Consider the following 55185-nt stretch of genomic DNA (forward strand, 5'->3'; position numbering starts at 1 on the left):
GCAAATACCTCCAGACCGACCACCTGGGCGGGCTCTGGCTGGATATGGCGCTGATGCTGCCGGTGGCCTGGTGGTTTGTGCAGAGTGGCGAGCAAGGCTTTGCGGTCATGGATGCCCACCCGAAACTGTATGCACTGATCCCGATGCTGGGCCTGATCAGTGCCTCAGCGCTGGTGAGCTATATCATCGCCAGCCGTTTACTGGCGTTCAGTCTGTTTGGTTTGCTCAGTTATGTGGAGCCTGTGCTGCTGCTGGGCGTGGCATTGATCCTGGGGGAAGGGATCAAAGGTGGCGAATGGTTCACCTACATCCCGATCTGGCTGGCGGTGATGGTGCTGGTGTTCGAAGGTTTCAAGCACTTGGTCCGCCAACGCAAAGCTGATGCGCAGGCGATAAAAAGCCCGGCCGGGGTTACCCTCGGCCGGGCTTTTTTACGTTTAGTCGGCGGTCAATACACCACGGCGCACCTGGTCGCGTTCGATGGACTCGAACAGCGCCTTGAAGTTGCCCTCGCCAAACCCATCGTCGCCCTTACGCTGGATGAATTCGAAGAACACCGGGCCCATCAGGGTTTCCGAGAAGATCTGCAGCAGCAGGCGCTTGTCGCCTTCCACCGAAGAGCCGTCCAGCAGGATACCGCGTGCCTGCAGTTGGTCCACCGGCTCACCGTGGTTCGGCAGGCGGCCTTCGAGCATTTCATAGTAGGTGTCCGGCGGCGCGGTCATGAAGCGCATGCCGATCTTCTTCAACGCGTCCCAGGTCTTGACCAGGTCCTCGGTGAGGAACGCCACGTGTTGGATGCCTTCGCCGTTGAACTGCATCAGGAACTCTTCGATCTGCCCCGCGCCCTTGGACGACTCTTCGTTCAACGGGATGCGGATCATGCCGTCCGGCGCGCTCATGGCCTTGGACGTCAGGCCGGTGTATTCGCCCTTGATGTCGAAGTAGCGCGCTTCACGGAAGTTGAACAGTTTTTCGTAGAAGTTGGCCCAGTACGCCATGCGACCGCGATAGACGTTGTGCGTCAGGTGGTCGATGACTTTGAGGCCTGCACCGACCGGATTGCGCTCCACGCCTTCGAGGTATACGAAGTCGATGTCATAGATCGAGCTGCCTTCGCCAAAACGATCGATCAGGTAAAGCGGCGCACCGCCGATGCCCTTGATCGCCGGCAGGTTCAGTTCCATCGGGCCGGTTTCGATATGGATCGGCTGGGCACCCAGTTCCAGGGCGCGGTTGTAGGCTTTTTGCGAGTCCTTGACGCGGAATGCCATGCCGCACACCGAGGGGCCGTGTTCGGCCGCAAAGTAGGAGGCAATGCTATTGGGTTCGTTGTTGAGGATCAGGTTGATCTCGCCCTGGCGGTACAGGTGTACGTTCTTCGAACGGTGGGTCGCGACTTTGGTGAAGCCCATGATCTCGAAGATCGGCTCCAGGGTGCCCGGCGTCGGCGACGCAAATTCGATAAATTCAAAGCCCATCAGGCCCATTGGGTTTTCGTATAGATCTGCCATGGTGGCACCTCATCATTCTTGTATTAGACACAGTATTAGTGGCGAGCAAGGATGAGGTTGCAGGGTGGCGCACAGGAAAGGCCTCGCACGCTGCGGGCGAGGAAGTCACCAAAGATGAGGGGGGAGCCGAGTAGCTTCATGGGGTCATCAGTCTCTGACGGCTTAGGCTTGCGTGAGCGCAAGTCCATATTCTTGTATGCGTAAATCGATTCTACACAGCGTAACCACGTTTGTCCGTAGTCTTATCAAATCCCCATTGCCCTGGCGCGTGCAAGGGGTTTGTTGCAGAGGTAGATGCCGAGCAGGATCACTGCCCCGCCGGCCAGCATGGGCAGGCTCAACGGTTCGTCCAGCAACAGAGCGCCACAGATCACGGCGGTGAGTGGGTTGAGCGCGATAAATACGCCGGAACGTGTCGCGCCGATTCGTCGGATACCGTCGTAATAACCAATATAGGCCAGCGCAGAACCCAGCACGCCGAGGTACATCAAGCTCAGTCCTTGCGCGAGAGACACGCGGCCCATCGCCTCCAGCGTAAAGCGCCCCATGATCAGTGTGATGACGGTAAGCATCAGCGTTCCCAGCAGTATCGACCAGGTGACCGTCTGCAGCGGCCCCAGGCTCTGATTTAAGCCACGGGAAAACAGTGAGTAGATGCCCCACCCCACTACGCAGCCGAAGATCAGCAAATCCCCACGCCACGTGTTGGTTGCTTCGCTCATTACCTGGGGGTTGCGACTGACGATGACTATGGCGGCACCCGCCAGGCAGAGCACGATCCCCGCGACTTTGCTGGCACCCAGGCGCTCCTTGAACAACCACCAGGACGCCAGGCCGATGACGGCCGGGTTCAGCGCCACGATTAATGAGGCGCGCGATGCGTTGATTAACTGCAATCCATAGAAGAAACACAGGTTGTAGAAAAAGATGCCGAAGAAACCCAGCATCACCAGTTGCAGGAGCTGCCGCGGATTGGGTCGGACCAACGGGATGCGTGCCAAGCCCAGGAATCCCAGCAATGCCAGGCTGGCCAGTGCAAACCGGAGGTTGGCCGCCAGCAGAGGGTCGATCGTCCCGCCCAGGTAGCGACCGGCCACGAAGGTGCCGCCCCAGATCATGGTGACGGCGGCCAGCTTCAAATAAGTGATGTGATCGTTGCTTGAATGCACAGGATAGGGCTCCAATGGCTTGAGGATGCGTGCATTCTTCTGGTAATACGGTGTCATCGTAAAATGAGTGATTGCTCATGACCCTGACCCAACTCGAAATCTTTTCCTTGGTAGCCGAGCTGCAAGGCTTTACCAGCGCCGCCCACCGCCTCGGTATCAGCCAATCGGCGGTGTCCCACGCGATTAAAGCCCTGGAGCAGGAGCTGGGGGTGGCGTTGTTCAGGCGCCATCAGGCGCAGGTCGAACTAAGCGACATCGGCGTGCAGTTACTGGCGCGCGCCCGGGCGATGCTGGGCCTGGCGAATACCTTGCAACAGGAAGCCGCGGACGCCCGGGGCATGAAACGCGGGACGCTGCGCATCGGCTCCTTCGGTCCCACCTCCTCGGCCTACCTGCTGCCAAAGATCCTCAGCCGGTTCCGCCTGGAGTATCCGGGTATCGAGGTACACATTGATGAAGGGCCGGACAGGCAAGTCATCCAATGGCTCGATGAACGCCGAATTGATATCGGCTTTGTGGTGCTGGAACAAGAGCGCTTCGACACGTTCCCACTGTTCGAGGACCAGATGGTGGCGCTGCTGCCGGCTGACCATCAACTGGCCGCCCGTGAACACGTTAGTCTCAAGGATTTGTGCAACGACCCTTTTGCGCTGACTGAAGCCGGTTCCACTGAGCTGGTGATGCGACTGTTCAACGAACGAGGCGCGTCTGACCCCGACTGTGCGTTATCGCTGCTCGCAGCTGCTGAGTACCCTGGAAACCGTCAGCCGGGGCGATGCAGTGAGCGTGGTAGCGCAAGCGTCGTTACCGGTTGGACATGACACACGGTATGTACAGCGCGCCTTATCCCCGCGTGTACCGCGCCAGGTTGGGCTTGCCGTACTGGACCGGCGTCAGTCTTCCCCAGCAGCGCTAGCGTTTATCCGTATTGCCCAAAGCGTGGAGTTGTAGTGCCGCGTACTGGCCAAACGGGTAGGTGTCGCGAGCTTATTTCGGTCGAGCCATCTATCATCGACTGATATCCGATCCCTGCAACAGGCCGTTCACTCCATGCCCCTGACCGTCAACGGCCCGCGAAAACGCGCCACTCGCTACCTGATCACAACCCTGAGCGCGCTGCTACCGATTGCGCTCGGCGTCGTTATCCTTTATTGGCAGGCCGAACGTACCTTGCAACAAAGCACCGCCCAGACCGCCCAGGAGGCGGTGCGCCAATTCGACCTGATGCTCGACAATACCTCCCTCGCCGCCCAGGCCTTGCTACCGCTGGCGGGGTTGCCCTGTGATAACGGCGTGCAACTGGCCCTGCGAGAACAAGTCACGCGTCGCCCGTTTGTGCGCGCGACCACCCTGTCCTGGCAAAAAAACATCTATTGCAGCTCGTTGTTCGGCAGCAACTACGAGTCACCGGTCAACCCGGATGACTATGTGGACGGTCGGTTATGGTTGATGAATGGCAACCCGGTGACACCCGACACCGCACTGCTGGTCTACCGGCTGGTTGACGGCGACAAGGCGGCTTTTGCGTCGATTGATGGCTACCACTTGACCAACGCCCTGCGTCTGATCAGCCGATACGCCCACCTGATATTGCAAGTGGGCCCGAATTGGCTGGGGGCTGATGGCAAGGTGCATGACACCGCGGTGCCGGCGTTCGCGGTGGCCCACCATCACTTGGCGTCCGGGCGTTATCACACAGCGTCGACGCGGGTATGCCGGCGGGTGAAGTCTGGCGCTACATGCAGGCCCGATACCCGGCATTGTTCAGCCTGATCGTGTTTTTTGGCGTATTGGCTGGCCTTTTGGCGCACTGGCTGCAAAAGCGCTCCTCGGCACCGACTCACGAATTGCAGCGGGCGTTGGGCGCCAATGAATTCATTCCGTATTTCCAGCCGGTGGTACGCGGTGATACTCGCGAGTGGGCGGGATGTGAAGTGCTCATGCGCTGGCAGCATCCAAAAGAAGGCCTGGTGCGGCCCGACCTGTTTATTCCCCTGGCCGAGCATTCGGGCCTGATAGTTCCGATGACTCGCGCCCTCCTGCGCCAGACCGCCGTGCAACTGGCGCCCCATGCGGCGCGCTTCAGCCCTGGGTTTCATATCGGCGTCAATATCACCGCACGCCACTGCCAGGATTTGGCCTTGGTGGATGATTGCCGTGAGTTTCTCGCCGCCTTTCCCGTGGGCCAAGTGACGTTGGTGCTGGAGTTGACCGAGCGCGAACTGATCGTGCCCACCGACATCACTCGCCGCCTGTTTGACGCCCTGCATCAACTGGGGGTAATGATCGCTATTGACGACTTTGGAACCGGCCACTCCAGCCTGGGCTATTTACGTAACTTCAATGTCGACTACTTGAAGATTGACCAGAGTTTTGTCGCCATGATCGGTGCCGATGCACTATCACGGCATATTCTCGACAGCATCATAGAACTGTCCGGCAAACTCGATTTAGGCATCGTAGCAGAAGGTGTGGAAACGCCCGAACAGTCCGACTACCTGGCCGCCCAAGGCGTGGATTTTTTGCAGGGCTACCTGTTCGGAAAGCCTTTGCCCAGCGATGAATTTATTAAATCTCTGGCAAGCCATTGAATAGCCATGCACTACCTGCACTGAAATAATGTTATTTAGCCAAAAGACATGATTTACTCGTAGCAAATTAACTACTACAATTTTTCCAGCCTGTGCAGAATTCGCGGGACGGCTTCTTTCTAGAGTCGCCTTAAAGCGCTTGGCTTATAGCTTTGTCTGCAGTTGATATCAGCCAAACACACTATTGGAGTACCTATTTTGTCCAGACTCGCCGAATTTCGCGCAGCCGAAAAAGCCCTTCAAGAGCAGCTTGCCCAGCTGGAATCCCTGAAGAACGACGCCGGCCTGAAGAAAGAAATCGAATTCGAAGAAAAGCTCCAGGGCCTGATGAAGACCTACGGCAAAGGCCTGCGCGACATCATTTCCATCCTTGATCCAAACCCGGGCAAGTCCAGCGCTGCTGCCGTCAACGCACCAAAACAGCGCCGCGCACGTGTGGTCAAGGTTTACCAGAACCCGCACACCGGTGAGCTGATCGAAACCAAAGGCGGCAACCACCGTGGCCTCAAGGCGTGGAAAGAACAGTACGGCGCCGCCACTGTAGACTCCTGGCTTCGCGGCTGATCGCACTGCACTAAGAAAGAGCCCCGCTTATGCGGGGCTTTTTTTAATTCCAGGGTTCGAAACCGAACTTAAATAACGTTTCATAATGTTCAGAAACGTCGCACATTACACACTTAGAGTTTGAGGCTATCGCGCACCGAGCTGACTTCTTCCTTGCTTGCTTCGTACGCATCCGCCTGCCCTGCGTATGAAAAAACATACGCCTTATCGGCATCAACCGCGCCCACCAATGTTTGCGAAAGCACGTGGCGTCCGTTTTCGGTTATCACACATGTAGTTTCCAACGCGTCAAGACGACTCAATGTTGTAGGGTGCATCTTGCTGCATACACTTTGATAACCACCCTGGGCAAAATCTTTCTGGATGGACTTGCGCATCTCCAGCAGTACGCCTTGTAGATTAACCTTATGCCCCGCTTCAATCGGCGTACCGGTCAACTCCATCACCATCAGGGTCGTGCCATTTTCATCATTCTTGATTGCACGCTGGCGCGACACCACCTGGGGTTTGGAAGGCGCTTCGCCATCCGGTACGACCTCTTCGACCTGCCAGCCACTGGGCCAATGAATTTCGGGGTCGGCCGCCAGCACGAAGGAACTGCCCACCAGCAAACACACAGCGCTCAACAGCGGTTTACGAAATGCGATCATTGCGAAAAGTACCCAAGGTTCAAGCGCCAAAGTTTGAGCCCCGGCGCCCCTGTGTCGCAAGGCCTGCATGGGCTTTTTCATTTGGCGCCTGGGGCAAGCCTTGCGTATCATGGTCCGGCTGCACGGATGCCAGCCGCAAGCCAAGGAACCGCTCACATTTCAGAGCTGCGTTTGCCCCATTTTTTCTGGAGGGCCCATGAGCCTGCACGAACTGAACACTTTCCCGGGCGTTACCGCCCAACCGGACACCGCCACCACGAACTTCGTGTTCAACCACACCATGCTGCGGGTCAAGGACATCACCAAGTCGCTGGACTTCTACACCCGCGTCCTGGGTTTTTCCCTGGTTGAAAAGCGTGATTTTCCGGAGGCCGAATTCAGCCTGTACTTCCTGGCCCTGGTGGACAAATCCCAGATCCCGGCCGACGCCGCCGAGCGCACCCAGTGGATGAAGTCGATCCCAGGAATCCTGGAACTGACCCACAACCACGGCACCGAAAACGACACCGACTTTGCCTACCACAATGGCAATACCGACCCACGTGGTTTTGGCCATATCTGCATCTCGGTGCCGGATATCGTCGCTGCCTGCGAACGTTTCGAAGCCCTGGGCTGCGACTTCCAGAAGCGCCTGAGCGATGGCCGCATGAAGAGCCTGGCCTTCATCAAGGACCCGGACGCGTACTGGGTCGAGATTATCCAGCCCGCACCGCTGTAACGAAAAAACCCCATGATCACTCATGGGGTTTTTCATTTCCGGTTCCGGATTTACGCCGGGGCGGAAGTCCGGATCAAGTGATCGAAAGCACTCAGGGAAGCCTTGGCGCCCTCACCCACGGCAATCACGATCTGCTTGTAGGGTACCGTCGTCACGTCACCGGCAGCAAACACGCCGGGCAGTGAAGTTTCCCCCCGCGCATCGACAATGATCTCGCCGCGCGGCGTCAGTTCAACGGTGCCTTTGAGCCAGTCAGTGTTGGGCAGCAAACCGATCTGTACAAAGATCCCTTCCAGGTCGATGGTCTTGAACTCGCCGCTGTCGCGATCCTTGTACGCCAGGCCGGTGACTTTCTGGCCATCACCTTTCACTTCGCTGGTCAACGCACTGGTGATCACGTCAACGTTCGGCAGGCTGTAGAGCTTGCGCTGCAGCACGGCGTCGGCGCGCAATTTGCTGTCGAACTCAAGCAGGGTGACGTGGCTGACGATACCGGCCAGGTCGATGGCCGCCTCAACGCCTGAGTTACCGCCGCCGATCACCGCCACACGCTTGCCCTTGAACAGCGGACCGTCGCAATGCGGGCAAAAGCACACGCCTTTGGCCTTGTATTCCTGCTCACCCGGCACCCCCATTTCGCGCCAGCGGGCGCCGGTGGCCAGGATCACGGTCTTGGACTTCAGGGTCGCACCGCTTTCGAAGCGGATTTCGTGCAAGTCACCGGCGTTTTTCGCGGGCACCAGGCTGCTGGCGCGCTGGAGGTTCATGATGTCCACATCGTATTGACGTACGTGGGCTTCCAGCGCGCTGGCCAGTTTCGGCCCTTCGGTTTCTTGTACCGAGATGAAGTTCTCGATTGACATGGTGTCCAGCACTTGGCCGCCAAAGCGCTCAGCAGCAACGCCGGTACGGATGCCTTTACGTGCAGCGTAGATCGCCGCCGCAGAACCGGCTGGGCCACCGCCGACCACAAGCACATCAAAGGCGTCTTTGGCGCTGATTTTCTCGGCGGCTTTTTCGATGCCGCTGGTGTCGAGCTTGGCGAGGATTTCTTCCAGGCCCATGCGGCCTTGGCCGAAGTTCACACCATTCAAGTAAACGCTCGGTACCGCCATGATCTGGCGCTCGTCGACTTCCGCCTGGAACAGCGCGCCGTCGATGGCGACGTGGCGGATGTTCGGGTTGAGCACGGCCATCAGGTTCAGCGCCTGGACCACATCCGGGCAGTTCTGGCAGGACAGCGAGAAGTAAGTCTCGAAGCTGAACTCGCCTTTAAGAGCGCGGATCTGTTCAATCACTTCGACACTGGCCTTCGACGGGTGGCCACCGACTTGCAGCAAGGCCAACACCAACGAAGTGAATTCATGGCCCATGGGGATGCCGGCGAAACGCAGGCTGATCTCGGCACCCGGGCGGTTGATGGAAAACGACGGCTTACGCGCATCATCACCATCGGTTTTCAGGGTAATCAGCGTGGTGAGGCTGACAACATCCTGCAAAAGGGCAAGCATTTCCTGGGATTTCGCGCCGTCATCGAGGGAGGCGACGATCTCGATCGGCTGGGTGACCCGTTCCAGGTATGACTTCAACTGAGCTGTAAGATTGGCGTCCAACATACGGGCGATTTCCTATTGATTCGGTTTATTGCAGACAAAAAAAACGCCCGAGCGAATCTCGCCCGGGCGTTTTGGGGGCGGATGCAGCTTACTTAAGTGCGGAATACCGCCCTTGAGACTTCACAGACTTAGATCTTGCCGACCAGGTCCAGGGACGGAGCCAGGGTGGCCTCGCCTTCTTTCCACTTGGCTGGGCACACTTCGCCTGGGTGGGCAGCAACGTACTGAGCGGCTTTGATCTTGCGCAGCAGCTCGGAAGCGTCACGACCAACACCGCCGTCGTTCAGCTCAACGATCTTGATCTGACCTTCTGGGTTGATCACAAAAGTACCGCGGTCTGCCAGGCCTGCTTCTTCGATCAGTACGTCGAAGTTGCGGGAGATGGTCAGGGTTGGGTCACCGATCATGGTGTACTGGATTTTGCCGATGGCTGGCGAAGTGTTGTGCCAGGCAGCGTGGGCAAAGTGGGTGTCGGTGGACACGCTGTAGATCTCGACGCCCAGCTTCTGGAATTCGGCGTAGTTGTCGGCCAGGTCTTCCAGTTCGGTTGGGCAAACGAAGGTGAAGTCGGCTGGGTAGAAGAACACCACGGACCATTTGCCTTTCAGGTCAGCGTCGGTCACGTCTACGAAGTTGCCGTTTTTGTAGGCGGTAGCTTTGAACGGTTTTACTTGGCTGTTGATGATAGGCATCGTTGACTCTCCGTCAGGTTTGTAGAAGGGCTTAGTAAGTTGATGAAGTGAATCCTACCCACTCTCTTGGCCGATGGCTCATTGGCAAACCTGATGCTGACGATTGGTTTTCCCTATCAGGTGACTGTATTAATAGAAGAAATCTCAAAGCAGCGGTGGCGTCGCCAGAGTCATGCCAAGAAAGGGCGTCGCTTCAACATAGCGCATGGCGGATTTCATGTCGCTCCAGCCGACGTAACTCATCAACGACTTCAAATCCCAACCGCTGCGATGGGCCCACGTGGCAAAGCCCCGGCGCAGTGAGTGGCTGGTGTATTGCTCGGCGGGGATGCCGGCGCGCTTCAGCGCCTGGCGCAGCAGCGGGATCACACTGTTGGGGTGCAACCCCTCCTCCCCCAGGTTGCCCCAGCGATCGATGCCGCGAAACACCGGGCCACGCACCAATGCCGAGGCGCTAAGCCACTCGCTGTAGGCCTGCACCGGGCACAGGCGCAAAAGCGCCGGTGTGTGATAAGTCTTGCCGAGGTTGTCGCGGTCGCTTTTGCTGCGCGGCAGATACAGGCTGATCCCGGCACCAGGCGTCGCTTGCACATGCTCGATCTCGAGCCGACACAGCTCATCGCTGCGAAAGCCTCGCCAGAAACCCAGCAGGATCAATGCAGTGTCGCGCTTGGCGCGCAGTAGCCGAGACACGTCGTGGGCTGCGTGTTTCGCCTCCTTTTCAAGAGAAGCCACCACCTGGTCAAGGTGCTTGAGTTGCAAAGGCTCGGCTTGCTTCTCCTGCGCCGGGTGCACGGCACGAATGCCCTTGAGCACTTTGCGCACCACCGGCGCCTTGGTTGGGTCGGGAAAACCCTGGCTCGTATGCCACTGCGCCAGTGCCGACAGCCGCAGCTTCAGCGTGTTGACCGCCAAGACTCCGGCATGCGCCACCAGATAACGCGCCACGCTGTCGCTGGTCGCGGGCAGGAACCCTCCCCAGCTCACTTCGAAATGCTCGATGGCCGCACGATAACTACGTCGCGTGTTATCGCGTGTGGCGGCGTTGAGGTAACGATCCAGATCGCTCATGAAAGGCCCATTCGTACTGCTGGCAGTTGCTTTGGCGGATTAAATGTCAATGACACGGGATAATACGTCAATATCCCATCTGTTAAATTGTGAATTTGAACGATTTTTTATTTGTGATACAGTATGTATATACATGATACATACCACATTACGAAATCGACGGAGACCCCATGGCTCGCGGCGGCATTAACAAAGCAGTAGTTCAGACGGCACGCCTGGCGATCCTCGCCCGTGGCGAAAACCCCAGCATCGACGCCGTACGCATCGAAATGGGCAATACCGGCTCGAAAACCCGATTCATCGCTATCTGAAGGAGCTGGATGAGAGCGAAAGCCGAGCCACCATCACCGAAGCGCCCATCGACGACGAGCTTGGTGAACTGGTAGCGCGCCTGGCGCAACGCTTGAAGGAGAAAGCCCAGGAGCCTATCGACCTGGCCCTGGCGCAGTTCGAGCAACAGAAAGCCGCCCTGCTCGCCCAACTGGAAGCCCTTGAGGAAGCACACGGCCAACTCAAGCAACAATTTGATATCCAGGCCGCCGCCCTGGCAGAAGAAAGCGCGGCCCTGCAAACCGCCAGCACCAGCCTGCAGACCGAACAAACCCGTAACGCCGGGCTGAGCCAGGCGTGCAGTGATTACGAATTACGGATCAACGATAAGGACGAACAGATTCGCTCGCTGGAAGAAAAGCACCTGCACGCAAGGGATGCCTTGGAGCATTACCGTAATGCGATCAAGGAGCAGCGTGAGCAGGAACAGCGTCGTCACGAAGGGCAACTGCAACAGGTCCAAGCCGAGCTGCGCCAAGCCCAGCAGAGCGCCATGGTGCGCCAGGATGAAATCACCCAACTGCACCGCGACAATGAGCGACTGCTGATTGAACATCGAGTGACATCGAAAGAGTTGACGGCGCTGCAGGAGCAATCCCGCAAAGACCAGGCCCAGCAGCTCAAGCTGAGCGAACAGGTGAGCCTGATTGACAGCGAGCGCACCCTGCTTCAGGAGCGTCTGCGCGTTGCGGTGCAGGAGAGCCAGTCACGCCAGGAAGCGTTGGCTGAACATCAACAATCCAATAAAATCCTGGAATTGGAACTGATCAAAACCCAGGCCAGTATCGAGGCATTGCGCCTGGCAGCCGCCGTTGCGACGGCGCCAGAGGCAACACCCGAGAGCTGATCAGCCTGACACAGGCGTGCGCATGGTGACGAACTCTTCCGCCGCCGTAGGGTGCACACCGATGGTGTCATCGAAATGCTGCTTGGTCGCGCCCGCCTTGAGCGCGATCGCCAAGCCCTGGACGATCTCGCCGGCATCCGGACCGACCATGTGACAACCCAGCACTTGGTCGGTGTCAGCGTCCACCACCAGCTTCATCAGGGTTTTTTCCTGGCATTCAGTCAGGGTCAGCTTCATTGGCCGGAAACGGCTTTCGAAGATCTGCACCTTATGACCCTTCTCTTTCGCTTCCTCTTCGGTCAGGCCAACAGTACCAATGTTCGGCAGGCTGAACACCGCCGTCGGAATCATGGCGTAATCCACCGGACGATATTGCTCCGGCTTGAACAGGCGACGCGCCACGGCCATGCCTTCAGCCAACGCAACCGGTGTCAGCTGCACGCGCCCGATTACATCGCCGATGGCCAGGATCGACGACTCAGCGGTCTGATACAGATCATCCACTTCGACGAAGCCACGCTTGTCGAGTTTCACGCCCGTGTTCTCCAGGCCAAGGTTGTCCAGCATCGGACGGCGGCCAGTGGCGTAGAACACACAGTCCGCTTCCAACACGCGGCGTCTTTCAGCGTGGCCTTGAGGCTGCCATCCGCTTGCTTGTCGATGCGCTCGATGTCTGCATTGAATTGCAGGTCCAGGCCACGCTTGGTCAGCTCTTCCTTCAGGTGCGTACGCACCGAACCGTCAAAACCACGCAGGAACAAGTCACCGCGATACAGCAGGGTTGTCTGCGCACCCAGGCCGTGGAAGATCCCCGCGAACTCGACGGCAATGTAGCCACCACCGACAACCAATACACGCTTGGGCAACTCTTTGAGGAAAAACGCTTCATTGGAACCAATCGCATGTTCACGGCCCGGAATTTCCGGAATCTGCGGCCAGCCACCCGTCGCGATCAGGATGTGTTTGGCGGTAAAGCGCTCGCCGTTGATTTCGACCTGATGCGCATCCACCAGACGAGCGTGTCCCTCATGCAGGGTCACGCCGCTATTGACCAGCAGGTTGCGGTAAATGCCGTTCAGGCGGTTGATCTCACGATCTTTGTTGGCGATCAGGGTGGCCCAATCAAAATTCGCCTCACCCAGCGACCAGCCAAATCCGCTGGCCTGCTCAAAATCTTCGGCAAAGTGTGCGCCATACACCAACAGTTTCTTCGGCACGCAGCCGACGTTGACGCACGTGCCACCCAGGTAGCGGCTTTCCGCCACGGCCACCTTGGCACCAAAGCCTGCGGCAAAACGCGCCGCACGAACACCGCCGGAACCGGCGCCAATCACATACAGGTCAAAATCGTAGGCCATTTCACTCTCCTCGGCAGAACACCAGCATACCGACTTACATGGGGCTGAAAAACGAAAAAGCCACCCGAAGGTGGCTTTTTTGGACCGGGACGCTTACAGCTTGAATCAGTAAGCCTTGCCAGTCTTGTAGAAGTGCTCGTAGCAGAAGTTGGTCGCTTCGATGTAGCCTTCAGCGCCGCCGCAATCGAAGCGCTGGCCCTTGAACTTGTAGGCAATCACGCAACCGTCTTTGGCTTGCTTCAACAGGGCGTCGGTGATCTGGATTTCGCCGCCCTTGCCTGGCTCGGTTTCTTCGATCAGCTTGAAGATATCCGGGGTCAGGATGTAACGACCGATGATCGCCAGGTTCGAAGGTGCGTCTTCCGGTGCTGGTTTTTCAACCATGTCACGCACGCGGATCAGGCCATCGCCGATTTCGTCGCCTGCGATCACGCCGTATTTGTTGGTTTCCTGTGGGTCCACTTCCTGGACTGCGACGATGGTGCAACGGTATTTCTTGTACAGATCAACCATCTGTTCCAGAACACCCTTGCCTTCCAGGTTGACGCACAGGTCATCCGCCAGCACCACGGCGAACGGTTCGTCACCGATCAGCGGGCGGCCAGTCAGGATCGCGTGGCCGAGGCCTTTCATCTGGGTCTGACGGGTGTAGGAGAACGAGCACTCGTCCAGCAGCTTGCGGATGCCGACCAGGTATTTTTCCTTGTCGGTGCCCTTGATCTGGTTTTCCAGCTCATAGCTGATGTCGAAGTGGTCTTCCAGCGCGCGCTTACCACGGCCGGTGACGATGGAGATTTCGTTCAGGCCGGCATCCAGTGCCTCTTCGACGCCGTACTGAATCAGTGGCTTGTTCACCACCGGCAGCATCTCTTTGGGCATGGCTTTGGTCGCTGGCAAGAAGCGAGTGCCGTAACCGGCTGCTGGGAACAAGCATTTCTTGATCATATGAGTCCTTACAAAGGGCTGTGCGTACGGAATTCGGCGCAGTCTAATCAGGCCGCAGTCACCTTACAATGGGTCCTGCTGGCGTTGCGATGTCATCATAGAGAAAAAATCTCGGCGTAAGTTCCGCTGGCCTTATGGACCGCGCTCCCACCGCCGCGGCAAAAAACGGCTGCACCTCAATGTTTCAAAGGGCTGCACTCTTTTTAGCACGCTTTTGCAACCGGAACACTGACCTGGAATAACTTGCGCTGAATCGCTGCATTTGGCGCTATCATAAGGCCCTTGAACCACACCACGAGATACTTGATAGATGTCAGAACCAAAAGGCGTGAACGGCTACCTGATCACACAGCGAGCGGACGGTTGGCACTTGATCAACTTCCACGGTGACAGCGTCGCCGGGGTATTCCCGACCGAAAGCCAGGCTATCGCGGTAGCTGAGGTGTTTGTGGATGAAGCGGGCCACGCATCGAGCAAGCGGCCGAAGGGCAAGTAAGCGTCCAAGCGCTGCGCAAAAGCCCCGTTTGACCGGGGCTTTTTTGTGTTTGTCTGTACGTACATGGCAGTTCGCTATAATCTCGCCGAAACGCCCCACGACAGTGTCAGCGCCCTTCCAACACCCTCGATGATGAACACACATGAACAAGATTCTGGCACTGACTGCGGTACTGGCACTCGCCGGCTGCACCACCACTTCTGACGTCTACCTGAAAAACGGTGAACAAGGTCTGACCATCGATTGCTCAGGCGAAGCCAATTCCTGGGCCAGCTGCTACGAAAAGGCTGACGCCTCGTGTGCCGGTACCGGCTACCGCATCGTCGGTACCGAAGGCACGCCGTCGCTCAAGGAAAGCGACAAGACCCTGGGGCAGGACGTGGGTAACTACAAGAGTCGCAGTGTAGTGGTGGTCTGCAAATAAGCTTGAGGCTTACAACTGAATATCGGCAAACTTGATGCCCAGGCTGCGGATGGTCTCCACCAGGTCATCCAGGCGCGCGAACGACTCGACTTCATCCTGATCGTCCACCAGGAAAAAACTGCGGCCGCCGCTTTTCTTGAAGAATACGATCCACTCCCCAAGATCGGCAGGGTTCTGGATGATGTGAGTGGCCGATATCTGGCCTTCGGCCTGGCGAGCCCTGACGTGTTCACGCTTCATGAAAGACTTCCCAAAAAGGCAGATGCCGCACAAACCGAGGGTTTGCGCGGCATTTTTGCATTGATCGGGTAACAGTTTAACGGATGCCCTGCCCGATCAGCACGCCTTCTACGTTTTGGCCGTAGAGATTGACGCCATCGTTGGCGTGGAACTTGACCCGGGTTTTCTCCACAGAACCGTCAACCAATCGCGGATCCTGCGGCCGTTCATGGCTGTTGACATAGGCTGCAACGTCCCAGGCTTGCTGGTCGCTCAAGCTGCCGCCCTTGCCCAGCGGCATGTTGTGTTTGATGAAGGACGCCGCCGTATTGATGCGGTGCATGCCGGCGCCCCAATTGTAGGAATCCTTTCCCCACAGGGGTGGCATCACATAGTGCTCACCGACCTTTTGGCCCTGCCCTTCGCCGCCGTGGCAGACCGCGCACTGCTCCTGGTACACCTGGGCACCCTGAGCCAGGTTATAACCCTTGGCCGGTTGCGCAACGTCTGGGTAGCCACGACCAGGCAGCTCGACACCCAGCGGTGCCTTGCTCGCCAGCCAGTAGGCATACACCGAAAGCGCGGTGATCTCAGAGCTGTCTGCGGCCGGGGGTGTGCCGCCGTTCATACTGAACTGGAAACAGCCCTGCAATCGCTCGGCAAAGGTATTGACCTTGTCGTTTTTCTTCCGATAGGCCGGGTACATCGGGTACGCAGCCCACAGTGGCGCCGAGTTGGCGAGGCGACCCTGGTCCAGGTGGCAGTTGCTGCAGTTGAGTCCGTTACCGACATATTTCGGTGCCAGCCGCTGAGTATCCACGAACAACGCATACCCCTCTCTCACCAGCTTGCCGTAAGCATTGTCGGGCAGTTCGCTCTCTTGAGGCGGCCGGAATTGGCTGACCGCAGCGTGGCTGGCGGGTTGCAACTGTGATTGGTCTACCATGGCGATCGTGGCGGCGTTAGCCGAGGGAACAGCCAATAGGCCCAAGGCTAATATCAACGGACTCATGGCTTGGCCTCCAGTTTCAGCGAAGCGAAATACTGGGCCACACCCTGCACTTCTTCTGCCGTGAGGGACTTAGCGATGTGCCCCATCAAGTCATTCGGATCATTGTGGCGGGTGCCATTTTGCCAAGCCATCAATTGCGCTGCCAGGTAAGCGGCGGGTTGGCCGGCCAGGGGCGGGAATGCGTCACCGACCCCCGTCCCTGCTGGGCCATGACAACTGGCACAGGCCGGAATCTGCCGTTCCCAGGCGCCTTGTTGTGCGAGCTTTTGTGCAGCATTGAGCGGCATATCGCCGCGATAGACCGCCTGTGGAACAGGCCCCGGCATTGCCGCCAGCGCCTGACTGACCGCCTCGATTTCAGCGTCCGTGAGCGCGTTCGCCACCGGCTGCATCACGGGATTTGAACGGCTGCCACCTTTGAAATCCTCCAGTTGTTTACGCACATACGGCGCGGGCAAACCCGCTAACCGGGGAAAGCCTGCTGCGGCCATCCCGCGCCATCGGCACCATGACAGGCTACACACGGCATGGCACCCGGCTGCGAACCGCCCTCGGCAAAGATCTTCCTCCCCTCCAGCGCGTGGGCATTGCCCAATAGCAACAGCAGCGCACTGCCCATCAGTACTCGTTCCAGAGACATCATCACGGCTCCATTTTATAGTTATATGCTTAGACTCTTACGGCATAAGCCTACAAATGGTAGGGGAATGACCCCCTCGCGACAACTCCAAAAACGCAGCACAAAAAAAAGCCTGGCTTTACGCATACGCGGCCAGGCTTTTTTATCGGATTGGAAGTCGCTGGGTTGAACAGGCCAGATCAGCCGGAAATGCAGTCCTCGCCGGCCTTCTTCACGTCACCCGGACGGATCGGCACATTGGACATGCTCTCGTAAAGCTTGATGCTACTGCCACTGGAGCGCTCATCGATCTCGAAGATCGCCGAAGGATCGGCCGAGAATTTCTGCGGCACAATCACCTGCACACCGCCGTCCTTATGCGGTTCGATCTGCGGCGGCCGGCGAGTCGCCGACAGCTTCTGTACCACACACGCAGCGTATTCCTTCGGTTTTTTACCGGAAATCACTGCCAAGGTCGGAGGGGTCTGCTTGATATCTGCAACCGAAGCACACCCACCAATCGCCAGGGCCAGAACCAACACACTCCATTTCATACTAAAACCTCCGATAAAGACCCTACGACAGCGGAGATGGTAATTTTCTCCCGCCCAAGTAGGATTTATCCCTGATAACTCGGTAAATAACTGTTTTAAATTGTCGACGTCGTTGAAGACGGGCCGATAATAAACACGCTGGGGCTGATAAACTCCATCTTAACCTACGTATCGTTCTGATTTTTCAGAAAAAGCCCTTCTGGAGTCTCCACCCATGAAATTCATCCACCAGCGTGAGCACCTCAACGAGGGCGACATTGTCGTCATCGAATGCTCTCAGACTTGTAATATCCGTCTGATGAGCGATGCGAATTTTCGCAGCTTCAAGAATGGCGGCCGTCACACCTATCACGGCGGCGCCTTCGACAAGTTCCCCGCCAAAATCACTGCGCCGAGCACCGGGTTCTGGAACATCACGCTGGACGTAGTCACGCGTCGCGCAATCAGCGTCACCCGCAAACCCGCGTTGTCCCACAAGATCCGCATTGTGCGTCGTACCAGCTCCAAGCTGAGCTGATCCGCACACTTCACAGGAAATAGTCGTGAACACCACTACCAAATACGTGATCAAGTACAAGCTCAACGGCGAACGCCGCTTTGAGTTCGCCCAGCTGCAGACCAATAGCGTGGAAGAAGCCAAGCAAGCCCTGGCGAAAATTCACGATGCCAGTGATGAAATCACCGACATCAATGTGAGCAAGGCGCTGTAAGCCGATGCCCGGCCCCACCGCTGACCTGTTCACCGACGACGCCCTGCAACAACCCGCAGGGCGTGAGCAAATTGGCGAACAGTCCTACGTATTAAGGGGCTACGCCCTGCCCTGGATTGAGCGCCTCCTGCCGGAGCTGCGGCGGGTGCTGGCTCAATCACCGTTTCGACAAATGGTCACACCCGGCGGCTTTACCATGTCGGCGGCATTGAGCAGTTGCGGAGACCTGGGCTGGACCACTGACACGTCCGGCTACCGCTACTCGCCACTCGACCCGCGCAGCCAGCAGCCGTGGCCGAAGATGCCAGATGTCTTGCGTCAATTGGCGGTGCACGCGGCGGCAGAGGCGGGTTTTCCCGACTTTGTCCCTGATGCCTGCCTGATCAACCGCTATGTGCCCGGCGCCAAAATGTCCCTGCACCAGGACAAAAACGAACGTCGCTATAGCGAACCGGTTGTATCTGTGTCGCTTGGCCTGCCGGCGATTTTCCTGTTTGGTGGACACGAACGCAGTGACAAAACCCGGAAAGTCTCACTGTTTCATGGCGACGTAGTGGTCTGGGGCGGCGTGGATCGCCTGCGCTTCCACGGAGTGATGCCGATCAAGGACGGTGTGCATCCGGTCATGGGGCCGCAACGCATCAACCTCACGTTTCGCACTGCCGGTTGATTTGACCGCAAGCTTCAGAGTGCCAGGTAGGCGCGGCGCGATTAATCTGAACGGAATCCATCAGGAGTGCCAAGCATGACAACCGAACAGGACCCACGCTGGGCGGCGATCCTCGCCCGCGACCCCAAGGCTGATGCGCTGTTCGTCTACGGCGTGAAGACCACTGGCGTGTACTGTCGCCCCAGCAGCGCCTCACGTTTACCGCGCCCGGAAAACATCGAGTTCTTCGACACCCCGGTGCAGGCCGAAGCCGCCGGTTACCGCGCCAGCAAACGTGCAGCGGGAGACCAGACTCTGCTGGTTGCGCACCACGCGCAATTGGTGGCGCAAGCTTGCCGACATATCGAACAAGCCGAGACGCCGCCCAGCCTGAATGCGCTGGCCGCCCAGGCCAACCTGAGCCCTTTCCACTTTCACCGCGTGTTCAAAACCGTCACCGGCCTGACGCCTAAGGGCTATGCCACCGCGCACCGTTCGCGCAAGGTGCGCGATGGGCTCAAAAGCTCGCACTCGGTGACGAACGCGTTGTATGACGCCGGCTTCAATTCCAATAGCCGCTTTTATGAATCGGCTGACCAGCTTCTCGGCATGAAACCCAGCGACTACAAAGCTGGCGGCACTAACACGGCGATCTTGTTCGCTGTCGGGCAGTGTTCACTGGGGGCGATCCTGGTGGCGCAGAGCGCCCGTGGCGTCTGCGCGATTCTGCTGGGGGAGGATCCCGGCCAATTGGTGCGCGATCTGCAGGATCAGTTTCCCAAGGCCGAACTGGTAGGCGCCGACCAGCGCTTCGAGCAGTTGGTGGCACAGGTCGTGGGGTTTATCGAAGCACCTGCGCTCGGCCTGGACCTGCCCCTGGATCTGCGCGGCACGGCATTTCAGGAGCGGGTGTGGCAAGCCTTGCGCGAAATTCCAGCGGGGAGCACGGCCAGTTACGCGCAGATCGCAGAGCGCATTGGCGCGCCGAAATCGTTCCGCGCGGTGGCTCAAGCGTGTGGCGCGAACAGCCTCGCGGTCGCCATTCCCTGCCATCGTGTGGTGCGCAGCAACGGCGACCTGTCGGGCTATCGTTGGGGCGTGGAACGTAAGCAGCAGTTGCTGGAGCGTGAGCGCAAGGGTTAACCCAGCTTGCGCTTGCGAAACTCGGCGACTTTATGCCGGTTGCCACACAGCGCCATGCTGCACCAACGGCGCTTATGGGCCTTGGTGCGATCGTAGAACCACAACACGCATTCCGGATGTTCGCAGGTGCGGATCAGGTTGAAATCCCCGTCCACCAACAACCGCGCTGCGGCTTCAGCAATCATCGAGAAAAATTGCTCCGGGGTTTGCAGCTTGCGCTGACGCTCAACGCGTAGTTCCCCCGACGCCGGCCAAGCCAACTGCGGATGGCTGACGGCCTTGCGCAAAAAGCCATTCAGTGCGGCTGGATCGCCTTGCGCTCCTTCCTTGCGCGCTTCCAGCAATACACGGATCACCTCGCGCAACTCCCGGCCCACCCGGAGCAAAGCGCCCGCTTCAAACACAGGCACCTGCTCCTCCTCAACCCACCCCAGGCGCACCAGCCAACGTTCGACGTCGGCATCGGACTGCCAGAAGTCATGCGGTTGGGCGTCGACATTGGCGCGCGTGTTGAGCATGTCCAGCACCGGGTCGTCGGCGAGTACATAAGGTTCAAGGGAGGCTGGGATAGTCATGGTCATTCCTCGTCAGGGCGTCGACATAGTAACCGCTATCTAGCCACTTGGATAGTTACACAAAATTAATCTGAAACCGTTATAAATAGTTTGACAGGTTACTTTTTTCGGCACAGCCTTTGAAAGCGGTAACCAGTATATCAATCCAATCAAGTTACAAAGGTGCTCTCATCATGACCCTTCCAAGCTCCGTCGTTCACTACCGCCATGTCGATGCCGACGGCGTACGCATGTTCTACCGCGAAGCCGGTGCCCCCTCCGCGCCGGTCATGTTGCTGCTGCACGGTTTCCCCAGTTCGTCGCATATGTACCGCGACCTGATCCCGTTGCTCGCTACGCGCTTTCGGGTGATCGCACCGGATTTGCCGGGTTTCGGTTTTACCGAGGTGCCTGCCGAGCGCGACTACCACTACAGCTTCGATAACCTGGCGATCACCGTCGGACATTTTGTCGATGCGCTGGAATTGACGCGTTACGCGCTGTACGTCTTCGACTATGGCGCACCAGTAGGTCTACGCCTGGCAGTGGCGCACCCGGAACGGGTCAGCGCGCTGATCTCGCAAAACGGTAACGCCTACCTGGAAGGTCTGGGGGACGCCTGGGCACCGATTCGCGCCTACTGGGCCGAACCAAGCCAGGCCAACCGCGAGGTGATCCGCAATGCGGTAATCAGCCTGGAAGGCACGCGCTACCAGTACCTGCACGGCGTGAATCAGCCCGAGTTGGTGGCACCGGAGTCCTACATGCTCGACGCACTGCTCATGCAGCGACCCGGCAATGACGAGATCCAGTTGGACCTGTTCCTCGACTACCGCAACAACCTGACGCTGTACCCGGCGTTCCAGGCCTTCTTCAAGGCCAAGCAAGTGCCAACACTGGTGATCTGGGGCCAGAACGATCCGTTCTTCATCCCGCCAGGTGCACACGCCTATCAAGCCGACAACCCAAACGCGGTGGTGGAACTGCTCGACACCGGCCACTTCGCCCTGGAAACCCATGCGGCCCATATCGCCGAGCGGATTCACGCGGTGCTGGGAGACGCCTTCAACTAATGGCACATCACGAAACGTGCCGCTCGTCCAGTGAATAAAACAGAGTGGCCGGGGGTCATGGGCCCTGCTAAAACAGGGCAAAGCCTCACTAACGCTGGAGAGACATCCCATGAGCACCTGGCCAGACACCCGCATTATCGATCTGCTGGGGATCGAACTGCCCATCATCCAGGCGCCCATGGCCGTGGGCACCACCACGGCCATGGTCATCGAGGCCAATAGAGCTGGCGCGCTGGGCTCATTGCCAGCGGCCGCACTGAGTCTCGCGCAACTGCGCGAAGCGCTGGCCGCTATCCGTGAGGCCAGCCCACGCCCGATCAACGTCAACTTCTTCTGCCACCAGCCGCCAGCCCCCGACGCAGCGCGTGATCGGCGCTGGAAGGACTTGCTGGAACCCTACTACCGTGAATTGGGTGCCGATTTTGAGGCGCCGACGCCCGTGTCCAACCGCGAACCGTTTAATGAAGCGGCTTGCCAAGTCATCGAGGAATTCCGTCCCGAAGTCGTCAGTTTTCACTTCGGCCTGCCAGAAAAAGCCCTGTTGGATCGGGTAAAAGCCACGGGTGCGAAAGTGCTGTCCTCGGCCACCACCGTGGAAGAAGCAATCTGGCTGGAGCAGCACGGCTGCGACGCGATCATCGCCATGGGCAGTGAAGCGGGCGGGCATCGTGGCTTGTTTCTCAGCGATGACCTCAATACCCAGATCGGCCTGTTCGCCCTGCTGCCGCAAGTGGTCGACGCCGTCAGCGTGCCGGTGATTGCCGCCGGCGGGATCGGGGATGCACGCGGGATTGTCGCGGCCTTTGCCCTGGGCGCCTCGGCGGTACAGATCGGCACGGCTTACCTGTTTACGCCTGAAGCCAATGTCACGCCTTCGCACCACCACGCATTGCGCCATGCCCAGGCCAGCGAAACCGCGCTGACCAACCTGTTCACCGGTCGTCCGGCACGGGGCATCGTCAACCGGGTCATGCGGGAGTTGGGTGCAATCAACCCAGCCGCGCCGGCATTCCCGACCTCCGGCGGCGCATTGATCCCGCTCAAGGCCAAGGATGAAGCAGGTTTCAGCAATTTATGGTCCGGCCAGGCGCTGCGCCTGGGCAAAGACACCACCACCTATGACCTGACGCGCGAACTGGCGGAGCAGGCCTTGGCCAAACTCAACCCGTAGAACCTGTGGCAACTTTGCACTGTACCGGCAATGGCCAACCGCTATATATTCACATACATAGCGGTTAAGCCTTCTACCTATAACAAGCCGTACACCCTCAGAGGAGCTGCTTCATGAAGATTCACGCCTCACGCCTGGCCATCCTGGTCGCTGCCCTCGCCTTCGGTTCGGCCCATGCCGATGAAGTCCAGGTGGCCGTCGCCGCCAACTTCACCGCACCGATCCAGGCGATTGCCGCCGACTTCGAAAAAGACACCGGCCACAAACTGGTCGCAGCCTACGGGGCCACCGGCCAGTTCTACACCCAGATCAAGAATGGTGCGCCGTTCGAAGTATTCTTGAGCGCCGACGACACCACGCCGCAAAAGCTCGAAACCGAAGGCGACACCGTCAAAGGCTCGCGCTTCACCTACGCCGTCGGCACCCTGGCGTTGTGGTCCGCCAAGGAAGGTTACGTCGACGCCAAAGGTGAAGTGTTGAAGAAAAGCGAATTCAAGCACCTGTCGATCGCCAACCCGAAAGCTGCACCTTACGGCCTCGCCGCCACCCAAGTGCTGGCCAAGGAAGGTCTGACCGAGAAGGTCAAAGACAAGATCGTCGAAGGCCAGAACATCACCCAGGCCTACCAGTTCGTGTCCACCGGCAACGCAGAGCTGGGCTTTGTGGCCTTGTCGCAGATCTACAAAGACGGCAAAGTCACCAGCGGTTCGGCGTGGATCGTTCCCGCCGCCATGCATGACCCGATCAAACAGGACGCGGTGATCCTCAACAAGGGCAAGGACAGCGCCGCTGCCAAGGCGCTGGTCGACTACCTCAAGGGGCCTAAAGCCGCTGCCGTCATCAAGTCCTATGGTTACGAGCTGGCCAAGTAAATGCCGTTATCGAGTGCCGATTTTTCCGCCATCTGGTTGACCATCAAGCTGGCGTCACTGACTACCGTGATCCTGCTGATCATCGGCACTCCGATTGCCCTGTGGTTGTCACGCACCCGTTCCTGGTGGCGCGGCCCCATTGGCGCCATCGTCGCTCTGCCGTTGGTGCTGCCACCGACGGTGATCGGTTTTTACCTGCTGTTGACCATGGGGCCCAATGGCTACTTCGGGCAGTTCACCCAATGGCTGGGCCTGGGTACCCTCACCTTCAGCTTCGCCGGGTTGGTCATTGGCTCGGTGATCTATTCGATGCCGTTTGTGGTGCAGCCGTTGCAAAACGCCTTCTCCGCCATCGGCACACGCCCGCTGGAAGTGGCCGCAACCTTGCGTGCCAATCCTTGGGACACGTTCTTCACCGTCATTTTGCCCCTGGCGCGACCAGGGTTTATCACCGCCTCCATCCTGGGTTTTGCGCACACCGTCGGTGAATTCGGCGTGGTGCTGATGATCGGCGGCAATATCCCGGACAAGACCCGGGTGGTGTCCGTGCAGATCTACGACCATGTGGAAGCTATGGAGTATGCCCAGGCCCATTGGCTGGCCGGCTCCATGGTGGTGTTCGCGTTCCTGGTGTTGCTGGCGCTGTATTCCAGCCGTAAAACCAAGATGGGCTGGAGTTGATGTCGATGATTGATATACGTCTGCAACTCAAGTATTCGGGTTTTGCCCTGGAGGTCGACCTGCACTTGCCCGGTCGCGGTGTGACGGCGCTGTACGGGCATTCCGGTTCCGGCAAGACCACCTGCCTGCGCTGTATCGCCGGGCTGGAGCGCGCCGAAGACGGCTTTGTCCAGATCAATGATGAAGTCTGGCAAGACAGCCGCAACGGATTGTTCGTACCGCCCCATAAACGCGGCCTGGGCTACGTGTTTCAGGAGGCCAGCCTGTTCCCACATCTGTCGGTGCGGGCCAACCTGGAGTTCGGCCTCAAGCGCATTCCCCGTCAGCAACGCCGTGTGGATATGGCCCATGCCACCGAATTGCTAGGCATCGGCCACCTGCTCGACCGCCATCCCCAGCACCTTTCCGGCGGTGAGCGCCAGCGCATCGGCATCGCCCGCGCCTTGCTCACCAGCCCCCGTCTGTTGTTGATGGATGAACCCCTGGCCGCCCTCGATAGCCAGCGCAAAAGCGAGATCCTGCCGTACCTCGAACGCCTGCACGATGAACTGGATATCCCGGTGCTGTATGTCAGCCATGCCCAGGATGAAGTGGCGCGCCTGGCCGATCACATCGTCTTGCTCAGCGACGGCAAGGCGCTGGCCAGCGGCCCCATCGGCGAAACCCTGGCGCGGCTCGACCTGCCCCTGGCGCTGGGTGACGATGCCGGCGTGGTGATCAACGGCGCGGTCAGTGCCTATGACGATCACTATCAGTTGCTCACCCTGCAACTGCCCGCCAGCGCCTTGCACATGCGTGTAGCCCATGCGCCGTTGGCGGTGGGCAAAGCGTTGCGTATCAAGGTGCAGGCGCGGGATGTGAGCCTCAGCCTGCAAGCGGAGGAACACAGCAGCATCCTCAACCGCCTGCCGGTTACGGTCACGCAAGAGATTTCGGCAGACAACAGCGCGCATGTGCTGGTGCGCCTGGACGCGGGTGGCACGCCGTTGCTGGCGCGCATCACGCGTTTCTCCCGCGACCAACTGCAACTCCACCCCGGCCAGAGACTCTGGGCACAGATCAAGGCCGTCGCGGTGTTGGCGTAAGCAACCTTTTGGCACGACCGCACACCGCTGCGGTCCATCAGACATACCGGCCTGATTTGTTGCCAAGGAACCCGCCCCATGTCCGACTCTGCGCTGCCACGCGACCTGCATTACGTTGACGACACCCAGCCCGGCATCCGCCGCAAGACGCTGCGCGGCAAGTTCCAGTATTTCGACCCCAAGGGCGAACGCATCACGGATGCCGACGAGATCAAGCGCCTCAACGCCCTTGCCGTCCCGCCGGCCTACACCGATGTGTGGATCTGCGCCGACCCGCGCGGCCATCTGCAAGCTACCGGCCGCGATGCACGCGGGCGAAAACAGTATCGCTATCACGCGCGTTGGCGCGAAGTGCGGGACACAAACAAGTATTCGCGGCTGCAGGAATTCGGCAGTGCACTGCCGAAATTGCGCAAACAGCTCGAAGCGCAGATAGCCGAGCCCGGATTTACCCGCGAAAAGGTGCTGGCCACCGTGGTGACGCTGCTGGACGCTACGCTGATCCGCGTCGGTAATACCCAGTATGCCCGCGACAACAAGTCCTATGGGCTGACCACCCTGCGCACCCGTCATGTGGATGTAAAAGGCAGCGAAATCAAGTTCCAGTTTCGCGGCAAGAGCGGCGTCGAGCACCAAATCAGCGTTAAGGACCGGCGACTGGCGACAGTGGTCAAACGCTGCCTGGAATTGCCGGGCCAGAACCTGTTCCAGTACCTGGATGAGGATGGCGAGCGGCACACCGTCAGCTCCCAAGACGTGAATGATTACCTGCACAAACTCACCGGTGCCGACTTCACCGCCAAGGACTACCGCACCTGGGCCGGCACCGCCATGGCGTTGGCCGTGTTGCGGGAACTGGAGTGGCAGCCCGAATCCGATGCCAAAAGGCATGTTGTGTCGATGGTCAAGGATGTCGCCAAGCAGTTGGGTAACACCCCGGCGGTGTGCCGCAAGTGTTACATCCACCCTGCCGTGCTGGAGCATTTCAGCCTCGGCGAACTCTCCAAATTGCCCAAGCCGCGCCTGCGCAAAGGGCTCAAGGCCGAAGAAGTGGCCTTGGCGATGTTTCTTGAGCAATTGGCGGCGGACTTGCCGAAAAAAGCCAAGACGGGTTAGGCTTTGCCTCCCTTCTGATCCACAGGACGACCGCCGACGTGAACCACTAAGCCTTCCAAAATGTATCTGCAACGAGCCGCCTGGCGCGCTTGTTGGCCTGTCCGACATTTTTTTGGAGGTGCTGATGACTGACGTCAACCGGCTGCCCGTCCTTGTTTCCCTGCAACACCTGAGCTTCCAGTTCGCCAATGGCGAAACCCTGCTGGATGACTTGACCCTGTCCATCGATCACACACCTACCGGCATTGTGGGGCGCAATGGTCGAGGTAAAAGCATTCTCGCCCGCTTGATCGCTGGGCTGCTGGCGCCCTCCTCTGGCTCGCTGAATGGCCCAGGCCGAGTGATCTACGTTGCGCAGAGCATCGCGGTTGCGCCAGGGGAAACGGTCGCCGATCTCACCGGCACCGCAGAGATATTGGCAGCCCTTGAACGCATGACCCGAGGCGCCGCACAGGTCCAAGACCTGGAATTGATCGATGACCGCTGGGACCTGGCCGAACGCTTGCGCAGTGCCTTGGACGGCGCGGGGCTGTGGCAGCTGGCTTCTGATACCCCGGCCGACCAACTCAGCGGCGGCCAGTTGGCCAGGGTCGCTATCATCGGCGCGCTGCTGGCCGCGCCGCCGCTGCTGGTGCTCGATGAACCTACCAACCACCTCGACGGCGAAGGCCGCGCCTGGCTGCTTCGTGTGCTCAGCGCTTGGCGTGGTGGCCTGGTGGTGGTCAGCCATGATCGGCAATTGCTCAACGCCATGGCGCGCATCATTGAACTGTCGCCCCTGGGCGTAAACGTCTATGGCGGCAACTACGAGGCCTATCGCCTGCAGCGTGATGCCGAACAACAGGCCGCCATCGCCGCGCTGGACCATGCACGCCTGGAGCGCAGCCGCGAACGGCGGCGCCTGCAAAAGGAACACGACAGCCTGCAACGCAACGCCGCGCGCTCACGCAAGCATGCGGAAACCGCCAACGTCGACCGTTTCACCAAGGCGCGCTGGAAAGGCGCCGCCACGGAAATCGTCAGCACCGTGCGCAGCGCGCACTGGCAACATAAACACGAACTGGATACCCAGGTGCGCCAGGCTTATGAACGGGTCGAAGAAGAAACGCCGACGCTGTTGGCATTGCCCGCATCAGCGGTGCCCAACGGGAGGCAGGTGTTGTCGTTGGTGGACGCACAGTTGCCGTGGCTGCCGTCGACCTGTCTGAATGTGCATCTCGCAGGTCCGGTGCGCGTTGCCGTACGTGGGCCGAACGGCTGCGGCAAGTCCACGTTGCTGAAGGTACTGGCCGGTAAATGGCAGGTCGTCGCGGGTGAATGCAAGGTGCATCTGCCCTGCGCCTACATTGATCAGCACCTTGCGCTGCTGGACGATCAGCGCTCCATCGTCGAACACCTCAACCTGCTCGACACCCCCCTGGCCGAAGCCGAATTGCGTACACGCCTGGCTTTGCTGCAACTGGATGCCTTGCGCGTCACCCAACCCACCGGGCAACTCAGCGGTGGCGAACGCTTGAAGGCCGCGATGGCAATTGCCTTGTGGCGCGAAGTGCCGGCGCAACTGCTGTTACTGGACGAACCGACCAATCACTTGGACCTGGAGTCGGTGATGGCTTTCGAGCAGGCGCTGCAAGGTTTCAACGGGGCAATGCTGGTGGTCTCCCATGACGCGGCGTTCATTCTATCGATCAAGCCCACCCATTTCCTGGATTGGCACCACACAGGTTGGTCGTTGGAAGCTGTCTGAGGTCATTGCACGCGCGCTGAAAGCGTCCTACGGTAGTGGCCGGATAATCTCACCGAGGAACCCGGCCCTATGCTGCCTTCGCCCCGCAAGCCTTACGCCAATGCTGCACTCGCTCACCGGCAACGCTGGCGTGGCCGAGTCGGGCTGATGCTAGTGGCCAGCCTGTCGGTACTGGCGGGCATGACCGACGCCATCGGCTTCATGGCGAGCGGCGATTTCGTTTCGTTCATGAGCGGCAACACCACGCGTCTGGCGGTGGCGATCAGCGCGGGGGATCTTGGGCTGACCGGACGGCTGTTGTTGCTGGTCGCGACATTTGTGGTCGGCAACGCGTTGGGGGTGGTGGTCAGTCGAATGAGCCGTCGCCACGCCTTGCCGTTGCTGCTGTGTATTGCGGCGTTGTTGTGCGGCGCGGCATGGCTGCCTTACGCGGACGCGCTGCCCGCGCTGTTGGCGGCGATCATCGCGATGGGCATGCTTAATGCCGCTGTGGAAGAGGTCAACGGTTTGCCGGTGGGGCTGACTTATGTCACCGGGGCGCTTTCGCGCTTTGGTCGTGGGCTCGGGCGCTGGTTGCTCGGAGAGCGGCGCAGTGGCTGGCGCGTACAGTTGATCCCATGGGCAGGCATGTTCGTGGGGGCGGTGATTGGCGCACTGCTGGAGCAGCAGATGGGCTTGAAAGCGCTGATGGTCAGCGGCGTGTTGGCGGGGTTGCTGGGAGTGGTGTCACTGAAGATTCCCCGTCGCTGGCACTTGGGCTACATGCCGCGTTGAAGAAAGGAAGGGATGCTCGCCCGACGTTTAGGCCTCGACGTCCGTGTACTGGTAAAGAGCCATCATGTCGGGCGAGCGGGTGAATCATAAGCTAATGCCCGGCGGCTGTCGTGCCAGGCATTTCCTAAATCGTCTAAGGCAATGGATTACAGGCAGGTCGCGAGTGCGGCCAAACGACGCTTGGCGGGCATGTTGTCTTCTGCGGCGTAGTACTTGATGGAAGAACCGGCACCCGCGCTTTGCACATCAACAAAGTAATCGCCAGCGGTGGTGTACACGGTGTAACCGCCCGCCTCGATCGGTTCCTTGAAGCCGCCGGCATCAACGCCGAACACACTTTCGTCCTGCCAGCCGAACTGCACGCATTCGGCAACGACCAGGGTGGCCTTGTCCGACGCCAGGGTCTTGTAGGGCGTTCCTGCGCGCGCTTCTTTCATCTTCGAACCCGCGCAACCGGCCAGGGCCGCCAGTACCAGTGCGCCAATTACCACCTTGTGCATGCCATTGCTCCGTTGGAAAAAAACGCGACTGTAACATTGCCGCGTACCGGACTGACGGCTGCATGAACTTTGTTTCACTGTAAAGGGAGAAGGCGCGGCCTATATTGGCCACGCTCATTTTTAGAAGTCTGCCTTCGGCCCGCCCTCCCGCGGGCTTTTTTTCGCCTGGGTTTTAGAGCAACCAGCGGAACAGGTAGAACAACGCCATGCTCAACAACACGGTGACCAGCACATTGCGCGTCCAGTACATCAGCCCCACCGCGCTGATACCCGCCAACAGGTAAGGGTTGGCCGGGCTCAGGTTCAGATGATGATCCGCCAGGAAAATGATCGGCCCGCAAATTGCCGTGAGCATGCCCGGCACTGCAAACCCGAGAAATTCCCGCGCCCCTCGGTTGAGGCGCACTGGCAGGCGCGGCTCGATAAACAGGTAACGGTTGAAAAAGACCACCAGGCCCATCGCCACGATCATGATGTAGATCATTGCTGCCCTACTCCCAGTCGCTTGCAGGCATAACCCGCGCTCATGCCCAGCACGCCGGACACCACCACCGCCGATTCCCAATGCAGGAAACTCAGCCACACCGAAAACACCAGTGACACCGCCACGCAGACCACAGTGGGGACGTCACGCACCACCGGCGTGATCAGCGCGATAAAGGTGGCGGCGATGGAAAACTCCAGGCCCAGTTGGTCAAGACCGGGGATGCTCTTGCCGAGCACGATACCGGCCAGAGTGAACAGGTTCCAGGCGATATAGAACGTCAGCCCCACACCCAGCGCATACCAGCGGTTGAAGGTCTCACGGTCGTAGTGGCTGACCAGTGCGAAGAATTCATCGGTGAGCAGAAAGCCCAGGCTCATGCGCCAGCGGGTCTTGAGCGGCGACAAAATCGGACGCAGGTGCATGCCGTAGAGCAAATGCTGGGAGGTCAGCAGCAAGGTGGTCAACACGATTGAAATCAGACTGGCGCCACTCTTGACCATGCCGATGGCGACCAGTTGCGCCGCACCGGCAAACACGATGGCGGACAACCCCTGAGCTTCCAACGGGCTGAACTGCGCATCGATGGCCATGGAACCGGCCAGCAGTCCCCAAGGCGCGCAGGCCAGGGACAAGGGAATAACGGCAATGGCGCCGCGAGCGAAGGCGTAATGCGGTAAGGCGGTAGGCATGGAAACGGCTCATCGACAGACAGTCGACAAGCATGCCAGCACAACAATGGGCTTGTCTTGAACGATCTTGCTCAGGCGAGCCGGACCGACACCTGCTCCACCGAATCACGCGCTTCGCGCAACTCATAGGCATCCTGATTGAGCCGGTGAATGGTATTGAGCAGGCGCTGGCGCAGCACTTCATCACCGAGTTTTTCAACGGCGCGCATCAGGTCGAACGCCGCGGTTTCGTTATTTTCCGCGACGGAATCCAGGGTCTTGCGCAGGTTGCGAGTGGCACGGGTCACGCGGGTTCTTCCTTCATCAGCAATGGGCAGGCACTTTAGGACATTCGTGTTTCATTTTAATTTCAAACACTTGTGGCGGATTCCACGGCATTTGATCCATATCAATTGAAACGGGGTTTGACTGATACATATGGAAATCCGTATATTCGAATAACCATATATACACAGGCCTTGGCCATGTCGGACCTCATCGCCCCACCCACCCTCTTCAAATGCCTGGCCGATGCCACCCGGGCACGCCTGACGTTACTGATCCTGCGTGAAGGCGAACTTTGCGTGTGCGAACTGATCCATGCCTTGGATGACAGCCAGCCCAAGATCTCCCGCCACTTGGCGCAACTGCGCAGTTGCGGGTTGCTGCTGGATCGTCGTCAGGGTCAATGGATCTACTACCGCATCAACCCGGCATTGCCCGAGTGGGTGACCGAAGTGCTGCTTACCACCCTACAAGCCAACCAGCCATGGTTGCATAACGACGCGCAGCGTCTGGATGCAATGGGCGACAGACCACAACGGGCCAGCACCTGCTGCTGAGCCATCGGAGCCTTTATTCATGCTTGTCGCAATTGCCATTTTCATCTTCACCATCGTCCTGGTCATCTGGCAGCCCAAAGGTTTGGGTGTCGGCTGGAGCGCCACGATGGGCGCGATCCTGGCCCTCGCCTGCGGCGTGATCAGCCTGACTGACATTCCCGTGGTGTGGCACATCATCTGGAATGCCACGGGGACCTTTGTCGCGTTGATCATCATCAGCCTGTTACTGGACGAAGCCGGCTTCTTTGCCTGGACTGCGCTGCATGTCGCACGCTGGGGACGTGGACGCGGCCGACGTTTGTTTGCCTATATGGTATTGCTCGGCGCCTTGGTCTCGGCGCTGTTCGCCAACGACGGCGCGGCACTGATCCTGACGCCGATCGTGATGTCGATGCTGCTGGCGCTGCGCTTTTCTCCAGCGGCCACCTTGGCGTTCGTCATGGGCGCGGGCTTTATCGCTGATACGGCGAGCCTGCCGCTGGTGGTGTCGAACCTGGTGAATATCGTCTCCGCCGACTACTTCAAGATCGGCTTCAACGAATACGCCGCCGTGATGGTGCCGGTGAACTTTGTCAGCGTCGCGGCCACGCTGGCGGTGCTGCTGTGGTTCTTCCGCCGCGACATCCCGCGGACCTACGACCCCGCGGACCTCGAGGACCCCGCCAGCGCCATCCACGACCGCGCCACCTTCCGTGCCGGTTGGTGGGTGCTGGGCATCCTGCTGGTAGGCTGCTTTGCCCTGGAACCGCTGGGCATTCCGATCAGCGCGATTTCCGCCGTGTGCGCCGTGCTCCTGCTGGTGATCGCCGCCAAGGGCCACAAGATTTCCACGCGCAAAGTACTGAAGGAAGCGCCGTGGCAGATCGTGGTTTTTTCCCTCGGTATGTACCTGGTGGTCTATGGCTTGCGTAACGCCGGCCTCACCACCTACCTGGCGACCTGGCTCGATACCTTCGCCACTTACGGCGTGTGGGGCGCAGCCATGGGCACGGGCGTGCTGACGGCGTTGCTGTCCTCGGCGATGAACAACCTGCCGACGGTGTTGATCGGCGCGCTGTCCATCGAGTCCAGCCATGCCGTGGGCGTGGTCAAGGACGCGATGATCTACGCCAACGTGATCGGCAGTGACCTGGGCCCGAAAATCACCCCCATCGGCAGCCTCGCCACCTTGCTTTGGCTGCATATCCTGGCACGCAAGGGCATCACCATCACCTGGGGCTACTACTTCAAGGTCGGCATTGTGCTGACCTTGCCGGTGCTGTTGATCACCCTCGCCGCCCTCGCCTTGCGACTGAGTTTCTAAAAGGAGATCGCTCCATGAAAGTCCTGTTCATGTGTACCGCCAACAGCTGCCGCAGCATCCTGTCCGAAGCGATGTTCAACCACTTGGCGCCAGAAGGTTTCGAGGCGATCAGCTCCGGCAGCTTTCCCAAGGGCCTGGTCCTGCCGCGCAGCCTGAGCACCTTGCAGGCCGCCGGCATCCGCACCGAAGGCCTGTACAGCAAAGGCAACGACGCGTTCGAAGGCAGCCCGCCGGACGTGGTGATTACCGTGTGCGACAAGGCGGCCGGCGAAGCTTGCCCGGTGTATTTCGGGCCAGCGGTAAAGGCGCACTGGGGGTTGGAAGACCCTTCGGATGTGCAGGGTGACGATGCACGCGTGCAGGCGGCATTCGACGCCACGCTGAAGACCATTGCCACGCGCTGTCGAGCGTTTTTCATCCTGCCGTTTGCCGAGCTCAGCCCAACTGAACTCAAGGCAGAACTCGCTCGAATTGCCGAGCTGTAATCGGAGGCCCTATGACCACCCTGCCCAACCTGGACCTGACCCTGTTCCCGTCAAAATCGGACGGCTCAGCCCAACCACCGCGCATCCTGCTGCTCTACGGCTCGACCCGCGAACGCTCCTTCAGCCGGCTGCTGGTAGAAGAAGCCGCACGCCTGTTGCAGCACTTCGGTGCGCAAACGCGCATCTTCAACCCCAGCGGTTTGCCACTGCCCGACGATGCGCCGCGTGACCACCCCAAAGTCCAAGAGCTGCTGGAACTGATGCAGTGGTCCGAAGGCCAGGTGTGGTGCTCGCCCGAGCGCCACGGTTCGATGTCAGCGGTGTTCAAGGCGCAGCTCGACTGGGTGCCGCTGGCCCTTGGCGCCGTGCGCCCGACCCAAGGTAAAACTTTGGCGGTGATGCAGGTGTCCGGCGGCTCGCAGTCCTTCAATACGGTTAACCAGTTGCGCGTGCTGGGGCGCTGGATGCGCATGTTCACCATCCCCAATCAATCCTCGGTGCCCAAGGCGTTCATGGAGTTCGACGATCAGGACCGCATGAAGCCCTCCGCCCTGTACGACCGCGTGGTCGATGTAATGGAGGAACTGGTGAAGTTCACCCTGCTGCTGCGCGAGCGCCCGGACCTGGTGGACCGCTATTCGGAGCGCAAGGAAAGCGCCGACGAACTCTCGCACCGCGTCAATCAACGGTCGATCTGAGCCCGCTTGCCAGCGTATGCTCGTGCCTGCCTCCTGACTGAGTTGAATCAATGAGCGCCGTGCGACACGCCTGGCTGGGCCGCTATGAAATCAGCAGCACCGCCTGCACCGGCCTGACCTTTGCCCGCCATAGTCATGATGAATGCGTGATCGGCGTGAACCTGCTGGGCGAAGAAAAAGTCTGGCTCGACCGTCGGGAGTTCCACGCCGGACCCGGCTCCATCACCTTGTACAACCCCGGCCAGATTCAGGGTGGCGGCGCGGCAGACGGTGTGCCCTGGCACTTTGTGAGCCTGTACGCCACCGCGGATCAATTGGCGACGGACCTTGGGCTGGCGCATCTGGAGTTTGATCGATCACTGTGCTTCCAACCCGACCTTGCGCTGCGACTGGCGACGGCCATCAAGGGTGCGTTGAGTACCGACACGCTGGTTCGCGAACTGAATGAAGAGGCGTTGGTGCTGCTATTGGGGGAAGTCGTGGAGATCAGCGGTGTGCGTCTGCCAGGCAGCACCGACACCGGCAAGCCTCTGATCAGTCGCGCCCAGGAACTGCTTTCCGAGCAACTGCATCAACCCTTGACGCTGGACCACCTTGGCGCTGAGATGGGCCTCTCCAAATTCCACCTGCTGCGCGCCTTCCGGAAAGAAACCGGGCTGACGCCCCGTGAGTGGGCCATGCAGTTGCGTACGCGCCGCGCCAAAGGCCTATTGCGCAACGGCATGGCCGCTTCCGACGTCGCCCATCACCTGGGCTTTGCCGATCAAAGCCACCTCAATCGGCACTTTCGCTCCGCTTACGGCATCACCCCGGGTCTCTATCAAAGCGCGGTTAAACGCTGAACAGCGCAATCTGGTCCAAGACACCACCTCGGCTCATCCTCACACTGCCTGCCATCTCTTGAAGGAATGTGGGCATGCTGACGATCTTCTTTTACGCATTGGTATTCGGTTTCGTGTTCTGCCTCTCACCCGGCGCGGTGTTGGCAGAGACTTTGCGCCGTGGCTTGCTGCACGGCTTCACACCGGCCTTGCTGGTGCAGTTCGGTTCACTGGTGGGCGATGCAGTGTGGGCGATAATCGGCCTGACCGGCATCGCTTTGCTGATCCAGCATGACGCCGTGCGCGTGCCGTTGACGGTGGTGTGTGCGTTGTACCTGGCTTGGCTCGGCATTCGCAGCCTGATCGACGCCTGGAAGCTACCTGAGTCAGACGATGCACCCGCCAGCACTCGGCAAAATGCACTGGCCACCGGGGCGGCGATCTCCCTGGCCAACCCGAAAAACATTGTTTACTGGGGCGCGTTGGGCAGCGCGCTGTCAGGCATCGTCGGCACCACGCCCAGCCACGGGCAGACGCTGATGTTCTTTGCCGGCTTCATGCTGGCGTCGGTGCTGTCGTGCTTTCTGCTCGCGGGGCTGGTCAACTTGTTGCGCCAGAATGCCTCGCCCACCTGGCAGCGCATCAGTTATGCCGCCTGTGGGCTGGTGCTGATCTATCTGGCGATATTGGCCGCGCAAGGCATTTGATCAAGCTGGCCAGCGGCGGTGCAGGTCATCGATGACGTAGGCATGCCCGTGCATTCCCGCTTTATTGCGTGCCAAGTGCGGATGCCCCCCGGGCAGATCAGGGTGTTCATGCACCACCGCAGGTTGCTCATGTTCTGGCCGCCAGAGGCTGGCGCAGGCGATCAGTGCCAAGGTAGCCACAAACGCCAGGCTGGCAAATGTCTGCGACATTCCGAAGTTGGCACTGAGCCAGCCGGCCAAGGGGTAAGTCAGCAGCCAGCAGACATGCGACAACGCGAATTGCGCAGCAAACAACGCAGGCCGGTCTTCGGCATGAGCGGAGCGACGCAACAGGCGCCCGCCTGGGGTCTGCCCCAGGGAATAACCCAGGCCCAGCATCCACCACAACAGCAGCATTTGTCGGTAATCCGACAGGTAGACACCCACGCTGAGCCCCATGATCAGCAAGCCGGCGCCTGAAATCATCACGGTGCGATCACTGAGGCGCGCCAGCACCCTCGGCAACGCCCATGCAGCCATCATCGAACCGGCCCCGAACGCTGCCAGTGCAAACGCCGTGAAGCGTTGCGGCAAGGCAAATCCCGACTGTACCAGCACCACACTGTTGACGATGACCATCGCACTCGCGGCCGCCACCGCCAGGTTGAGCGCGAGCAAACCGCGCAGACGCGGGGTCGCCAGGAAAATCCGCAGACCACGGGTGGTGCGGTCATAGATACCCCGCCGCACCGCCGCTCTGGCCTGCGGCAGCAGCACCGAAGACACCAGCAGCGCCGAGATAAAAAAGCCCACTGACGTCCCGGCAAACAAGCTGTGGAAACTGATGATGCTCAGCAACATCGCCGCGAGTATCGGGCTGATCACGCTTTCCATGTCGTACGCCAGGCGCGCGAGGGACAGGGCCTTGGTGTACTGCGCTTCATCGGGGAGGATCTCGGGAATGATCGCTTGAAAGGTCGGCGTAAATGCCGCCGAGGCAGACTGCAGCACAAAAATCAGCAAATAGACCTGCCAGATCTCCGTGACAAACGGCAACGCCAAGGCGACCAGGGCGCGGATCAGGTCCAGGCTAACCAGCATCGCCCGGCGCGGCAAACGCTCGGCAAAGGCTGCCGCCACCGGCGCAACGCCGATATAGGCCGCCATCTTGATCGCCAACGCCGTGCCGAGCACGGTACCGGCTTGATCACCCGCCAGGTCGAATGCCAGCAGCCCCAGGGCCACCGTCGTCAAGCCAGTGCCGATCAGCGCAATAATCTGAGCGAAGAACAGGCGCCGGTACGTCTTATTGCTCAGCACATCGAACATGGGAATCTCCCCTCGCGGCCTACAGGTACTTGGTCAGTTGCTTGAGCTCGGCCAACGAGGCCTGGCCATCCAGCGTCACGCTGCCTTCCAGGCAATGGTCGATATGGTCCTGGATCAGCGTGCGCTTGGCCTGGCAGATGGCTTTCTCCACCGCGTGCAATTGCTGGGCGATATCCACACACGGGCGCTGCGCCTCGATCATGCTGGTGATGCTGCGCAAATGACCTTCGGCACGCTTGAGGCGTTTAACGATGGCTTCGTGGGTTTGGTGGGCATGTTCGCTCATTGAGAGGCTCCTTCGGCGATGCGCTGATCGTATCCTCCCAGGGGGGATACGGGCAAGCCGGCTCATCTCCTTAGCGGAGAATAAATACCCTCACACTCGAAACCCTGACTAAGTGTAAGTACCTAACGAAATGAAACAGGCCTTCTGTCTGAACAAACTCTGAACTTGTAATGAATTAATACATTAAGCGTTGACATCCTGCGGCGTCGTGAGTAGATTGCCCGTGCCCGCAACTGGGGCCTTTTTTAAACCTCACAAAAGAAGCCAATGGACACAGTATCTAGTCGCTGTCCGAACACCGCTTACGCGGGCATCGGGCGCCAAACCCAGAATATGACAGGACTCGCCACCCCGGTCCGGTAAGCTGCGCTAGAGCTCGATGCTCCACCGTAACTGCCTCGCCGGTCGCTCGTCCGGTCCCGAGGTGTGTTATGACCTTCCAAGCCCTTGTTTTGCCTGATGTACGCACACTAGCGGCCGCCCTGCGCGCCAAGCTGTGCCGTGAGCCCGTAGGTTTTTCGCCTACCCGCTCTGCTTTTGCTGCACCCTCCCCTCAAGTGCGCCCGGCCTACCCGCTGGCGCATTGGCGTATCTGCCCGGAAAGCGGCCAACTGGTGCAGCACTGGGATCACGCCGACCCTCAAGACCCACAGAGACCCAAGGTTTCCAGCCTGGCACAGGCCAGCTTGATGCTCGGTCTTTATGTGAGCGCTCGCGCCGCCTGACCCGGCTGGAAACAGCAACTTCCTGATCCATGTTCTGGAGTTCTTTATGAACACGTCCAGTAGTAGCCCGCTGCGCGCTAGTTAACTAACGCGCTGTTAGCGGGCACTGTAGAAGTTATGTGAACACCTTATTTAAACCGATCGCGAAGTTAGCGACTCGGCATGCTTTCGCTCGCCTGTATTCAGGTAAGTACCGGGTATGTTTTGTCGAAAATTGGCGACAGGAGTACAGACAATGAGCGCCGTAAAAAACCCGCCTCTGCACAAAAAGAATGGCACCGACGCCGACACCAAACTGTCGATGCGTGCCGCCCGCGAAGCCCACAACGGCCTGTCGGCCACCCTGGCGAACGTACGTGCCACCCAGGACGGCTTGACCGAACTGGACGCCTCCGCTCGCCTGCAACGTGAAGGCTACAACGAAGTTGCCCACGATAAGCCGCCTCACGCCATCGTCCAGTTCCTGCAGGCACTGAATAACCCCTTTATCTATGTGCTGCTGACCCTGGCCGGTATCAGTTTCTTCACGGACTGCTGGCTGCCGATGCAGGAAGGCGAAGACGCTGACCCAACCAAAGTCATCATCATCATGACCATGGTGCTACTCAGCAGCCTGCTGCGCTTCTGGCAGGAACACCGCTCGGCCAAATCCGCCGAAGCGCTGAAAGCCATGGTACGCACTACGGCCACCGTGTTGCGCCGTGAGCAGGTAGGTTCGCAACCGACCCTGCGCGAAGTGCCGATGCGCGAGCTGGTGGCCGGCGATATCGTGCAGCTGTCGGCCGGCGACATGATCCCGGCGGACATCCGCCTGATCGAATCCCGCGACCTGTTCATCAGCCAGGCCGTACTGACCGGCGAAGCCTTGCCGGTGGAAAAGTACGACACCTTGGGTAACGTCACGCAGAAATCCGCCGGACCGGCAGTGGCCGACCAGGGCAACCTGCTGGACCTGCCGAACATCTGCTTCATGGGCACCAACGTGGTCAGTGGTCGCGCCAAAGCCGTGGTGGTCGCCACCGGGCCGCGCACTTACTTTGGCTCCCTGGCCAAAGCGATTGTCGGTTCCCGAGTGCAAACCGCGTTCGATCGCGGGGTGAACAGCGTCAGTTGGTTGCTGATCCGCTTCATGCTGGTGATGGTGCCGATCGTGTTCCTGCTCAACGGCTTCTCCAAGGGCGACTGGGGCGATGCGTTCCTGTTTGCCCTGGCGGTGGCCGTCGGCCTCACCCCGGAAATGCTGCCGATGATCGTCAGCGCCAACCTGGCCAAGGGCGCCACCGCCATGGCCAAGCGCAAAGTGGTGGTCAAGCGCCTCAACGCGATCCAGAACTTCGGCTCGATGGACGTGCTGTGCACCGACAAGACCGGCACCCTGACCCAGGACAAGATCATCCTCGAACACCACGTCAACGCCTTTGGCCAGCGTGATGATGCCGTGCTGTCCCTGGCCTGGCTCAACAGCCATCACCAGAGCGGCATGAAGAACCTGATGGACCAGGCGGTGGTGGAATTCTCGGAGCAGAACCCGAAGTTCAAGGTGCCGTTCGCCTACAGCAAGGTCGATGAGTTGCCGTTCGACTTCGTGCGCCGTCGCCTGTCCATCGTGGTCAAGGATGCTGCCGACGACCAACTGCTGGTGTGCAAAGGCGCTGTGGAAGAGATGCTGAGCATTTCCACGCATGTCATGGAAGCGGGCGCCGCCGTGCCGCTGGACGAGCGTCGCCGTGAAGAACTGCTGGCGATCGCCAACGACTACAACGAAGACGGCTTCCGTGTGCTGGTGGTCGCCACCCGCCACATTCCTAAATCGATGGCACGCCAACAGTACACCACTGCCGACGAGCGCAACCTGGTGATCCAGGGCTTCCTGACTTTCCTTGACCCACCGAAGGAAACTGCCGGCCCTGCGATTGCGGCCCTGCAACAGATCGGCGTGGCAATCAAGGTGTTGACCGGCGACAACGCCGTGGTCACCAGCAAGATCTGCCGCCAGGTCGGTCTCGATCCAGGCCAGCCGCTGCTGGGAGCTGAAATTGAAGCCATGGACGACGCCACGCTGCTGCGCCGCGTGGAAGAACGCACCGTGTTCGCCAAGCTGACACCGCTGCAGAAGTCCCGCGTGCTCAAGGCGCTGCAAGCCAACGGCCACACCGTGGGTTTCCTCGGTGATGGGATCAACGATGCACCGGCACTGCGCGACGCCGACGTGGGTATCTCGGTCGATACGGCCACCGATATCGCCAAGGAATCGGCCGACATCATCCTGCTGGAAAAGAGCCTGATGGTGCTGGAAGAAGGCGTGCTCAAGGGCCGCGAAACCTTCGGCAATATCATGAAGTACCTGAACATGACGGCCAGCTCCAACTTCGGCAACGTGTTCTCGGTGCTGGTGGCCAGTGCGTTCATTCCGTTCCTGCCGATGCTGTCGATCCACCTGCTGTTGCAGAACCTGATGTACGACATCTCCCAGCTCGCCTTGCCGTGGGACAAGATGGACAAGGAGTACCTGGCCAAGCCGCGGAAGTGGGATGCGAAGAACATCGGCCGGTTCATGATCTGGATCGGGCCGACCTCGTCGATCTTCGACATCACCACCTTTGCGCTGATGTGGTTCGTGTTCGCCGCCAACAGTGTGGAAATGCAGACCCTGTTCCAGTCCGGCTGGTTCATCGAGGGGCTGCTCTCGCAAACCCTGGTCGTGCACATGCTGCGGACCCGCAAGATCCCGTTCTTCCAGAGCACCGCCGCCTGGCCGGTATTGATGATGACTTGTGTGGTGATCGTGCTGGGGATCTACGTGCCGTTCTCGCCACTGGGCACCCTGGTAGGCCTGCAACCGCTGCCGCTGGCGTACTTCCCATGGCTGGTGGGCACCCTGCTCAGCTACTGCTGCGTGGCCCAACTGATGAAGACGATCTACATCCGCCGCTTCAAGCAGTGGTACTGATCCCCCCCGCCGTTTAAACGGTGGCGGTCGCCCGGCCGCCACCGTGCAACACAAGGAATCACCTTATGCGCGTCTTGATCTGTGCAGGTCGTCATTACGCCGACACCAAAATGTCCCGCCAAGTGCTGGACGCTTACCACCGCCTGCGCCCGGTGCAGGTATTGATCCACGGCGGCAACCAATTCCTCGGCAGCGACGTCGAGGACTGGGCACGGGAACTGAGCATCGACGTGGTGCGCTACCCGCCCAACTGGCAACGCCACGGCAAGCAGGCGGAACGCCAGCGCAACCATTTCATGCTGACCGACAGCCGCCCGGACGTGGTCATCGCCCTACCCGGTGGTGACGACACTTGCGAGCTGGTCTGCCAGGCCAAAGCCAGCGGCATTTCGGTGCTGACCGTAGAAAGCTGAATTCATGCGAGGTGCATCATGCACAAAAAAACACACGCAACCCCGCCAGGACGGGTTCGCCAAATACCGTGCGCGTCACTACCGAGGTGCGCGTCATACTCTGTTGCTGCTACCACCGGCCAAGCGTCGCGCGTTGCAGCGCAACCTGATCTTTATCGGACTTACCCTGGGCATTCTGTTGGCGATTGCCTTGCTGTCCAAGGCCAATGCGGCCGGTGGTTCTTACGTGGTCGATGACGGCGCGATTAATGCGCCGGGCGAATGCAATGTCGACGCCTGGCACACCGCCAACCGCCACGATGGCAGCACTCACACTGAAACGCTGTCGCCTGCCTGCACCTTCGCCGCGCTGCCTTCGGTGCAATGGGGCGCAGCCCTGTCCCGCGCTACCAGCGCAGACAAGGGCGAAACCCAAGTGAACCCACAGCTCAAGGCGCACGTATGGTCGCGGGAAGATCTGGGGCTGGAAATGGCCGTGTCAGCCGGTGCGCATTTTGCACACGACCGCCGACATGGCTTTGATGGCGCCGACTTCAATATCCCGTTGACATGGCAGCCACTGGAGCCACTGCGGTTGAACCTGAATGCCGGTTGGTCCCACGCCTACAACGACGGCGACCAAAAACACCGCCTGACCTGGGGCACTGGCCTTGAGTACCAGGTGGCGCATTCATTGACGCTGATCGCCGAGCGTTACGGCCAGGACGGCGGCGACCAGGCATGGCAGGCCGGGCCCAGGTTTCACGTCGGCGAATTTGTCGACGTGGACCTGGTGGTCGGGCGCAGCCTGATCGGTGAGCGCGCGCAATGGCTCACCACCGGGGCCACATTACGGTTCTAGGCCTTGGCTTGTTGTTCCAGGTGCAGTTGCAATTGCGCGTCGATTTGCAACTGCCCCGCCAGGTCATCCAGGTAGTTGCGCTCGGCGTCCTGCTGATCGTCCACCAACATCACACTGGCCAGGTAGATCTCTGACGCCAACGCCGGGTCATGAGCGTATTCAGCAAAGTCCGCTGCATCCAACGGCTTGGCGACTTCGGCGTCCAGCCATTGCTGCAATTGGATGTCATCGGTATGGCGACCTATCTCGGCGGAGATCATCTGCTGCTCCTGCTCATCGATCTTGCCATCGGCCTTGGCCGCTGCAATCAGCGCACGTAACACCCCATGGCTATGCGCTTCAGCCTGTGCACCTTCGAGTTGGTCAACCGTTTGGATCGCTTGCTGCGGCGCGCTGGCTTGCTGGCGTTGCCAGCTTTGATACGCCTGAAATGCCGCCATCCCCAACGACGCCAGTGCGGCGTAGTTCATCCCACCGGAACGCCCTTGCGTCGGACGTGTCGCAGACGCACCGCCTAACATACCGCCCAAGCCTCCCAACAACCCACCCAGGCCGCCACCGGCCGAAGCATTACCGGTGCTGGTGCCTTTCAATAACCCACCGAGGAGCCCACCCAGTCCGCCGGATGACGCACTGCCGCCTTGCCCGGCGCGCAAGAGTTGTTCAAGTAAATCACTGGTGTTCATGGTGTCACCCTCCGAGGGCGCAGCGTTGGCGTCTATCAACCATAGCCCGGCCTTGCCGGAACACCATGACCGCCGGGCGGTCACGGCCTATCATGACGCTATCGCGACTTCCAGAGAAAACCCAAGTGAACCGGACTGAGCACATCGCACTGATGGCAAATTACAACCAGTGGATGAACCGCAAGCTCTATGACGCGGCCCTGACACTGACGGACGCGGAGTTGGCGAGGGATCGACAGGCGTTTTTCGGCTCGATCCTCGGTACGCTGAACCACTTGGCGCTGGGCGATACCGTCTGGCTCAAGCGTTTTGCGCAGCATCCAGCAGGCTACGCAGTCTTGGCTCCGCTGAATGCAGTTTCTGCCCCCGCCGATCTCAAACAATTGGCCTTCGCGGATATACGCGAGCTGGCAGCCCATCGCAGCTGGCTGGATCAACTCATTGTCGATTGGAGCCACACCGTGCAGGAGATCGACCTGGACCATCGCCTGCATTACAGCAACATGCGCGGCGTGAGCGCCGATAAAAACTTCTTCAGCCTGTTGGTGCACTTCTTCAATCACCAGACCCACCACCGGGGCCAGGCCACAACCTTGCTGACCCAGGCGGGGTTGGATGTGGGCACTACTGATTTGCTGGCGTTGATCGACTGAACTCGGCGTAGGCCTGCATCAAGCGCGGAAATTCCTGAGGCTCGGGCAACTGAGCAAAGCTTTCCACCGCTGGGGTGGAGGCCCACGGCAGCTTCTCGCGGGTCCAGGTCTCCATGAACGGCACGTAACCGCTGGCGTTATCCAGTAAGGCGGCGCGCACGTTGACGAACTCATCGATGCCATGGGGTCGCGTGAACAGCCAGCTCATGCAATGGGGACAGAAATAATGGCGATCCACGCCCTGCATACCGCCGATCACCGGGCAACCCTGGGTCACCGTGAAGCCGCTGGCGGGAATCAGCGCGCTCAGTGAGAACGCGCTGGAAGACATCTTCTGGCAGCCGGTGCAATGGCAGGCCATGGTGATCACCGGGGCGGCACTCACGCTGAAGCGCACACACTCACAACGGCAACTGCCCTCGATTGGCAGGGAATCGACGCTCATCATTGCTTCCTTATTCTTGATGGGTAGCGTGGCAGGTTAGCCTCAGGTGCCAGGCTTGAACAGGTCTATAGCCAAAACCGAACGCTGTCTGGTTGTTGGGGTCGTAACCCTAGGTGTCGAGGTTTTTCAAAACCCCGCCCTCCCCGCGCGCATCGTGGGTCTACCGATGTGCGTACCCCCAAGAAGGAGACGCTTACATGGTCATTCACTTCAAGGTTGCAGGTCACTTGGCCTGTGGCCACCACGGCACCAACCTCCCTTCCAGCACCGAGCTGAACCGGGTCAAATGCCGTACCTGCCGCAATACCGATGCCTATAAAGAAGCGCGTCGGACCCAGCGCAACGCCGCTCGCCGTGCCAATCGCAAAGCCAAGACTCAGACCCACGTTGACTGGCGCAGCGCGTGGACGCAGCGCCTTACCGACCTGCCAGGTTTGCAGCGTTTGCCACGCGGGTTCAGTGGTCAGCCGTTCGTGTAATCACGGCGTCACCTGCTATTTGCCTGATGGCTTGTTCGTATTCCTCGACGGATTGTGAGCCAGCCACCAGGTGACGCCCATTCAGTACCATGGCCGGAACAGAACTGACGCCGCGCCTGAAATAAAAGTCTTCAAGCTCACGGACTTCAACAGCGAACTCCCCGCTGTCCAGCACCCCTTGGGCGCGTACGGTCGAGAGCCCCGCTTCACCGGCAAGACGCACCAAGGTGTCGCGGCTGCTGATGTTCTCCCCATCACTGAAATGCGCCTTGAACAGAAGGTGCTTCAGCGCCACTTGGCGACCGTCAACTAACGCCCAGAGCAACAGCCGATGGGCGTCGAAAGAATTGTAGAAATGAGTACGCTTCGCCAAGTCGAACGTGAAGCCCAAGGCGTTGCCACGGGCGATCACTACGTCATTGCGCGCGGCAACTTCGGCTCTCGTGCGGCCATATTTACGCATCATGTGTTCAACGGCGTTTTCTCCCTCGGGCGGCATATCCGGGTTCAGCTCAAAGGGTTTGAACGTCAGTTCCACCGCAACTTCGCCCGCAAGATTCTCGATAGCCTGTTGCAGCGCTACAGCGCCGAGTGCACACAAGGGCACATGACATCCGACACGAAGTCGATACTGACAGGACGCGTCACGATGTGGACTCCACCAGGTTATTGCGCGATTCACTTCTATTTACACAGGGCATCAGACGTTCTCCAGTTCACACCCTGCCGAAATGACGGGGCGGCGAATGGGATGAACTCTAGGAGGTTGTGTTGGGTGAATAAATGCAGGGCCGGGCACATCATTTGTACTTCGAAGTAATCAATCGACCTATCTCTCAAAGGTCACTGTGCGATTCGTGAGGATGGCCTCTAAACTGGCGGGCTCTACACTCACATCCGTTTTCCGTCTGATCTCTTCCAACCCCAGCTCTATCCGATAGTTGCAAAGATGATCAAAAAGCCTGTCGTGAGTTTCCGAGATCGCCTCCCCTTTATTTTTCGCGAACAGGATATGAAGTACCGCCATCATGGGGAGTGAAAGGCACTCATCCAAATCATTCTCGAAAAAATCCTCCAACTGCGCGGATAAAACCTCAAGCCACTGGTCGCTCAAGTTACAAGGCAGCGTCGACTCCGGCCCGTTTTGCATGACCTCGGTAGAGAACAATTTAAGCAAATCTTCAGACATGAGCAGACCCTCAATAAAGGTGCCCAAGTTAATACCGCGACAGCGGCCCTGTGGAAGCACTGTCAGCGTCAGAAACGTCCTGATTTCTTGAGTGTTACTTCGTACGCGCTTTGACCGAATCTTGAAATCACAGCTAAGTATCTGTTCAAAAAGACTCGTCAGCGTTTTGGTGGGCTCAGCGAGGGGCAGGAGTACATCCGGCTAAAAACCTGGGCACAAAAAAACCTGCGCAAGGCAGGTTCTTTGCGGGCTTCAGCGACGTCCTGGGAGGTCGTGAAACCAAATGATGGTGCCCGAACCCGGAATCGAACCGGGACGCCCTTACGAGCGGGGGATTTTAAGTCCCATGCGTCTACCAGTTTCGCCATTCGGGCGGCAGCGCGTGTTGCAGGGTTGGGAATATATAGATCCAGTCGCTTTGACGCAAGGTCGCGGGGCAGCTTTCTTGCTTCAGCAAGTCGGTAAAAAAGCTTGGTAGATCAGTGAGCTAGGTAAGCATCTGAAGTAAAACCGCTATGTCATCCAACTACGTGTGCCACCTGACCCGCTATCGTGGCGCCCTGCCAACGCAATGGACATCACGCTCCAGGAAGCAGGTGAAGCGTGCGTCCCCGTAACTACTCGACGACAGACTCCGTCGCTGGCGCTGGTTTCTTGAGCGCAAGCGCCGGGTCAGGCACTTCGACCCAGCCTTTCTTCACATACTCAGTGGCGACGATTTTACGGATCAGGAAACAGTAGAGGATGGGCAGCACGGCAATGGGAATCGCCGCCCAGGGCGGGCCTGCGAGAAAACCCAGCCCTATTGCGACAACCCAGATCAGCAAATGAAGCCAAAGGCCTGCAAAGAGAAGGTAGAGAGGGCCGAGAAACAATACTGCCAACACCTGGAACGCATCGACTTCTTCGACCTGGTCACTCTCTGGAGGCTTGAAATAGCGGGTCATTGCACTGTCCTTGTGGGGGTTGATTCAGTGAATATACTCTGAAGGGTCCAATTCAGTGATACCTCTCGGAGCTTCATCATGAATCCAAACGCCACCGCACTTGTCCTGATCGAGTTCCAAAACGACTTCACCACCGCAGGTGGCGTGTTTCATGACGCCGTCAAAGACGTGATGCACCAGTCCGACATGTTGGCGAACACCGCGACGACCGTGCAACAGGCGCGCGCGCTGGGCGTGAAGATCATTCACCTGCCGATCCAGTTCGCTGAGGGCTACCCGGAACTGACGAAGCGTGACTATGGAATCTTGAAGGGCGTTGCCGATGGCGCAGCTTTCCTTTCCGGCAGTTGGGGCGCCGAGATGACCGAGGCGATCAGCCATGAGCCCGGGGATATACTTGTGGAAGGCAAGCGCGGGTTGGATGGCTTCGCAACCACGGGTTTGGACTTGGTGCTGCGCAACAATGGCATCCAGAACCTGGTGGTGGCGGGATTCCTGACCAACTGCTGCGTCGAAGGCACAGTTCGATCAGGTTATGAGAAGGGTTACAACGTGGTGACGCTGGCCGACTGCACAGCGACGTTCACCGACGAACAGCAAAAGGCGGCCGAAAACTTCACGCTGTCGATGTTTTCGAAGGTGTTGCGCCATACTGAGTTTCTTGGGGCGTTGAACAACCAGTAAACACGAGGGGCGACTGATCAATCAGTCGCCCCATTTGTTTTATCCGTTCAACGTCAGCCCTGGATAAGCCCGTACAGGGACTTTGTGCCTCTGGGGCTGTTGGCGAGCCAGCTGCGCCTGGACCTGTGCAACAGCCTCCAACACACGCTGCGCCCACTGCTCATCTTGCGGGTCCACGACCACCACGCGAAACCCGTGGTCGAAGCCTTCAAGCTGAACGCCCTCAGAATCATCAACATGCAAATCGATATCGAAGGCCGGTGGGAATTTTGACGGCGTGCTCGTCAGCCCGCGTTCGGTCAGGGCCTGGTTATGTCGCACGCTGTTGACCACGCCGTCGACATGGATGCCGTACAGCAACAACCAACGGCGGATGTAGGACGGCGTGCGGCCGGACGAGGTGTAGACCCAGACACTGCAGCCCTGGCGACGCAGCTCACGGGTCAAAGAGCGCGTTCCGCTGCGCAGGGGCTCACCCAACCAACGGTGCACACACGCCGGCAAGCGGCTGTGTTCGGTCGCACTGTGGTGGAGCTGGCAGGCCAGTGTGTCGTCGATGTCGAACGAAATACGGATTCGCTGACGCTTGAACACACGCTTGATCGTGTCGAGCACTGGGTACCTTCCCATCAATGGCCCCCTAGGTGGGCGGGCGCTGGTGTGTCGCTCAGGAAAAACTCGGTTGGGTCTGGGGCGTTATCTTCCAGGAACGCTGCGTATTTTTTCTTGATCTTGGGCAATTCGTACAAGGCCATGACGCCATGCTTGGCGGAGTTGCGTATCACCGAGGACGGGTTGAAATAACCCTCGGCGTTGTCCAGGGTCAGCACAAACGGTGGCAACCCCTCGCGCATCAGCAGGTAACTGACGATCAGCGACCCACTGCGGTGATTGCCTTCAATGAATAACTGCGGCTTGCTCAGGACCCGCACGTAGACCCCGGCTGCTCGCTTCCATACGGATTCGTTATGGTGCTTGCAATACCAGTTGTACAGATCCTTGATGCCACCTTCGACATTGTTGAAAAAGTGCACTTCGGTCGCTGCCAGGTGTTGCGCGTATTCCTGCCGGCGTACCGGGTCTTTGCCACAGAGCACCGTGGCATTGATCTCCAGCATCAGGTTCAGTTGCTGGAGGTCGAACAGGTCGACACCGCGCGCAACATAGTCGTCAATCAGGGCATAACCTTCAAGCACATTCTGCAGCACTTCGTCTGTCAGCGGGTCGCGTGGCTCGGTGAAGTCCCGGCTGAGCTGGGCAAAACGGGCCTGGACCTCACGCAGTGCGCGTTCGATCGCCGCCAGATCAAGACGATGTGTTGCAGGCATTGGCATTCCTGAAAGACGGTGCATGGGTCAGCTGAACTTGCCGCTGATGTAGTCCCCGGTCATTTGCTCACGCGGGTTTTCAAAAATCTGCGCGGTCGGGCCCATTTCCACTAGATAACCGGTACGGGTGCCCTGGGAGATGTCCACCGAGAAAAACGCGGTGGTGTCGGCCACACGGATCGCCTGCTGCATGTTGTGGGTGACCAGCGCGATGGTGTAGTCCTTTTTCAACTCGACCATCAGCTCTTCGACACGGCGCGTGGCGATAGGGTCGAGCGCCGAGCAAGGTTCGTCCAACAGCAGCACTTCCGGCTCGGTCGCGATGGCGCGGGCGATGCACAGGCGTTGCTGCTGGCCGCCGGACAGCGAGAGGCCGCTGACCTTGAGCTTGTCCTTGACCTCATCCCACAACGCCGCGCCTTGCAGCGCGTGCTTGACGCGGTCGCCCAGGTCGCCCTTGTAGCGATTCAGGCGCAGGCCAAAGGCCACGTTGTCAAAAATGCTCATCGAAAACGGGTTCGGCTGCTGGAACACCATGCCGATGTAACGGCGTACGACCACCGGATCAACGCCCTTGCCGTACACGTCCTGGCCGAGGAAATGCACGTGGCCTTCGAAACGGAAGCCTTTCACCAGGTCGTTCATGCGGTTGAGGCTACGCAGCACAGTCGACTTGCCACAGCCGGACGGCCCGATGAAGCCGGTGATCTTGTTTTTCTCGATTGGCACATGGCTATCACGCACCGCCATGAAGTTGCCGTAGAAAATCTTGTCCAGCTTGCAGTCCATGACCACAGGTGCCTGGGTGACAAACGGAGCGGCTTTTTGCGCAGTTGAGACGTTCAAAATTCAGGTGCTCCCGTTCTTAGTACTTGGGCTTGCCGAAAATACGGCTCACGATATTCACGACCAGCACGATCATTACCAGCACCAACGAGGCCGCCCATGCGAGCTCGAGCTGGTTGTCGAAAGGCATGCCGGAGAAGTTGTAAATCAACACGGCAAGCGACGCCGTCGGATTCATGACCGCCAGGCTGCCGTCGTGGTAGATCCAGTAGTTACTGAACAGCGCGGTAAACAACAGAGGTGCGGTTTCGCCGGCGGCACGTGCTACAGCGAGCATCACACCGGTCAGGATCGCGGGCATGCCGGTGGGCAAGACGATTTTCCAGATCACCTGAGAGCGGGTGCAGCCCATGCCGTACGCCGCGTCCTTCATGATCTTGGGCACCATCTTCATCGACTCTTCAGCCGTCAGCACCACGATTGGCAGCATCAGTACCGCCAGCGCCACACCACCGGCCGGGGCCGAGTAGGTTCCGGTGGTCATCACCACCAAGGCGTAGGCGAACACACCCGCCAGGATCGATGGCAAGCCGGTGAGCATCTTGGCGGCAAAGCGCGAGGCGTTCGCCAGTTTGCTGTCCGGGCCCAGCTCCGCAAGGAAGATAGCAGCCAGGATGCCAACCGGCACGGCGATGGCGGCAGCAATACCGACCATCACGAACGTACCGGCCATGGCGTTGCCGAAGCCACCGCCGGTCTCGAAGCCGGTGGGTGGCAGTTCAGTGAACACTTCCAGGCTCAGGCGTGCGCCGCCACGGGTGATCAGCATGTAGAGCACGGAAATCAACGGCACACTGGCCAGCAGCGCACCGAGCCACACCAGCGTGGTCAGCACCAGGCTGCGCAATGCGCGGCCTTCGAACCGGCGCTGCAGGCTCGGCATGGCGGTGATAGGCGTAGAGAGATCAGTCATTATTTGGTACCCCGCTGGGCGTAGACCATGATCATCGAACCGATGATGTTCACCAGCAGCGTGATAAACATCAGGACCAGTGCGGCGTACATCAACACTTCGATCTCGTTCGGGCCGGCTTCGGGGAAGTTCAGCGCCAACAAGGCCGCCAGGGTGTTGGCCGGTGCAAACAGCGAAAGCGAGATGTTGTTCGCGTTGCCCACCAGCATGGCCAGGGCCATGGTTTCACCCAGGGCGCGACCGAGGCCTAGCACGAGGGAACCGAAGATGCCAGTCGCGGCGGATGGCACCATCACTTTGAGAATCGCTTCCCAGTGGGTGGTGCCCATGCCGTAGGCGGCCTGCTTGGTTTTCATCGGCACACCGGTGAGAGCATCCTGGGAAACAGCGGCAATGGTCGGCAGAATCATGATGGCTAGCACCAGCGCCGCCGGCAGCAGGCCCGGTCCGCTCAGGGATGTGCCGAAAAACGGGATCCAGCCCAGTTCAGTGTTCAGCCACGCAGTCAGCGGGCGGATGGCCGGGATCACCACATATATGCCCCAGAGGCCGTAGACCACGCTGGGGATGGCTGCGAGCAGTTCAACGATGGTGCGAAACACCGCCGCGAGTTTTGCCGGCAGGAAATCCTGGGTGAGAAAAATCGCCATGCTGACGCCGAAAAAACCTGCGATCAACAACGCGATGAGGGCGCTGTAAAGCGTGCCCCAAATAGCTGGCAGAATGCCGTACTTGCCTTGGTTAACGTCCCAGACACTGCCGAACAGCACATCAAAACCGTGCTTTTCCATGCCGGGAAGTGCCTTGCGTCCTACTTCGAAGACCAGCGCGAAAACCAGCGCCAGCACCAGCACTACGCCTATGCGTGCAAGTGCACGGAAGGTGCGGTCAACCAGGAAATCCTTCGTAGAGGGTGGCTGGCACGCAGAATCCGGGTTAACCGGTACGACAAAAGGTGTGTTCATTGGCTAATTCCGGAACAAGGGGGGAACGCTCCCGGCATGGCTGACAGCCCATACCGGGAGCGGCCTGGCGGCCTTACTGGATGTTGGCGGAAGCTTTGCGAACTTGATCGACAACCGATGGAGGCAGTGGGATGTAGCCCATCGAGTCGGCGATTTTCTGACCTTCGGTCAGGCTGTACTCGACCATTTCACGCATGGCTTTGGCTTTGGCTGGGTTGCCGTTGTCCTTGCGGAAGATCATCCAGGTGTAGGAAGTGATCGGGTAGGACTTGGCGCCATCCGGGTCCGGCAGCCAGGCCACCAGGCTTTCCGGCATTTTCACCGCAGCCAGGGCTTCGGCGCCGCTCTCGGCGTTCGGTACCACGTATTTGCCGGCCTTGTTCTGCAGCTGGGCAAAGTCAACCTTGGCCAGTTTGGCGAAGCCGTATTCGATGTAGCCGATCGCGCCTGGGGTCTGGCGCACAGTGGCGGTCACACCATCGTTCTTCGGCGATTTGATGAACTTGTCGCTGGCGGGCCAGTTGACGGTGTTGCCTTCGCCCAGGTCTTTCTGGAACTCAGGGTTGATCGCTGCCAAGTGCTTGGTGAACACAGCGGTGGTGCCGCTGGAGTCTGCACGTACGACTACGGTGATCGGCATGTCTGGCAGTTTCAGGCCTGGGTTGGCGGCAGCGATCTTCGGATCGTTCCACTTGGTGATCTTGCCCAGGAAGATGTTGGAGTACACATCGCGTGGCAATTTGAGCTCTTTAGGATTGCCCGGCAGATTGAACGCCAACACGATTTCACCGGCAGTCATCGGCAGCAGTTGCGCGCCTTCGGCAACCTTGGCGATGTCTTCGTCTTTCATGGCCGAGTCGCTGGCGGCGAAGTCGACGGTTTTGTTCAGGAAGTCCTGTACGCCCGCACCGCTACCTTTGGATTGGTAATCAACGGTGACACCCTCGGTTTTCTTGCTGAAATCCTTGAACCAGGTGAGGTAGATCGGGGCTGGGAAACTCGCACCGGAACCGGTGAGGCGGATGCTCTCGGCAGCAAACACCGAGGTGGCACTGAGAGAAACCGCAACGGCGAGTGCAGCAGACTTCATCAGACGTTTCATTAAGGAAAATCCTTGTGATTTCGGGCCCGGGAACTCTGCAACATTCTTGTTACGGTTTTATGAACGTGGAGTGGCAAAACGCCTGGTTGTCCCCCTCTCCCACCGCAATCACGGCATTTGATGTCATTGGTTAGTAACAAAATGCGACTAAGACTTTGCCATCCCCACCACGCGAGTTCCGCCCATGTCCTCAATAGAAGATGCCTTGATGCAGCGCATCCATCGTGAATTGCTGGATCACAGTGACGAAGAGCTGGAACTGGAGTTATCCGAAGACGGGCACGACCTCAACGCACTGTTTGACGAGCACGTCGGTGAAAGCGCCGAGAAAACCGCGCGCAGGATTTATTTCAGCGAACTGTTCCGCCTGCAAGGCGAACTGGTGAAATTGCAGAGCTGGGTGGTCAAGACCGGTCACAAAGTGGTGATCCTGTTCGAAGGGCGCGATGCCGCCGGTAAAGGAGGCGTGATCAAGCGCATCACTCAACGCCTGAACCCCAGGGTCTGCCGAGTCGCCGCCCTGCCCGCGCCGAATGACCGCGAGCAGACCCAGTGGTACTTCCAGCGCTACGTTTCGCACCTGCCAGCCGCCGGCGAAATCGTGCTGTTCGACCGCAGCTGGTACAACCGCGCGGGCGTCGAGCAGGTCATGGGGTTTTGCAACGCGGACCAGTACGAAGAATTCTTCCGCACCGTGCCCGAGTTCGAGCGCATGCTCGCCCGCTCCGGTATCCAGCTGATCAAGTACTGGTTTTCGATTTCCGACCAGGAACAGCACCTGCGTTTTCTCAGCCGCATTCACGACCCGCTCAAGCAGTGGAAACTCAGCCCCATGGACCTGGAGTCACGTCGCCGTTGGGAAGCCTATACCAAAGCCAAGGAAATCATGCTCGAGCGCACCCACATTGCCGAAGCGCCGTGGTGGGTAGTGCAGGCCGATGACAAGAAAAAAGCCCGGCTCAACTGCATCCACCACTTGCTTGGGCAGATGCCGTATGAGGAAGTCGAGCTACCGGTGATCGAACTGCCGCAGCGCGTGCGGCAGGAGGATTACTCGCGCAACCCGACCCCGCCGGAATTGATCGTGCCCCAGCTCTATTGATCTTGGGAGGGTGGTCACAGTGGTGAACTGCTGACCACCCGCAGTGCCAACCCTTCGTACGCATCCAGGGTGATGGTGAATTCACCCTCCGCCGTCAGGTCGCCCTCCACCCTCTCGTTGATGATGTCCACCACCATCCCGGCAGCGATATCCGGCAAATGCAGGGTTTCGGTGATGGGTGTGGCACCGAAGTTCAGCGCGGTAATTTGCGTGCCTTTGCCGGCCGGTAATTCATGGACCATCACCAGCAACGCCGAGTTTTCAACCTCCGGCACTAAAATTTGGCGGCTGGCGGCGATGTCGTAGGCACGGCGCACAGCGAGGATTTTCTGCAGTTGCGAGGCGAAGGATTCCGGATCCTGCAACTGGCTGTTCAAGCTGCCATAGAGGCTTTTCGAACGCGGCATATGGCCCGCCGAAAGCTCCGCATCCGGGTTCAGGTCCACCAGGTCATAAGCCCCGCGATGAATCCAGCGGGTATCGCCATCCTGCATCAAGTGCTCGACCTCTTCAGCCGCCAGCGGCAGCGCGCCCGCCAAGTCCCAACCCGACAAGGCAAACACGCCCGGCTGCATCGCGTTGTACATCACCAACAGTAAATGGATCTGGCGGATCTGCTGGATATCCGCAGCGGTGATCGCCTCCAGATCACGAATGCCAAGCGCCGCCGTAATAATGCTCGCGGTGGTGCACGACACCCCATTGGTCACGAACTTGAGGTTATACGGCGCGTGCTCACCGGCCAGACGCTCGTACATCTGTTCGCGAATGTGCTCACGCAGGATATTGCCGGGGAAGGTTTGCCCCTGATACAGGAACGTGTCATGAGCGTGCAGGGTCCAGAAATGCACCAACTCCAGCGTCAGCTCATCGTGGTTCTGCAACGCATGGATCAGCGAGCCTGGGTCGATGCCCTGACGGTGCATTTCGCGCAGCATCAGGCGCAAGAACTCGGCATCGCCCATCAGCAGCGCGTGCTGGTACGCGGGGCGGGTGATGAAGTCATAGGACAGGTCGGCACCGCCATGGGACATCGAGGCAATGTCGTCCACGGTGAGGTTCAACTCCTGAAAACTGAAACCGCCCGCCTTGCGAATCGCACCGCCGAGCAACTGGTTGCCGGTGATCGACAGTGGATGGCTCTCGGACCAGGCCGTGCCGTCCAGCTTGCGCTCCACACCGAGAAAACCATTGGCGTCCAGGCGCAGGATCTTCGCGCCCATCACGTCGATGGCGTGCAGCGCATCACCGATGATCATCTGCTGTGCGGCAAAAGTCGGGTCCAGCCAGTTCAGCGACGGCTGGCCTTCCTTGAAGTAATGCAGGTACACCCAGCGACGCGGCTTGCCGTCCACGCCCAGCACTACATCCGTCGCGCTCCAGTCGGTTTCCTTGACGCCGGGTTCGAAGAAGATCACCCGCTGCAACTGACCGACGATGTAGTGTTTGTCACGCAACGCATCGACCTGGGCGGGGCTGAGGTTCTGCGCGTCACGGCCTTCAGCGACGTCGGGCAACAGCGCCCAGTCCTCCTCGCGGATTTCTACCATGTGGTACAGGCCGGGATAGTCCTCGTAGGCCATCTCGGCCAGGCGGAAATCCGCGCCCTTGCCGGTGTGGGACGGGATCACATCGTCGATGATCACCGCATTGTGTGCCGCCGCCATGCGCGTCAAGGCCTGCAACTGCGCCTCGGTGCCCAACTGCGGGTCGATCTCGAAACTGATGCGGTCGAAATTACCATCGATAGTTGGCGTGTGCTGCGTGCCCTTCAGGCCGCCAGACTTCTTCAGCGGGCCATTGTGGATACCCTGGATGCCGATCTTCGACAACGCCTGCCACAGCGCC

General features: G+C 59.4%; 58 protein-coding genes, 1 tRNA gene and 7 pseudogenes (2 of these 66 cut by a window edge). 34 read left to right on the forward strand and 32 right to left on the reverse strand.

The features are described 5' to 3' along the window. Window positions 1-377, forward strand: a pseudogene (gene rarD / locus RB216_RS14445) (EamA family transporter RarD); its annotated part reaches 499 nt to the left of the window's first position; the annotation flags it as partial. Between the two features lie 60 nt (window positions 378-437). Here the strand turns inward: rarD and hppD are convergent. Both hppD and RB216_RS14455 read right to left on the reverse strand, forming a co-directional pair. Beyond that, window positions 438-1514 (reverse strand): 4-hydroxyphenylpyruvate dioxygenase, encoded by a 1077-nt coding sequence (gene hppD, locus RB216_RS14450; protein ID WP_028616206.1) that lies wholly within the window; start codon window positions 1512-1514, stop codon window positions 438-440. Window positions 1515-1759: 245 nt separating this feature from the next. Then, window positions 1760-2740 carry a DMT family transporter gene (locus RB216_RS14455; protein WP_372514677.1) on the reverse strand — a complete coding sequence of 327 codons (981 nt, stop codon included), beginning with the start codon at window positions 2738-2740 and terminating at the stop codon, window positions 1760-1762. A 20-nt stretch (window positions 2741-2760) separates the two neighbouring features. Here RB216_RS14455 and RB216_RS14460 point away from each other — a divergent pair. The 3 genes and pseudogenes from RB216_RS14460 (at window position 2761) to RB216_RS14470 (ending at window position 5838) form a co-directional block, all read left to right on the forward strand. Beyond that, a pseudogene (locus RB216_RS14460) lies at window positions 2761-3634 on the forward strand (LysR family transcriptional regulator). A 99-nt stretch (window positions 3635-3733) separates the two neighbouring features. Then, a pseudogene (locus RB216_RS14465) lies at window positions 3734-5274 on the forward strand (EAL domain-containing protein). A 198-nt stretch (window positions 5275-5472) separates the two neighbouring features. Next, complete coding sequence (locus tag RB216_RS14470) at window positions 5473-5838, forward strand: histone-like nucleoid-structuring protein, MvaT/MvaU family (RefSeq protein WP_028616210.1); 366 nt, start codon at window positions 5473-5475, stop codon at window positions 5836-5838. Between the two features lie 113 nt (window positions 5839-5951). On the opposite strand, the gene RB216_RS14475 is transcribed toward RB216_RS14470, so the two are convergent. Then, a complete protein-coding gene (locus RB216_RS14475) occupies window positions 5952-6488 on the reverse strand; it encodes a DUF4946 domain-containing protein (protein ID WP_028616211.1) in 537 nt (178 codons plus the stop codon). Window positions 6489-6684: 196 nt separating this feature from the next. Between RB216_RS14475 and gloA the strand changes: the two genes are divergently transcribed. After that, on the forward strand, window positions 6685-7206 hold the full coding sequence (gloA, locus tag RB216_RS14480) for a lactoylglutathione lyase (protein WP_028616212.1): 522 nt from the start codon (window positions 6685-6687) through the stop codon (window positions 7204-7206). A 50-nt stretch (window positions 7207-7256) separates the two neighbouring features. Here the strand turns inward: gloA and ahpF are convergent, their stop codons facing one another. From ahpF to RB216_RS14495, 3 genes are all read right to left on the reverse strand, one after another. After that, entirely contained in the window at window positions 7257-8822 is a 1566-nt protein-coding gene (ahpF, locus tag RB216_RS14485; protein ID WP_308907451.1) for an alkyl hydroperoxide reductase subunit F, read from the reverse strand. Between the two features lie 128 nt (window positions 8823-8950). Further along, window positions 8951-9514: an alkyl hydroperoxide reductase subunit C gene (ahpC, locus tag RB216_RS14490; protein WP_003173835.1), complete on the reverse strand. Its 564-nt coding sequence runs from the start codon at window positions 9512-9514 to the stop codon at window positions 8951-8953. Window positions 9515-9658: 144 nt separating this feature from the next. Further along, window positions 9659-10585 (reverse strand): site-specific integrase, encoded by a 927-nt coding sequence (locus RB216_RS14495; protein ID WP_308907452.1) that lies wholly within the window; start codon window positions 10583-10585, stop codon window positions 9659-9661. A 170-nt stretch (window positions 10586-10755) separates the two neighbouring features. On the opposite strand from RB216_RS14495, the pseudogene RB216_RS14500 reads away from it, so the two are divergent. Then, window positions 10756-11762 (forward strand): annotated as a pseudogene (locus RB216_RS14500) (DNA-binding protein). On the opposite strand, the pseudogene gorA reads toward RB216_RS14500, so the two are convergent. Then, window positions 11763-13120, reverse strand: a pseudogene (gorA, locus tag RB216_RS14505) (glutathione-disulfide reductase). It abuts the pseudogene before it with no gap. 105 nt (window positions 13121-13225) lie between these two features. Next, complete coding sequence (galU, locus tag RB216_RS14510; protein WP_028616217.1) at window positions 13226-14065, reverse strand: UTP--glucose-1-phosphate uridylyltransferase GalU; 840 nt, start codon at window positions 14063-14065, stop codon at window positions 13226-13228. Between the two features lie 310 nt (window positions 14066-14375). Between galU and RB216_RS14515 the strand changes: the two genes are divergently transcribed. Both RB216_RS14515 and RB216_RS14520 read left to right on the forward strand, forming a co-directional pair. After that, a complete protein-coding gene (locus tag RB216_RS14515) occupies window positions 14376-14561 on the forward strand; it encodes a hypothetical protein (protein WP_028616218.1) in 186 nt (61 codons plus the stop codon). 142 nt (window positions 14562-14703) lie between these two features. Continuing rightward, window positions 14704-14985 (forward strand): hypothetical protein, encoded by a 282-nt coding sequence (locus RB216_RS14520; RefSeq protein WP_016974790.1) that lies wholly within the window; start codon window positions 14704-14706, stop codon window positions 14983-14985. A gap of 9 nt (window positions 14986-14994) precedes the next feature. Here the strand turns inward: RB216_RS14520 and RB216_RS14525 are convergent, their stop codons facing one another. The 4 genes and pseudogenes from RB216_RS14525 to RB216_RS14540 form a co-directional block, all read right to left on the reverse strand. Beyond that, on the reverse strand, window positions 14995-15225 hold the full coding sequence (locus RB216_RS14525; protein WP_068933096.1) for a hypothetical protein: 231 nt from the start codon (window positions 15223-15225) through the stop codon (window positions 14995-14997). A 76-nt stretch (window positions 15226-15301) separates the two neighbouring features. After that, window positions 15302-16150 (reverse strand): c-type cytochrome, encoded by an 849-nt coding sequence (locus RB216_RS14530; protein WP_372514808.1) that lies wholly within the window; start codon window positions 16148-16150, stop codon window positions 15302-15304. Between the two features lie 62 nt (window positions 16151-16212). Continuing rightward, a pseudogene (locus RB216_RS14535) lies at window positions 16213-16859 on the reverse strand (c-type cytochrome). Window positions 16860-17035: 176 nt separating this feature from the next. Continuing rightward, on the reverse strand, window positions 17036-17389 hold the full coding sequence (locus RB216_RS14540) for a hypothetical protein (protein WP_028616222.1): 354 nt from the start codon (window positions 17387-17389) through the stop codon (window positions 17036-17038). 214 nt (window positions 17390-17603) lie between these two features. On the opposite strand from RB216_RS14540, the gene RB216_RS14545 reads away from it, so the two are divergent. The 4 genes from RB216_RS14545 (at window position 17604) to ada (ending at window position 19891) form a co-directional block, all read left to right on the forward strand. Next, a complete protein-coding gene (locus RB216_RS14545; RefSeq protein WP_003191319.1) occupies window positions 17604-17906 on the forward strand; it encodes a DUF1883 domain-containing protein in 303 nt (100 codons plus the stop codon). A gap of 25 nt (window positions 17907-17931) precedes the next feature. Continuing rightward, window positions 17932-18099, forward strand: a complete 168-nt coding sequence (locus RB216_RS14550) for a hypothetical protein (protein WP_016974793.1) — start codon at window positions 17932-17934, stop codon at window positions 18097-18099. Window positions 18100-18103: 4 nt separating this feature from the next. Further along, complete coding sequence (alkB, locus tag RB216_RS14555; RefSeq protein WP_308907454.1) at window positions 18104-18769, forward strand: DNA oxidative demethylase AlkB; 666 nt, start codon at window positions 18104-18106, stop codon at window positions 18767-18769. A 75-nt stretch (window positions 18770-18844) separates the two neighbouring features. Then, entirely contained in the window at window positions 18845-19891 is a 1047-nt protein-coding gene (gene ada / locus RB216_RS14560; protein WP_308907455.1) for a bifunctional DNA-binding transcriptional regulator/O6-methylguanine-DNA methyltransferase Ada, read from the forward strand. Here ada and RB216_RS14565 read toward each other — a convergent pair. Next, window positions 19888-20466 carry a CGNR zinc finger domain-containing protein gene (locus RB216_RS14565; protein WP_028616225.1) on the reverse strand — a complete coding sequence of 193 codons (579 nt, stop codon included), beginning with the start codon at window positions 20464-20466 and terminating at the stop codon, window positions 19888-19890. The two genes, ada and RB216_RS14565, sit on opposite strands and share 4 nt — an antisense overlap. A 173-nt stretch (window positions 20467-20639) precedes the next feature. On the opposite strand from RB216_RS14565, the gene RB216_RS14570 reads away from it, so the two are divergent. From RB216_RS14570 to RB216_RS14605, 8 genes are all read left to right on the forward strand, one after another. Beyond that, on the forward strand, window positions 20640-21518 hold the full coding sequence (locus tag RB216_RS14570; RefSeq protein WP_028616226.1) for an alpha/beta fold hydrolase: 879 nt from the start codon (window positions 20640-20642) through the stop codon (window positions 21516-21518). A 109-nt stretch (window positions 21519-21627) separates the two neighbouring features. Then, on the forward strand, window positions 21628-22689 hold the full coding sequence (locus RB216_RS14575; RefSeq protein ID WP_028616227.1) for an NAD(P)H-dependent flavin oxidoreductase: 1062 nt from the start codon (window positions 21628-21630) through the stop codon (window positions 22687-22689). A gap of 113 nt (window positions 22690-22802) precedes the next feature. Further along, the gene (gene modA, locus RB216_RS14580; protein ID WP_028616228.1) at window positions 22803-23561 is read left to right on the forward strand and encodes a molybdate ABC transporter substrate-binding protein; all 759 of its coding nucleotides are present in this window, start codon (window positions 22803-22805) and stop codon (window positions 23559-23561) included. Further along, window positions 23562-24242 carry a molybdate ABC transporter permease subunit gene (gene modB / locus RB216_RS14585; protein WP_016974800.1) on the forward strand — a complete coding sequence of 227 codons (681 nt, stop codon included), beginning with the start codon at window positions 23562-23564 and terminating at the stop codon, window positions 24240-24242. It begins immediately after the preceding gene. A gap of 5 nt (window positions 24243-24247) precedes the next feature. Continuing rightward, window positions 24248-25327 carry a molybdenum ABC transporter ATP-binding protein gene (modC, locus tag RB216_RS14590; protein WP_068933381.1) on the forward strand — a complete coding sequence of 360 codons (1080 nt, stop codon included), beginning with the start codon at window positions 24248-24250 and terminating at the stop codon, window positions 25325-25327. Window positions 25328-25405: 78 nt separating this feature from the next. Further along, window positions 25406-26443 carry a DNA topoisomerase IB gene (locus RB216_RS14595; protein WP_122727140.1) on the forward strand — a complete coding sequence of 346 codons (1038 nt, stop codon included), beginning with the start codon at window positions 25406-25408 and terminating at the stop codon, window positions 26441-26443. 124 nt (window positions 26444-26567) lie between these two features. Further along, a complete protein-coding gene (locus RB216_RS14600; protein ID WP_308907456.1) occupies window positions 26568-28190 on the forward strand; it encodes an ATP-binding cassette domain-containing protein in 1623 nt (540 codons plus the stop codon). A gap of 69 nt (window positions 28191-28259) precedes the next feature. Then, window positions 28260-28964: a YoaK family protein gene (locus RB216_RS14605; RefSeq protein ID WP_068933079.1), complete on the forward strand. Its 705-nt coding sequence runs from the start codon at window positions 28260-28262 to the stop codon at window positions 28962-28964. Window positions 28965-29110: 146 nt separating this feature from the next. Here the strand turns inward: RB216_RS14605 and RB216_RS14610 are convergent, their stop codons facing one another. The 4 genes from RB216_RS14610 to RB216_RS14625 all read right to left on the reverse strand — a co-directional run bounded on the left by RB216_RS14610 (window position 29111) and on the right by RB216_RS14625 (window position 30927). Next, a complete protein-coding gene (locus RB216_RS14610; RefSeq protein ID WP_028616233.1) occupies window positions 29111-29464 on the reverse strand; it encodes a hypothetical protein in 354 nt (117 codons plus the stop codon). 172 nt (window positions 29465-29636) lie between these two features. Next, a complete protein-coding gene (locus RB216_RS14615) occupies window positions 29637-29948 on the reverse strand; it encodes an AzlD domain-containing protein (protein WP_028616234.1) in 312 nt (103 codons plus the stop codon). Beyond that, complete coding sequence (locus RB216_RS14620) at window positions 29945-30640, reverse strand: AzlC family ABC transporter permease (protein WP_028616235.1); 696 nt, start codon at window positions 30638-30640, stop codon at window positions 29945-29947. The genes RB216_RS14615 and RB216_RS14620 overlap by 4 nt, the downstream gene beginning before the upstream one ends. Window positions 30641-30711: 71 nt before the next feature. After that, window positions 30712-30927: a hypothetical protein gene (locus RB216_RS14625; RefSeq protein WP_005788169.1), complete on the reverse strand. Its 216-nt coding sequence runs from the start codon at window positions 30925-30927 to the stop codon at window positions 30712-30714. A 177-nt stretch (window positions 30928-31104) separates the two neighbouring features. Between RB216_RS14625 and RB216_RS14630 the strand changes: the two genes are divergently transcribed. The 6 genes from RB216_RS14630 to RB216_RS14655 all read left to right on the forward strand — a co-directional run bounded on the left by RB216_RS14630 (window position 31105) and on the right by RB216_RS14655 (window position 35475). Further along, window positions 31105-31461, forward strand: coding sequence for a metalloregulator ArsR/SmtB family transcription factor (locus tag RB216_RS14630; RefSeq protein ID WP_028616236.1), 357 nt, complete (start codon window positions 31105-31107; stop codon window positions 31459-31461). 19 nt (window positions 31462-31480) lie between these two features. Next, window positions 31481-32764, forward strand: a complete 1284-nt coding sequence (locus RB216_RS14635) for an arsenic transporter (RefSeq protein ID WP_068933073.1) — start codon at window positions 31481-31483, stop codon at window positions 32762-32764. Window positions 32765-32778: 14 nt separating this feature from the next. After that, window positions 32779-33249: an arsenate reductase ArsC gene (locus tag RB216_RS14640; protein ID WP_068933070.1), complete on the forward strand. Its 471-nt coding sequence runs from the start codon at window positions 32779-32781 to the stop codon at window positions 33247-33249. Between the two features lie 11 nt (window positions 33250-33260). Next, window positions 33261-33947 carry an arsenical resistance protein ArsH gene (gene arsH / locus RB216_RS14645; RefSeq protein WP_028616239.1) on the forward strand — a complete coding sequence of 229 codons (687 nt, stop codon included), beginning with the start codon at window positions 33261-33263 and terminating at the stop codon, window positions 33945-33947. Between the two features lie 50 nt (window positions 33948-33997). Continuing rightward, window positions 33998-34789 carry a helix-turn-helix transcriptional regulator gene (locus tag RB216_RS14650; protein WP_308907457.1) on the forward strand — a complete coding sequence of 264 codons (792 nt, stop codon included), beginning with the start codon at window positions 33998-34000 and terminating at the stop codon, window positions 34787-34789. A gap of 74 nt (window positions 34790-34863) precedes the next feature. Next, the gene (locus RB216_RS14655; protein ID WP_028616241.1) at window positions 34864-35475 is read left to right on the forward strand and encodes a LysE family transporter; all 612 of its coding nucleotides are present in this window, start codon (window positions 34864-34866) and stop codon (window positions 35473-35475) included. Here the strand turns inward: RB216_RS14655 and RB216_RS14660 are convergent, their stop codons facing one another. Together RB216_RS14660 and RB216_RS14665 are read right to left on the reverse strand one after the other, a co-directional pair. After that, window positions 35476-36783 (reverse strand): MFS transporter, encoded by a 1308-nt coding sequence (locus tag RB216_RS14660; protein WP_236321038.1) that lies wholly within the window; start codon window positions 36781-36783, stop codon window positions 35476-35478. A gap of 19 nt (window positions 36784-36802) precedes the next feature. Beyond that, window positions 36803-37069 (reverse strand): metal-sensing transcriptional repressor, encoded by a 267-nt coding sequence (locus RB216_RS14665; protein ID WP_068933064.1) that lies wholly within the window; start codon window positions 37067-37069, stop codon window positions 36803-36805. A 431-nt stretch (window positions 37070-37500) separates the two neighbouring features. Here RB216_RS14665 and RB216_RS14670 point away from each other — a divergent pair, with 431 nt between their 5' ends. The 4 genes from RB216_RS14670 (at window position 37501) to RB216_RS14685 (ending at window position 41998) form a co-directional block, all read left to right on the forward strand. Beyond that, window positions 37501-37794, forward strand: a complete 294-nt coding sequence (locus tag RB216_RS14670) for a hypothetical protein (RefSeq protein WP_016975784.1) — start codon at window positions 37501-37503, stop codon at window positions 37792-37794. Between the two features lie 235 nt (window positions 37795-38029). After that, on the forward strand, window positions 38030-40744 hold the full coding sequence (gene mgtA, locus RB216_RS14675) for a magnesium-translocating P-type ATPase (protein WP_122684952.1): 2715 nt from the start codon (window positions 38030-38032) through the stop codon (window positions 40742-40744). Between the two features lie 65 nt (window positions 40745-40809). After that, window positions 40810-41157, forward strand: a complete 348-nt coding sequence (locus tag RB216_RS14680) for a DUF2493 domain-containing protein (protein ID WP_028616245.1) — start codon at window positions 40810-40812, stop codon at window positions 41155-41157. Between the two features lie 4 nt (window positions 41158-41161). After that, window positions 41162-41998 (forward strand): PA4824 family protein, encoded by an 837-nt coding sequence (locus RB216_RS14685; RefSeq protein WP_308907458.1) that lies wholly within the window; start codon window positions 41162-41164, stop codon window positions 41996-41998. Here RB216_RS14685 and RB216_RS14690 read toward each other — a convergent pair. Beyond that, entirely contained in the window at window positions 41995-42684 is a 690-nt protein-coding gene (locus RB216_RS14690) for a tellurite resistance TerB family protein (RefSeq protein ID WP_028616247.1), read from the reverse strand. The genes RB216_RS14685 and RB216_RS14690 overlap by 4 nt on opposite strands. A gap of 125 nt (window positions 42685-42809) precedes the next feature. Between RB216_RS14690 and RB216_RS14695 the strand changes: the two genes are divergently transcribed. Further along, the gene (locus RB216_RS14695) at window positions 42810-43337 is read left to right on the forward strand and encodes a DinB family protein (protein ID WP_308907459.1); all 528 of its coding nucleotides are present in this window, start codon (window positions 42810-42812) and stop codon (window positions 43335-43337) included. Here the strand turns inward: RB216_RS14695 and RB216_RS14700 are convergent. Then, window positions 43309-43782 (reverse strand): GFA family protein, encoded by a 474-nt coding sequence (locus RB216_RS14700; RefSeq protein WP_123477572.1) that lies wholly within the window; start codon window positions 43780-43782, stop codon window positions 43309-43311. The genes RB216_RS14695 and RB216_RS14700 overlap by 29 nt on opposite strands. 197 nt (window positions 43783-43979) lie before the next feature. Between RB216_RS14700 and RB216_RS14705 the strand changes: the two genes are divergently transcribed. Then, window positions 43980-44261: a hypothetical protein gene (locus RB216_RS14705; protein ID WP_028616250.1), complete on the forward strand. Its 282-nt coding sequence runs from the start codon at window positions 43980-43982 to the stop codon at window positions 44259-44261. On the opposite strand, the pseudogene RB216_RS14710 reads toward RB216_RS14705, so the two are convergent. The 4 genes and pseudogenes from RB216_RS14710 to RB216_RS14725 form a co-directional block, all read right to left on the reverse strand. After that, window positions 44239-44909: pseudogene (locus RB216_RS14710) on the reverse strand (DsbA family oxidoreductase). The gene RB216_RS14705 and the pseudogene RB216_RS14710 sit on opposite strands and share 23 nt — an antisense overlap. A gap of 181 nt (window positions 44910-45090) precedes the next feature. Next, window positions 45091-45450, reverse strand: coding sequence for a hypothetical protein (locus RB216_RS14715; protein ID WP_050587842.1), 360 nt, complete (start codon window positions 45448-45450; stop codon window positions 45091-45093). A gap of 287 nt (window positions 45451-45737) precedes the next feature. Then, a tRNA-Leu gene (locus tag RB216_RS14720) sits at window positions 45738-45824 on the reverse strand. Window positions 45825-46067: 243 nt separating this feature from the next. Next, on the reverse strand, window positions 46068-46397 hold the full coding sequence (locus RB216_RS14725) for a hypothetical protein (RefSeq protein WP_308907460.1): 330 nt from the start codon (window positions 46395-46397) through the stop codon (window positions 46068-46070). A gap of 78 nt (window positions 46398-46475) precedes the next feature. Between RB216_RS14725 and RB216_RS14730 the strand changes: the two genes are divergently transcribed. Further along, complete coding sequence (locus RB216_RS14730; protein ID WP_028616253.1) at window positions 46476-47081, forward strand: cysteine hydrolase family protein; 606 nt, start codon at window positions 46476-46478, stop codon at window positions 47079-47081. 39 nt (window positions 47082-47120) lie between these two features. Here the strand turns inward: RB216_RS14730 and RB216_RS14735 are convergent, their stop codons facing one another. The 6 genes from RB216_RS14735 to pstS form a co-directional block, all read right to left on the reverse strand. Continuing rightward, a complete protein-coding gene (locus RB216_RS14735; RefSeq protein WP_028616254.1) occupies window positions 47121-47711 on the reverse strand; it encodes a hypothetical protein in 591 nt (196 codons plus the stop codon). After that, entirely contained in the window at window positions 47711-48409 is a 699-nt protein-coding gene (locus RB216_RS14740) for a hypothetical protein (protein ID WP_028616255.1), read from the reverse strand. The genes RB216_RS14735 and RB216_RS14740 overlap by 1 nt, the downstream gene beginning before the upstream one ends. 27 nt (window positions 48410-48436) lie before the next feature. After that, on the reverse strand, window positions 48437-49198 hold the full coding sequence (gene pstB / locus RB216_RS14745) for a phosphate ABC transporter ATP-binding protein PstB (RefSeq protein ID WP_010210300.1): 762 nt from the start codon (window positions 49196-49198) through the stop codon (window positions 48437-48439). Window positions 49199-49274: 76 nt separating this feature from the next. Beyond that, entirely contained in the window at window positions 49275-50168 is an 894-nt protein-coding gene (pstA, locus tag RB216_RS14750; RefSeq protein ID WP_028616256.1) for a phosphate ABC transporter permease PstA, read from the reverse strand. Further along, window positions 50168-51133 carry a phosphate ABC transporter permease subunit PstC gene (gene pstC / locus RB216_RS14755; RefSeq protein WP_016978032.1) on the reverse strand — a complete coding sequence of 322 codons (966 nt, stop codon included), beginning with the start codon at window positions 51131-51133 and terminating at the stop codon, window positions 50168-50170. Before pstC ends, pstA begins: the two co-directional genes overlap by 1 nt. Window positions 51134-51206: 73 nt before the next feature. Further along, window positions 51207-52235, reverse strand: coding sequence for a phosphate ABC transporter substrate-binding protein PstS (gene pstS, locus RB216_RS14760; protein WP_016978033.1), 1029 nt, complete (start codon window positions 52233-52235; stop codon window positions 51207-51209). 184 nt (window positions 52236-52419) lie between these two features. Between pstS and ppk2 the strand changes: the two genes are divergently transcribed. Next, on the forward strand, window positions 52420-53337 hold the full coding sequence (gene ppk2, locus RB216_RS14765; RefSeq protein ID WP_122684940.1) for a polyphosphate kinase 2: 918 nt from the start codon (window positions 52420-52422) through the stop codon (window positions 53335-53337). Window positions 53338-53351: 14 nt separating this feature from the next. Here ppk2 and treS read toward each other — a convergent pair whose 3' ends face one another. Beyond that, window positions 53352-55185, reverse strand: the 3' portion of a protein-coding gene (gene treS / locus RB216_RS14770) for a maltose alpha-D-glucosyltransferase (RefSeq protein ID WP_028616258.1). 230 nt of this gene lie beyond the right edge of the window; 1834 of the gene's 2064 nt are visible here — the last part of the coding sequence; the start codon falls outside the window, past its right edge; the stop codon is at window positions 53352-53354.

Source organism: Pseudomonas canadensis (assembly GCF_030980095.1).
Taxonomy (GTDB): Bacteria; Pseudomonadota; Gammaproteobacteria; order Pseudomonadales; family Pseudomonadaceae; genus Aquipseudomonas; species Aquipseudomonas canadensis.

Bases quoted from the DNA above. Each gene is read 5' to 3' on its own strand.
- modC (WP_068933381.1), top strand. From the start codon at position 24,248: ATGATTGATATACGTCTGCAACTCAAGTATTCGGGTTTTGCCCTGGAG.
- RB216_RS14520 (WP_016974790.1), top strand. From the start codon at position 14,704: ATGAACAAGATTCTGGCACTGACTGCGGTACTGGCACTCGCCGGCTGC.
- arsH (WP_028616239.1), top strand. From the start codon at position 33,261: ATGACCACCCTGCCCAACCTGGACCTGACCCTGTTCCCGTCAAAATCG.
- ada (WP_308907455.1), top strand. From the start codon at position 18,845: ATGACAACCGAACAGGACCCACGCTGGGCGGCGATCCTCGCCCGCGAC.
- RB216_RS14665 (WP_068933064.1), bottom strand. From the start codon at position 37,069: ATGAGCGAACATGCCCACCAAACCCACGAAGCCATCGTTAAACGCCTC.
- RB216_RS14735 (WP_028616254.1), bottom strand. From the start codon at position 47,711: ATGGGAAGGTACCCAGTGCTCGACACGATCAAGCGTGTGTTCAAGCGT.
- RB216_RS14540 (WP_028616222.1), bottom strand. From the start codon at position 17,389: ATGAAATGGAGTGTGTTGGTTCTGGCCCTGGCGATTGGTGGGTGTGCT.
- RB216_RS14575 (WP_028616227.1), top strand. From the start codon at position 21,628: ATGAGCACCTGGCCAGACACCCGCATTATCGATCTGCTGGGGATCGAA.
- RB216_RS14705 (WP_028616250.1), top strand. From the start codon at position 43,980: ATGGTCATTCACTTCAAGGTTGCAGGTCACTTGGCCTGTGGCCACCAC.
- RB216_RS14730 (WP_028616253.1), top strand. From the start codon at position 46,476: ATGAATCCAAACGCCACCGCACTTGTCCTGATCGAGTTCCAAAACGAC.
- modB (WP_016974800.1), top strand. From the start codon at position 23,562: ATGCCGTTATCGAGTGCCGATTTTTCCGCCATCTGGTTGACCATCAAG.
- RB216_RS14615 (WP_028616234.1), bottom strand. From the start codon at position 29,948: ATGATCTACATCATGATCGTGGCGATGGGCCTGGTGGTCTTTTTCAAC.
- RB216_RS14660 (WP_236321038.1), bottom strand. From the start codon at position 36,783: ATGTTCGATGTGCTGAGCAATAAGACGTACCGGCGCCTGTTCTTCGCT.
- galU (WP_028616217.1), bottom strand. From the start codon at position 14,065: ATGATCAAGAAATGCTTGTTCCCAGCAGCCGGTTACGGCACTCGCTTC.
- RB216_RS14455 (WP_372514677.1), bottom strand. From the start codon at position 2,740: ATGACACCGTATTACCAGAAGAATGCACGCATCCTCAAGCCATTGGAG.
- RB216_RS14700 (WP_123477572.1), bottom strand. From the start codon at position 43,782: ATGAGCGTCGATTCCCTGCCAATCGAGGGCAGTTGCCGTTGTGAGTGT.
- RB216_RS14690 (WP_028616247.1), bottom strand. From the start codon at position 42,684: ATGAACACCAGTGATTTACTTGAACAACTCTTGCGCGCCGGGCAAGGC.
- RB216_RS14545 (WP_003191319.1), top strand. From the start codon at position 17,604: ATGAAATTCATCCACCAGCGTGAGCACCTCAACGAGGGCGACATTGTC.
- RB216_RS14525 (WP_068933096.1), bottom strand. From the start codon at position 15,225: ATGAAGCGTGAACACGTCAGGGCTCGCCAGGCCGAAGGCCAGATATCG.
- RB216_RS14530 (WP_372514808.1), bottom strand. From the start codon at position 16,150: ATGGTAGACCAATCACAGTTGCAACCCGCCAGCCACGCTGCGGTCAGC.
- RB216_RS14650 (WP_308907457.1), top strand. From the start codon at position 33,998: ATGAGCGCCGTGCGACACGCCTGGCTGGGCCGCTATGAAATCAGCAGC.
- ahpC (WP_003173835.1), bottom strand. From the start codon at position 9,514: ATGCCTATCATCAACAGCCAAGTAAAACCGTTCAAAGCTACCGCCTAC.
- RB216_RS14495 (WP_308907452.1), bottom strand. From the start codon at position 10,585: ATGAGCGATCTGGATCGTTACCTCAACGCCGCCACACGCGATAACACG.
- mgtA (WP_122684952.1), top strand. From the start codon at position 38,030: ATGAGCGCCGTAAAAAACCCGCCTCTGCACAAAAAGAATGGCACCGAC.
- RB216_RS14630 (WP_028616236.1), top strand. From the start codon at position 31,105: ATGTCGGACCTCATCGCCCCACCCACCCTCTTCAAATGCCTGGCCGAT.
- modA (WP_028616228.1), top strand. From the start codon at position 22,803: ATGAAGATTCACGCCTCACGCCTGGCCATCCTGGTCGCTGCCCTCGCC.
- RB216_RS14635 (WP_068933073.1), top strand. From the start codon at position 31,481: ATGCTTGTCGCAATTGCCATTTTCATCTTCACCATCGTCCTGGTCATC.
- RB216_RS14620 (WP_028616235.1), bottom strand. From the start codon at position 30,640: ATGCCTACCGCCTTACCGCATTACGCCTTCGCTCGCGGCGCCATTGCC.
- hppD (WP_028616206.1), bottom strand. From the start codon at position 1,514: ATGGCAGATCTATACGAAAACCCAATGGGCCTGATGGGCTTTGAATTT.
- RB216_RS14685 (WP_308907458.1), top strand. From the start codon at position 41,162: ATGCGAGGTGCATCATGCACAAAAAAACACACGCAACCCCGCCAGGAC.
- alkB (WP_308907454.1), top strand. From the start codon at position 18,104: ATGCCCGGCCCCACCGCTGACCTGTTCACCGACGACGCCCTGCAACAA.
- RB216_RS14725 (WP_308907460.1), bottom strand. From the start codon at position 46,397: ATGACCCGCTATTTCAAGCCTCCAGAGAGTGACCAGGTCGAAGAAGTC.
- pstS (WP_016978033.1), bottom strand. From the start codon at position 52,235: ATGAAACGTCTGATGAAGTCTGCTGCACTCGCCGTTGCGGTTTCTCTC.
- RB216_RS14605 (WP_068933079.1), top strand. From the start codon at position 28,260: ATGCTGCCTTCGCCCCGCAAGCCTTACGCCAATGCTGCACTCGCTCAC.
- RB216_RS14475 (WP_028616211.1), bottom strand. From the start codon at position 6,488: ATGATCGCATTTCGTAAACCGCTGTTGAGCGCTGTGTGTTTGCTGGTG.
- pstB (WP_010210300.1), bottom strand. From the start codon at position 49,198: ATGGACTGCAAGCTGGACAAGATTTTCTACGGCAACTTCATGGCGGTG.
- RB216_RS14740 (WP_028616255.1), bottom strand. From the start codon at position 48,409: ATGCCTGCAACACATCGTCTTGATCTGGCGGCGATCGAACGCGCACTG.
- RB216_RS14670 (WP_016975784.1), top strand. From the start codon at position 37,501: ATGACCTTCCAAGCCCTTGTTTTGCCTGATGTACGCACACTAGCGGCC.
- RB216_RS14600 (WP_308907456.1), top strand. From the start codon at position 26,568: ATGACTGACGTCAACCGGCTGCCCGTCCTTGTTTCCCTGCAACACCTG.
- RB216_RS14640 (WP_068933070.1), top strand. From the start codon at position 32,779: ATGAAAGTCCTGTTCATGTGTACCGCCAACAGCTGCCGCAGCATCCTG.
- ahpF (WP_308907451.1), bottom strand. From the start codon at position 8,822: ATGTTGGACGCCAATCTTACAGCTCAGTTGAAGTCATACCTGGAACGG.
- gloA (WP_028616212.1), top strand. From the start codon at position 6,685: ATGAGCCTGCACGAACTGAACACTTTCCCGGGCGTTACCGCCCAACCG.
- RB216_RS14515 (WP_028616218.1), top strand. From the start codon at position 14,376: ATGTCAGAACCAAAAGGCGTGAACGGCTACCTGATCACACAGCGAGCG.
- RB216_RS14595 (WP_122727140.1), top strand. From the start codon at position 25,406: ATGTCCGACTCTGCGCTGCCACGCGACCTGCATTACGTTGACGACACC.
- RB216_RS14655 (WP_028616241.1), top strand. From the start codon at position 34,864: ATGCTGACGATCTTCTTTTACGCATTGGTATTCGGTTTCGTGTTCTGC.
- pstC (WP_016978032.1), bottom strand. From the start codon at position 51,133: ATGAACACACCTTTTGTCGTACCGGTTAACCCGGATTCTGCGTGCCAG.
- RB216_RS14565 (WP_028616225.1), bottom strand. From the start codon at position 20,466: ATGACTATCCCAGCCTCCCTTGAACCTTATGTACTCGCCGACGACCCG.
- RB216_RS14680 (WP_028616245.1), top strand. From the start codon at position 40,810: ATGCGCGTCTTGATCTGTGCAGGTCGTCATTACGCCGACACCAAAATG.
- RB216_RS14715 (WP_050587842.1), bottom strand. From the start codon at position 45,450: ATGTCTGAAGATTTGCTTAAATTGTTCTCTACCGAGGTCATGCAAAAC.
- RB216_RS14610 (WP_028616233.1), bottom strand. From the start codon at position 29,464: ATGCACAAGGTGGTAATTGGCGCACTGGTACTGGCGGCCCTGGCCGGT.
- RB216_RS14570 (WP_028616226.1), top strand. From the start codon at position 20,640: ATGACCCTTCCAAGCTCCGTCGTTCACTACCGCCATGTCGATGCCGAC.
- ppk2 (WP_122684940.1), top strand. From the start codon at position 52,420: ATGTCCTCAATAGAAGATGCCTTGATGCAGCGCATCCATCGTGAATTG.
- pstA (WP_028616256.1), bottom strand. From the start codon at position 50,168: ATGACTGATCTCTCTACGCCTATCACCGCCATGCCGAGCCTGCAGCGC.